Genomic DNA, 57671 nt, shown 5'->3' with positions numbered 1-57671 from the left:
ACTTTTCGCTATATACGGAAGCAGAAGCCGCACTAGCCGAATGGAAAGGAAGCGAAGCGGCGCTTATCGTCAATAGCGGCTATACGGCGAACGTTGGTATTCTTTCCGCAATCGCGGGACGGGATACGGTCATTTTCAGCGATAAATGGAACCATGCGAGCATCGTCGATGGAGCGATTTTAAGCCGCGCCGAAGTAAAACGGTATCGCCATAACGACATCGATCATTTAGAAGCGCTGTTGCAAAAAACGGATAAGCAAAAACGAAAAATCATTGTTACTGATACGGTTTTTAGCATGGATGGCGATATTGCGCCGCTAGCAGAGCTTGTCCGTCTAAAAGAAACGTACGGGGCGCTACTTGTCGTTGACGAAGCGCACGCAAGCGGTGTGTATGGCGAAAAAGGCGAAGGGCTTGTTCATCATCTAAACATCGCGGAGCAAGTCGATATTCATATGGGCACGTTTAGTAAAGCGCTCGGGGCGTTTGGGGCGTATGTGGCAGGAAAAAAAGTGCTCATCGACTATCTCATTAACCATATGCGTTCATTCATTTTTACGACTGCGCTTCCGCCAGCGGCGCTCGGGGCGATTTGTGCGGCGGTAGCTGTTGTTCAAGAAGCGCACGACCGGCGTCGGCAGCTTCACGAATTAAGCGTTTATTTCCGCACGCGCCTGCAAGCGCTCGGGTTTGATACCGGACCAAGTATCACGCAAATCGTGCCGGTTATCGTCGGCGAGAACGACCGGGCGGTGCAATTTAGCCGCCGCTTGCAAGAACGCGGGATTGCTGCGGTGGCGATTCGTCCGCCGACGGTTCCAGAAGGCACAGCGCGCATTCGCTTTTCGCTCATGGCGACGATGACGAAAGAGCAGCTTGATTGGGCGCTTGTGGAAATTGCAGAAGTCGGAAAAGAAATGAAGGTGATTTCATGAATACTGTTTTCCTTCCAGGCTGGGGGATGAAAGGGGATGTGTTTGCCCCGCTTATTAAGGAGCTTTCGCCTTCTTCTTATACGGTCGTCGAATGGGAACGGATACAGTCGGTCGATTGCTTTCGCAAGCGAGCGGAACAGGCGCTTACTTCTCCATCGCTTCTTATCGGTTGGTCGCTCGGGGCGCTAGTTGCCTTAGAAATGGCGCATGCATTTCCTGAGCGCGTCACTGGGCTTGTACTGATCGGCGGCACGAGCCGGTTTGTGACGGATGATGATTACCCGTCCGGCTGGCATCCGCGCATCGTCGAGCGGATGAAAAAGCAGCTACAAAAACATCCAGAAGAAACGCTTGCATCGTTTGGCGCGTCGTTATGGGCGGAAGGAGAAACGGGCGACATTTCTTTGTTTATGCATCGCGGCCGCGTAGAAGAATTAGCGATTGGCTTAGACTATTTATTAACTGCCGATGCGCGTCCGTTGCTTTCAGAGCTTCATATGCCAGTGCTTCTTTTGCATGGGGAAAGTGATACGATTTGCCCACCAGAAGCCGCGCGCTATCTCGCTGAACGTGTACCGAATGCTAAGCTAGAGATATTAGCAAATATCGGGCATGTGCCGTTTTGGACAAAAACGAGCGAATGCGCCTATTCCATTCGAACATGGGGAGGTGAAATCGATGATTGACAAACAACTCGTGCAAAAACGGTTTAGCGAGCGGGCGAGTACGTACGACCGGTTTGCGAGCGTACAAAAAACGATGGCGGATGAACTCATGCGCCGAATTGCTGTTTCACCAAAAACGATTCTGGAAATTGGGTGCGGTACCGGGCATTTAACGGAAAAACTGCGCCGCACATTTCCAAACGCTCATATCACGGCGGTCGATATTGCCGAGGGAATGATTGCGGTAGCGAAAGCGCGCCTTGGGGACGGTATCGTTTGGCAATGTGCCGATATGGAAACGATGGAACTGACAGAGCGATACGACTTGATTATTTCTAATGCGACGTTTCAATGGTTCAATGAAGCAGAGCGGACGATGGCACGGCTTTTTTCTTCTTTAAATGCAGGCGGACAGCTGCTTTTTTCGACGTTTGGCGCCCGCACGTTTTATGAATTGCACGCATCGTTTCAAGCGGCGCTAAACGAACACCACATCACGGACGCCGTTCGCATCGGTCCGTCGTTTCCGACGCTTGTCGAGTGGCTTGCTTGTTGTGAGCGGGCGACGAATGCGCTTGTTTTTGGCAGCGAAACGTTTATCGTCGAGCGCTTCCCGTCCGTCCGCGACTTTTTCTTATCGCTTCGCCATATCGGGGCGACAAATAGCACAACCGGTCGCTATTGCCAGCGCCCGTCCGTGTTTAAAACATTAGTGCGCGAATACGAGCAGCGCTTTTCCGAAGACGGAGCTATTTGCGCGACGTACCATTGCTTATTTTTCGACATCACCCGGTAAGGGTGGTGTTTTTTGTTTATAAGGAATACTTTTTCATCGATAGGAAAACAATAAAAACGAGAATAAGAGAACGGGACTGGTTGCGATGAACGACGAACAAATTACCGTCAAACAAGTGATTATTTTAGTAATGTTAAGCACAGGGCTTGTTAACCATGTCATGGTCATTCCAGTGCTACTAGAAGTAGCGGGGCGCGATGCGTGGCTGTCTGTTTTCGCTGCCGCCGTGCTGTATAGCATTTGGATTTGTTTTCTTTATTGGACTTTGAAAAAGATGAACGGGCAATCGCTGTATCTTTGGATGAGCGCTCGCTTTGGCAGAGGAGTGGCTCGCTGTTTGTCATTTGGCATCGCCATTTTTTTATTTTTTGCGATGTGGGTGACGTTAAAAGATACGCTAAACTGGACGATTACTTCGTATTTTCCGCAAACGCCGATTTTTATATTAGCACTTTTGTTTGTCGCGATTAGCTACTATGCGTCGGTGAATATTCAGTCGTTAGCTATTTCTGGGGCGGTCATTTTGTTTTTCGTCATCGTTCTCGGCTTTTTCGTCATGTCCGCGAATTTTATGTATAAAGATTATTCGCGCCTATTTCCGCTATTTGAACACGGGTATTCGCGTATGGTTCGCGGGATTGTTTATATCGGCGGCGGTCTTGTCGAAATGGGCTTGCTCGTTTTTCTTCAGCACCGCATCTCGCCGCCGATTCGTTTAAAACATATGTGGCTACTAGGCTTATTGCTTGTCGGTTTAACGCTTGGTCCGTTGATTGGAAGCATTACTATTTTTGGTGTTTCCGAGGCGAGCCATCAGCGCTATCCTGCGTATGAGCAGTGGCGGCTATTGCAAATCGGCAAATACATTTCCCACGTCGATTTTTTTTCAATTTATCAATGGCTTTCTGGGGCGCTTATTCGCCTTTCGCTTTTGTTATACGTCATCGCTGACCTTTTTCCACTTTCGCACAAAACGAAAACGTGGGGGAAGCGCATCGTTTGTTCATTATTAATTGGTGTTTCGCTGTTTCGGGTAGGCGATGCAACCTTTTATGCGCTCATTAAGCGCGTTTATTTCCCTGCTTCGCTCTGCTTTTTCCTTGGGTTGTCGCTCCTTTCGGGATGGCTGACGGTTAGAAGGGGGATGAATGATGAAAAGCAGCCGTGACGAACTGCTTCACTTTTTTGCAAAATATAGCGATATTCATACGAAAGAAATTGGCAAGTTTCTCGCGATTTATTGCGAGCCGGTCGTCGATAAGCGGTGGTTGTATCATTATTTGACCTTACCGCCGCGCGATTTAGCGTCTGTTCCGTGCACAACGCTTCCCGAAACGGCAACGATGAAAGAAGCGGCGGAAAAAGTGTTAGACGGGTTTCTTCTCCTTTGTTCGTTTGAGCATTCGTCGTTTCTGTTGATTGACATTGCGAAAAAGCCGAGCCGGTCTGTGGAAGAATCGCACTCGGAAATTGCGATTCGCGGGCCGCGTGAAGGGTTTGTCGAAGATTTGCAGGCGAATATCGCTTTATTGCGAAAGCGGTTAAAAACGGCAAATTTATGCGGAAAAACGTTTATTCTTGGGGCGGAGACGAAAACGGCAGTGGCCCTAGTATATTTAGAAGACGTGATAAATGATCAGCTATTGCAAGAAGCCGTTCGCCGCTTAGAGAAAGTACAGTTTGACGGCATTTATTCAGCGACGCAGCTGGAAAGTTTAATCGAAGACGCACCAAACGCGATCGTCCCGATGGTTGCCGATTCGACGCGCCCAGATTTTGTCGTGGCATCTTTATTAAAAGGAAGGTTTGCGATTTTAGTGGACGGCAATCCGACGGCGATTATCGGTCCGGCGAATTTATCGTTTTTGTTAAAGTCGCCGGAAGACCTTCATTTTCCGTACTACGTCGTTTCGTTCAGCCGCTTCTTTCGGTTAATGGGGCTATTGACGGCAGTGTTTTTGCCAGGGTTTTGGACAGCGCTTATTTCATACCATCAAGATCAAATTCCATTTCCGCTATTAGCGACGGTGACGATGGCGCGCCTTGGCTTGCCGTTTCCTGCACCGATGGAAATTATCGTTGTGTTTACGCTGCTCGAATTGTTTCGTGAAGCAGGGGCGCGCTTGCCGTCGTCGATTGGACAAACGTTAACGGTCGTTGGCGGGTTGATTATCGGGGATGCGGCGATTCGAGCAGGGTTTATTTCCCCGTCGGTCGTTGTCATTGTCGCGCTTTCGACGTTAGCGAGCTATACGATTGGCAACCAAGCGCTTGGTGGGTCGGTCACGTTATTAAGGATGGGCTGTTTATTATTATCGGCATCGTTAGGGCTGTTTGGATTTTTTTCTTCGTTTTTTCTCATTGTCGTTTATTTAGCAAGGCTTCGGTCGTTTGGCGTTCCGTATTTAGTGTTGCTTAGTTCGTACGGGTTGACGTGGAAAGAAGCGCTCCGTTCGTTGTTGAAACCGACCGCGCACGTGTCCGATTCCCGCCCGAAGTTTTTACGGACGAAGAAAAAAAGGAGGACGGAACGATGAAACGATGTATCATTTTGTTCGTTATTGTCAGTATGCTAAGCGGTTGTTGGAACATTAAAGAAATACAAGACATTCATTACGTCACCGCGATCGGCATTGATTTTAATGAAAAGAAAAATACGTTTTCTGTGTTTACGCAAATTCTTGATTTTTCGAATATCGCCAAACAAGAAGGGAGTGCACCAGAAATATCTCCGCCGATTTGGGTTGGAAAAAGCGAAGGGAAAACGGTGCAAGATGCGATTGACACATTAACGGAAGATGCGCAGCAGCGGCTATTTTGGGGACATATTTCGGCGATTGTGTTGTCAGAAAATGTGCTGAAATACCGCCTAAAACAATCGCTCGATTTTGTTAGCCGCTATCGGGAAATTCGCTATAATATTTGGCTATTTAGCACGAGGGAAAACGTCGAGGACATTTTTCTTGCAAAATCGTTTTTTAAACTGTCGGCGTTGACGAATATTTTGCACGAACCGAATGAATTGTACCGCCAGCGCTCATACATTCGCCCGCTCCGTTTTTTTGAATATGTCGCAGAAGCATCTACGCCAAACGAAACGGCCTATATTCCGTCGCTTGGGCTTTCAAAAGGGCATTGGCAATCGGATGAAGAAAAGAAAAGCATGTTAAAAATCGCAGGCGCCCACTTTTTAGTCAATCATCAATTAAAAGGGTGGCTTCCATTAGAAGACTTGCTCGGGATGCGGTGGCTGGAGAAAGATACGGAGAAGTCGCAAGTAACGGTGATGGAAAACAAGGAGCCGTTGGCATCGATTATGGTCGAAGGGCTGCGCATTTCAGTGAAGAAAAAAGGAAAGAAAGGCGTCGCGATTCGCGTCCGTGGCCGCGGCATTATGACGGAAAAGCTTGCCCGTGCGTCGCTTCCAACGATTGAAAAGAAGACAGAAAAAGTGATTGCTTCAGAGATCATGGATACGTACCGGCAAGGGCAGAAAATACATGCCGATGTGCTCGAAGTGAACCGCTTACTTGATCGCTGGAAACTCGTTGGGAAAAAAACAGTCCTTTTTCCATACCAGCTTGACGATGTGAATGTCGACATTCACATCATTAGCACAGGCAAACAAAAAAACGAAAAAATCAACTTGTCGCAATGAGCAGTTCACAAGCGTGAGCTACTTTTTTACTTAAAAGAAAAGGAATCGGTTGTCCTGCAGCGAATAACAACAATGGATGGGTTGCGATGTTTGCTCGGGTGGATAAGGTAAAAGCGAAGGTAGATGCGCATCGGCCGCTGCCTGCGAGGTTAGTAAAAAATTTGCGAGAAGTATCCCGAATTGCCGCGCGGTTATCCAAGGCGACCCTTGGAAACGTTAGAAAAGGCAGGGGGAATATCGAGCCATTTGTCACGCTAGTAGCAACCTGTGTAGAAGAAAGCCTACGGCAATATTTGCAGGCGCTAGGGATAGACAAGCAAGGGGATAGTGATGGATAATGAGCAAGAGAAAAACTAGCTATATGTTAGGAAAGGAATGGAGCAGATGACTTTTTTACAAAAAATTGAACCGTATTTGTTAAGCGACGATCTCATCATTCAACGTTTTGTCTTGCAAGCGCTAGAAGATTATCCGAACGTGCCCACGGAATGGACGGAACGCCTTTTAGAAGAAGAGATGCGTTATAAAGGGACGGATCGAGAAAGAGAGATTTTGCGCCATCTTTCCAACCATACGTTCAGTGATCGAGCAGCACAGCTATTATTGGAAATGAAAAAAGAGGACTTTTTATTCGCATTCGCTCCAGAAATCGCAGCAAAACATAAGTCGGAGTTATTGCAGTATTTGTCAGAAGACGACTGGTATATGTATGAACTGATGCTGCATGGAACAGCAGAGGACATTTGGGATGAATATTATTGGCTCATCGCGTACTTAGAGCACAAAAAAGGGTATGATAACATTTTGTTTACAGCTGCTAAACAAATGGTGCGTACGCTTGTGCAAAAAGGCTGGATGATGGAATCATACATCGAAGACGTGTTGAAAAAGAACGAACAACAAGATTATTTTTCCTATGAAGGCATTTTGGCTGTTTATGCGATTAGTTTGATGAAATTGGATGCGTATATTCCGTTCGTTGCCAGTCTGTTAAAGCGAACGGAGGAAGATATTTTAATTCGAGAAGTGGAGCGAACGTTGATTGCGTTTCAATCCGATGCGGTCGTTCGTGCCGTTGCGCCGTATGCGGAAGAGCAAGACCCGTCTATCTTTGCCGCACACGTGTTGGCGAATATTAAAACGCCGCTTGCTTTGCAGAAGTTGCGCGAAGCGTTCCCGAAAATTAAAGACGACCAAGACCGTGCCTTTTTCTTTGAATCGCTTTGCCATCATCTTTCCGAAGAAGCGTTGCCAGAGATTGAAAGTTATTTAGAGGAAGGGAAGTTTTCTTCAGCCATTGACGTAGAACAAGTAGCGTACAGTTTTTATACCGTGATGGGACTTACTCATCCACAATTAGAAGAATGGAAACGCGTTGCGTATGAGAAAGAAGAGCATTACCGCCAGCTATTGCAGCGGCTTTTAAATTATAAAAACGTCCCGCAGCGCCGTGAAGAAAAGAAAATAGGGCGAAACGACCCGTGCCCGTGCGGAAGCGGGAAAAAGTATAAAAAATGTTGCGGGAAATGAACGGTGTGACGACTAACGCCGTAGGATAACTGCACGCAGAGCTTATCGTTAAGGGGTGGGGCACTAGCTGCCTCGCCCGTCGCTGTGTCGCTCGGTAGAGGAACGCACCTATCGTTGTATCTAGGTGGTACGATATTTTTTCCGTGAAGGGGATGAAAACAGAAGGAAGATGAGAAAATGGGCAGTGATGTTATTCTATACGATTGGCGTCGCGGCAGTCACGTATGTTTCGTTTCGTTTGGCTCTTTTTGGTATTTTCGAAGCAACGCACTTTCCGAACGGGCTTTTTTTGTCCGGGCTCACATTGCTTTTATTCGGTACGTTAGCGATTGGAGCGGGGATGAGAAAGTATATATTTTCTGTTTCTAGCAATAAGCAAGAGAGAGTAAAATGGCAAACGGTTGCTATTGTATGCACGGTAGCGGCAATTTGGGTGACGATTTGGTTTTTATGGAGCGGTGGAAAGTGAAAGCAGTTCACAAACGGTGAACGGCTTTATTTTTTTGGGCATCTATCTTTTTCCACCCTTTCCAGCGATAGAACAGGTAGAACTATTTTCGTTGGAGGGTGAGAAGATGTATATTTCGAGTCAACTTGCTTGCCAAATTGGGTTGAATGAAAGCATTGTTCTTTGCGATCTTTATCAGCTTTTACAAGAAACGGGCGGGGAGTGGGTTGTCATGACGTATGAGGAATGGCAAAAGCGCCTTCCGTTTTGGTCGGTCAGTACGCTCCGCCGTGTCGTGTACCGCCTAGAACGCTTAGGCTACATCGAATCCGGCAATTTTAACCGAAATAAAATCGACCAAACAAAATCGTACCGGCTGAATCACGAGGAGCTGCAAAAGCAACATATTGAAGTAGAACGCCATCTACAAACAGAAAAGGAACTTTTGGTTAGCCATCCAAACATTGTTCTAAATAATCAATTAGAAAATCTCAACCAACTATCTAACGCAACAGAGCAACCAGGGCAGATGAGCGTTGCGAAACGTTCCGCGAACAACGACGGCCGGAAAAACGACCAACGAAACGACAAGCAAACTAACGGCTACCGTAGCCAAACAGCTGGTCAACATGACCACATCGGTAGCCAGCGTGAGTGGATAGGTGACCAAGAGGAAGAGGATGCATGCAACGAAGCGGCTGGTCAATATGACAAGCCCGATGGTCAGCGTGAGCCGGTACATAAGCAACATGGCAAAGGAGATAACGAGCGCGAAATCGCTGCGCCATATGACAAATGCCGCAACGAACAAGCAACTAGCGAAGCGAACGCGCGCGCAAAGTATTTGTTATGCAATGATTTTAATAAAGAAAAAGAAGAAAAAGAAAGAGAAAAGAAAAATATTCTTTCTTTCTTTCTATCATGAGCATCATTTCTATCCTTCAAACGAACAAACAAAACAACGAATCACTGACTGGATTGAGAAAATGGGCGCACCGCTTGTCATGGAAGCGTTAAACACCGCGCTAGCATACGGAAGTACGTCATGGAAATATGCCGAGACGGTGTTAGCCGATTGGGAGCGAAAGCAATATAAAACGGTGGACGACATTAAGAAAAACCGGAAGAAGTTTTTCGTGATGACAACCGCTGCGCCGATTCGGAAAGAGTGTGTGCCGGATTGGCTTGAAGACTATCAAAAGCAATGGGAAACCCCGCAAGCTCCCGAGCCGCCAATCGACGTCGAGGCGCTAAAAGAGCGGTTGAAGCGGTACAAATAACCACCTTAAGCGCAGCTTTTTTGTTCCAAAAGAGCGGGAAATATTGTAAAATGGGAAGAGGTGAAAAGGAGAGGAGAGGATACGATGCCTGTTTACAACAAACTTGTTCGCGACAAAATTCCACAAATCATCGAAGCGGCAGGGAAAACGTTTACGATGCGAACATTAAGCGACGAAGAATACCGCCATGAACTGCGAAAAAAAGCGTTTGAAGAGCTGGAGGAATATGTGAGTGCCAAAGACGATGTGACAGCAATAGAAGAGTTGGCGGATTTGTTGGAGATTATCCATGCGCTTGCCGAATGCCATGGGGCAACGATCGAGCAAGTTGAGGCGGTTCGCGCGGAAAAAGCGGAAAAGCGGGGAGGTTTTCAAGAAAAGATCTTTTTGATCGAGGTACATGATGAGTAAAGTCGAGTTTGTCAAAAGCCATTTGATCGGAAAACTAAAAGAACATATCGAAACCTCATCCACGATTTATATATTAACGTCGTTTGTGATGAAATCGGGCGTGGAAGTCATCAAAGAACCGTTAAAGCAAGCAGCGGAACGGGGAGCCGATATTAAAATTTGCGCTGGCGATTATTTGTATGTCACGCAGCCGGAGGCATTGCGAGCATTGCTAGCAATCCATCCGAATATTGAAATTCGTTTATGGAAAAGCAACGGCGTTTCTTTCCATCCGAAAGCGTATTTGTTTGAAAATACAAACGACGGCTATTTTATTATCGGCTCCTCCAACTTATCGCGCTCGGCTTTAACAAGCGGCATCGAATGGAACATCGGGCTGCATAAGTGTGTCGAAGAAAACGTCTTTGCCAAAGTAATGAGCGAGTTTTTAACGCTTTTTTACGCCGAGCAAACGGTGCAAGTAAACGAGGAAACGGTAAAAGACTACGAGAAGCATTATGCCGATTACCACCAGCGCCATCCGAATTTAGTGCGGCAGTGGACAACGTCCGAAGAAATGGAACTTATGCTTCCAGCCACGCCAAAAGCAGCGGTTGATATGATGTACGAATCAAAGCCCTCCTACGGGTCAATCCAGCCGCGTTTTGCGCAAGTGGAAGCGCTCGCCCAGCTGGAAGCAACATATACGGAAGGATACGATCGCGCGATGGTCGTCATGGCGACCGGTCTTGGCAAAACGTATTTAGCTGCCTTTTTTGCCCGCAATTTTCATAGAGTGCTGTTTATCGCCCATCGCGAAGAAATTTTGCATCAGGCGAAACGCTCGTTTGCGCAAGTGCTTTCGGATAAGACGTTTGGCATTTACGACGGCAAAGTGAAAGAAGGGCAAGCCGATGTCGTGTTTGCGTCGATTTTTACGTTAAGCATGAAAAAACATCTCGAAATATTTGCCCAAGATGCGTTTGATTTAATTGTTGTCGACGAATTTCATCATGCCGCTGCGAAGTCATATGAACGGGTGCTTGCTTATTTCCAGCCACAATTTTTACTCGGCATTACAGCGACACCTGATCGCAACGACTATAAAGACGTGTACGCGCTTTGCGACGGAAACGTGGCGTACCGCATCGATTTTATCGAAGCGGTGCAGCGCGGGTGGCTTGCGCCGTTCCGTTATTATGGGGTGTATGACGATACCGACTATACGAAAATCGCCTGGCGTGGCAATCGCTACGATGAAGAACAACTATTGCAAGCGCAGCTGCGGACGGAAATGGCGGAAAATATTTTGCGAGCTTGGGAGAAACATAAGCAAACGAAAACGCTCGTGTTTTGTTCATCGATTCGCCAAGCGGATTTTTTAGCAAATTATTTTAACGAACAAGGCTACCGTACGGTGAGCTTGCATTCGAAACAAGTACATATTACGCGCACGGAAGCGATTGCGCTGCTTGAAAAAGGCGAATTAGACGCCATTTTCACTGTCGATTTATTTAACGAAGGGGTCGATATTCCGTCGGTCGATACGTTATTATTCGTTCGCCCGACGGAGTCATTGACGGTTTTCACCCAACAAGTCGGGCGCGGCTTGCGTCTTCATCCAGCGAAACAATATTGCGTCATTATTGACTTAATCGGAAACTACCGCAATGCCGATGTGAAACTTTCGCTTTTTGACACGAAGCGAGGGGAAACGAACAAGAAAAGAGAAAAGCTACTTCCAACTGTGCCGGAACAATGCGATATTGTCCTTGATGTGCGTGTCATTGACTTGCTAGAAGAAATGAGGCGGAAACGTCAGCCGCGCCGAGAAAAACTATTGCACGATTACCAAGAACTGAAGCAAGAGCTCGGCCGCCGTCCGACGTATTTGGAGCTCCATTTGCACGGACGAAGCGAAGCAAAAGAATACAGGGACGAGTTTAAATCGTACGTCGGGTTTCTTTATTGGGCGGAGGAATTGTCCGAGCGGGAAAAAGAAGTATTTTTGAAATACGAAGCCTGGCTTATCGAGGTCGAGCGAACAACGATGACAAAAAGTTACAAAATGGTCGTCTTGCAGGCGATGCTCAACCGCGGACCGTCACGCTGGCATTTGCCAATTACGCCGAACGAAGCCGCACCATTTTTCCATCAATATTTGACGGAAAAAGAATACCGAAAACGCATCGACTTCTCCGACGGGGAAACGAAGCGCTTATGGAAATACGACGAACAAAAAGTCGCGAAACTCATCGCCAAAATGCCGATGACCAAATGGAGCGGCAGTTCCAACGGGCTTATTTCGTTTGAAAATAATGTCTTCTCGCTTAACTTCTCCATCGCACCAGCGGACGAAGCAACTTTGTACCAATGGACGCAGGAGATTTGTGAATATCGGTTGCATGTGTATTTTGAGAGAAGAAGCGGAGGAAAATGAGCATAGATAACGAGGGAACAAAAAATGGTAGCGACGTATGAGTTTTTTGGATAAGGAAAAGCCGAGCAGTGCTGATGGCATTGCTCGGGGGTTATTTAAAATTAGTAATTTTATTACTAAAAAACAATTGACTATTTATTTCTAAATAAGGTATACTTAGCACAGAATTTATTTAACGAGCAGTTATCTTTGGAAGGTAATTAAATTACTAACAGCGAGTAATTTTTGGGGGAGAGTTTTTTATGAATTATGAACATGAATTGTCTTATTTGTTCGATATGTTGCGGGGAGAAGCAGGCGCAAGTGTTGGTAACTCATTACAGATGATTATGTCTGTCGCAAGCGTCAAATTTTTAGAACTACATAAAGAACAGTACAACCTGCCTAATACTCTTGCTTTAGAGTCTCTTTTAAAAGAAGGTGCTTTTTTAGCGGAAAAATTAAAAGCAATGTTAACGGAATTGGAAGAGCGAATTCCTTTTTTGAAAGGCGTTTATGAACCGATTTATTCGTCTAGTCCGTTCAGCGATAGCACGTTGTATCGTCTGTTCTCTCGCATTCATTCACTCGCCTTGTCGAAAGAACAATGGACGGAATTTATCGAGGCATTGTTCGCTCGTGCAAGTCATGCGGACGTATATGCAACTGGTTTCGCTTCCACACCTAATAGTGTCAATGAGCTTGGCATTCGAATTTTACAGATGCAAAGCGGAAGTTTTTATGACGGGACGTTTGGATTGGCTGGAACATTATGCGCTGCCCACCACTACGCCTTGCAAAACGATCTGGAAATTTCGCTATATGGCCAGGAATTTCATCCGCAAGCGTGGGCGCTTGGAAAATTACGCTTACTATTTCATGGACGTACAGACGCTCAGTTAGCGCAAGGGGATACATTGACACGACCAGCGTTTGCCGAAGGGAACCAGTTGAAAAAGTTTGATTATGTGATGATGGATTTTCCATTCGGTATGAAAATGAACAACTATGAAGCGCTCATGAATGATCCGTACCATCGCTTTGTATACGGAAAATTGCCGCGGACAAGTGCTGATATGGCGTTTGTATTACACGCCTTATCTTCGTTAAATGAAAAGGGGAAAGCCGTCCTTGTTGTCCCAAACGGAACGCTGTTTAGAGGCGGCCCTGAAGCAGTCATAAGAGAGCATTTATTGGCTGCGGATGTCATTGAAGCGGTCATCGCTTTACCGGCACCGCTGGACAATACAGCCATTCAAACAAATTTACTTGTGCTAAATAAAAACAAAGCCGCCGAAAGAAAAGGAAAAGTGTTATTTATTAACGCAGAAAACGAGTACGAAGAAGGAGGGAGAAGAAGAAAGCATCTCGGGGAAGAGCACGTTCGTAAGATTGCGGAAATCTACCATAACGGGCTAGAAATCGAAGAAATAAGCAAATTTGTTGCGGTGCGAGATATTCAAGAAACGAATTTACTAAGCAGCCGGTATTTGCAAAGCAGTGAGCTGGAAATCGAGCCGTATGGGAAAGTCAAATTCCATCTCGATCGCATAAAGAAATCGACGCAAGTACAACCGTTAAAGCAGCTTGGCACGTTTTATCGCGGCATTAATATTTCTGCAAAAGACTCGGAAACGGAAACTGGGGAATATAGAGTCATTAAATTATCAGATGTTCAAAACGGCGAACTATTAATCGAGCAACTCGCCTCCTACGAAATTAAAAACAATGCAAAAATCGAATCGTATCTCGTTCAAGAAGGCGATATCATTATTTCCAGCCGCGGCATGGGAATAAAAGTAGCGGTCATCCCTCCGCATGAAGGGAAAGTGTTGATCTCTCATAACTTTATCGGCATTCGCTTAAACCAAACGATCGACCCATTTTATTTAAAAACTTTTTTAGAAAGTCCAGTTGGGCAATATTTGTTGCTGAGCAAGCAAGTAGGGACGAACGTATCGATTTTAAGCATAAAGGACTTGGAAGACATTCCGGTTCCAATGCTACCTTTAAGCGAACAACAGGAGATGATGAAATCCTATCTCCAAGAGCAAGAGCGGATTGAGCAACGAATCAAACAACTACAGCAACAACAACACGAAACCAAACTAAAACTGTACGAAAAAATGGGCATTCGTTCGGGGTTTGAGACTATTGGGGGGAGGGTATAAATGGATAGAGGCAATTTTGATGACATATCGACGGCGTTCGACAATGTTATGTCAAGGAGTTTGGTATAATCTTAATAGAACCACGGGTTATTTAAATAACTTTCCTTGCGGTTACCACCGAGTGGGCTTGTTCCAGTGATAGTCCATCGAGTAGCCATCGTAATTGATGTGGACTAATTTTTAAAGGTTCCGAGCGATGATTAGAAGGCCAGTAAAACGTTCCTCGTTCGAGTCGACAATAATATAGCCAAAAATCGTTATGATTCCAATGAAGAATTTTCAATTTATCCTGTCCACGATTGCAGAATACCAAAAGGCTAGAAGAAAAGGGATTGAGCTGAAATATGTGTATTTTGAGAGGAAGGATGGATTGTTTCACTAGGAATATTGTTTTTGTCAAATAAAGATGGACTGCCTAGAGAGGGAGTGATTATATTTGCAGTTGTCGACATATCGACTTTAGAACCAAAAACTTTTGCAGAATAGATAGTCACGGAAAACTATAGCTCTAGGTGGTTTGGAAAATTTTGGATTCATCACCACAACAGGTATTTGACAAACGGTAAACTTCTCTGAACAAGTATATGTAAAAAACGTTAGTTCGCTAGTTTTCCCTCGGAAACATAAGTATAAGAATGTTACGAAAAAATTAAGTACAACCTTTGGTGAAGAACCGAATTTTTAGTAGATACTTGAAGATTTGGAGGATACATATGAATACATTTTGGCATTTTCCTGCGGTAGCGGGTGGGTTGATTAATTCTATTAATCATGCCGGACTGGAAACTTTTAGAGGTAACGCTCTAGAGTCATTAACAAGAGAAATCTGTCAAAACTCTTTAGATGCCGTAAAAAATGAAAAAAAACCTGTTATTGTAGAGTTCAGTAGTTTTACGACAGATATGAATAAAGTACCTGGCATCAACCAATTAAAAGATGTGTTCTTGAAATGTCAAGAGACGTGGAAGGGGAAAAACCAACAATGTGAGTATTTTTTAGAAAACGCATTACAGATTGTTCAACGCCCCACTATACAAATTTTACGAATCAGCGATTTTAATACAAAAGGGCTTGAAGGAGCGAAAGAAGGGGAACTAGGATCTCCATGGAGCTCATTGGTAAAGGAAGCAGGATCATCTAATAAGCATGAAAGCTCCGGTGGTAGTTTTGGCATTGGGAAATCGGCTCCTTTCTTGAACTCTAAATTGCGGACGTTATTTTATTCTTCTCTTGATATCACGGACTATGAATCATTTATTGGCGTAGCCAATATCATGTCTTTCAAAAAGAATGCAAACGAAATCACATTAGGGAATGGTTATTACACACATAACGAAAATTCCGATGCAATTCCTCATCAATTATTTTTAGAGCCTAGTTTTGTCAGAAAAGATACCGGCACGGATATATATGTAACGGCATTTGAGCCTTGCGAAGATTGGCAACAGGAAATCATTAGATCGGTACTGCATAACTTCTTTATCACGATTTATAGGAAAAAATTGGTGGTTCGAATCAATGATTTTGAAATTAGTGATAGGAATATTGCACAATTAATTAGCGATTTAGAGGATACGGAAGAAAATCGACATTTACAGCATTACTTCCATCTACTTACTTCCGATCAAACAATCAAAGTCGCTTATCCGGCCCAAAGGTATAAGCAAGGAATCTCTTTTGCCGAAGGGGAAGCCACGTTATATTTGATGAACGGCGAAGATTTAAATAGACGCGTGCTGATGACGCGAACGACTGGTATGCGTCTTTTTGAACAAAAAAATATTAGCGGCAGTATCTCTTTTACTGGAATATTGATGATTACAGGAAAAAACATGAATACGATTTTTAAGCAAATGGAAAATCCCGCTCATAATGAATGGTCGTCTGAGCGCTATGAAAAAGACCCTAAATTAGCGAAAAAAGTTTATGCGGATTTAAGGTCTTTTATTAGAAACGCGGTAAAAGAACATTTTCAAGAAAAAATTACAGACAGCATGGATGCGATTGGCTTAAGTGATTTTCTCCCTAACAAAAAGCTTGTCAACATGCAGGGAGTTAATAAAACAGAATCTCTCCATTCAAGCATTAAACAGATTTTGAAAAAAGAAATCAAGGAAGAGAGTAGGAAAGCCACAAGGCAAAGAGGTCTCACCACTGAAGATGTTGAGGCCCAATTAGCCGGAGAATACGGGATTACCCTGACTGGAGAGGAAGGAGGAAACGGATTGGGAAAACATAGTGGCGGGGGAAACAGTGGAGGCGGAGTTCAAAATCCTAGTGGTCAAAATCAATTGGATAAAGGCATGACTGGCGGCTTGGATCGACAAAGGCAGCAGAAACCAAGCAGTGAACCGATTCAAATTGCGCAAAGATATGTTTGTATTGACAAAGAACGAGGAAAGTATCGTTTTGTCATTACGGCGAAAAAAGCGATTGAAAAGGGCCGGCTCATCTTTAGAGTAATCGGGGAACAGAACGACTTTGATTTGCCGATTCAAAACGCGACAACCGACGATCCAAATGTGACAGTGGAAAAATGGGGAGCCAATAAAATTGATCTTCACTCAATTCCGGCCAAAAAGCCTTTTATTATCAATGTGGAAATCGAATATCCGAATTATTGTGCCATGGAGGTGGAGCTGTATGAAAATTAATGTCTCATATCCATACCCAGTATTGTATATGAACAACGATGATTACAAACAAACGAGTTTCTCCACCAAAATGGATGTCAAAGAAGAATTCGGCGAAGTAAAAATCGAGGCGCACTTTTATTTGGATAATCCGGAGATTAAAAGATTGATAGAGAACCGTTCCTGCGTATACTTGATTCACGTCGAATGTTCGCAAACGAGCTATCGGAAAGCGTTCGAAACGCATCAGGAACGTCTGGAAATTTCAATTGCGACTCACCAATTAAGGGGAAAGATTGTGCTTCATTCGTTTGTCATCGCGAAAGAAGCGATTCACAATTATACGAATGAATATTTAAATGATTGGTATAAAGACATTTCATTGACGTTTGAAAAAGGAAATATACTCGCAATCGGAGAGGCAATCGAAACAACGCTCATTGATGATCATACCGAGTTTTTGAATTTGCCTTCTATTGTGACGGTCACAAAATCTCTTAAGAATGATTATATGGATGTCGATATCCATTCGAACAATATTACGATTTATTTACCGGAGTACGAGTATCACCAATATGCCATGAGCGCCCATTTGCCACTGAAAAATACGATATTGGCGGCAGTCATCGTTCCGGCTTTAGTCTATGTTTTTTCTAAAATTAGCGAAGCGAACGGGGATTTGGAGGAATATACGTGGTATCAAGTGTTAGGTAAAATTTTCCAAGAAAATAATTATCCACTAGAAGACGTGGGAACCGACGTGTTATCTCCGCTAAAAGCGGCGCAGCTCGTTTTAAGAAAACCTCTGAAAGCGAGTTTTGAAGAAATCGAAAAGCTTCATAGAACGGAGGATTAACTTGAAGTTAAAATTCATCTCGGATGAAACATTAATGGATTTAAGAGGCAATTACGATTCTTATAAGGAACATTATTACAATGAAGATTATGAATGGTTTGACAACTATTTGAAAGAAGAGGGAAAGGTGCTCGAATCCAACATCCCGTTTGAAATGCCTGCGTTGAATATGGAAGCGGACTATGCCGCGAGCGATAAAGAAAACGTCAAAGCAATCTATGAGGCGTTAAAACACTTGACGGTGAATCAAGCGACGCAAGAGAGGCTTTGGGCCGGACTCGCACACTTGCAGCTGAGGGAATTTGCTTTTTATCGATTAAAGAAAGATCTGGAAAACAAAAACGACAAACGCATAAATACAGCTTTATTTTTCAAAAACGGAAATAAGCGTTCGTTATTTGTGCACATTTTAGCCCGACTTTGGTGGGTCGGCTATATGACATATGATGAATCGAACAAACAAGATCCTTATTGGTTAACGAACTTCTTTTGCAGCAAAGATTTTTCAGCAAGAAGCGTTATATTCTTTTCCAGCAACTTTACTTCCAATCGTACGATTACAAAAGGAATCCTAAAATGCCTCGTCGGACTTGAGGAAAATGGCATTGAAATTAAGCGGGATTATTTTGTTCAAGCGAATAAATACTTAAATATCGTTGGTGGGGCGATGATTTTAGATATGCTCACAGAGGAAGAAGTGGAGGATATGGTTAATAGACATTTACTAAAACATTTTGGATATCGAAAAGATTACCGTGTGCAATTTATGAACTTAGGCTCAATTGTGTAAAAAACGGTTGGTCATTGAAACATGTACTTGCTTTTTGAATTTAAACGTGATAACAATGTAGAAACAAGAGATATGTGGTATAAAAAGTAAAATTGAGTTTTTGGCTTTCATTATTATGATTGTCTTTATTTATTAAGTACAACTTTTCGCGAAGAACCCGTATCAAAGATTGAAATTTACTTTGCGATAAATGTCTCGAAGAATTAAAAACACCAGTACGAAATGTTCGGGATAAATTCCAAACTCTGCTGTACTGGAGATTAAAAAGCAATTGCTGAAAAGTACTGCTATACGTATAATCAATACCAACAAACCTTCCGAAAAATGGAGGAAGACAAAAAACAATGGCTATTGGAACTTCATAAGCAAATTGGGATATTTCAAATAAATGGGGATTAACAGAAAAAGAGTTAATGAAGGAGTAAACTCCTGAATTCATTGAAGAACGAATGTGGTAGGGAAGCGGCTGATTTATAAACCGATCATGTAACTAGTGAAAATGGGGGAATGATTCAATGACGACAATTCCAACAGAAATGCATTTAAATCTTAATGGCACATTTTATAAAGGATTAGATAAAAAGAACGGTTATTCTAATGAAACTAAAGCTTGTATTGAAAATACCGTTAGAAATTTATTGCAGAATGATACAAGTTTAAGTAGACCGGGAATGTTGTTGGGGAAAATTCAGAGCGGTAAAACTCGAACATTTATCGGTGTAACAGCTTTAGCGTTTGATAACGGATATGATGTTGCGATTGTTCTTACAAAAGGAACAAAAGCGCTAGCACAACAAACGTATGAACGGTTAAAAATGGAATTTGAAGATTTTAAACAAGATGATATTCTACAAATCTTCGATATCATGTCTCTTCCTGATAACTTAACAAACTATGAACTAGAGCAAAAAATCATCTTAGTTGTAAAAAAAGAGAAAAACAATCTAAACCGTTTAAAAAAAGCATTGTTCGAAACATATCCGTCTCTTGCAAGTAAAAAAGTATTAATTATTGACGATGAGGCAGATTATGCGAGCATCGGTTTTTCTAAAACAAAAAGTGAAATATACGAGATTAAGGTGATCGCAGGACAAATTGATGACATTCGTCAAAACTTGGAACAGTGTGATGTCTTGCAGGTAACGGCTACACCATACTCACTATATTTACAACCTGATAGCATCGAGCTTCGCGGTTTTGTGTTTAAACCGATTAAACCAGCTTTTACAGAATTGGTTCCCGTTCCAAAAGAGTACATCGGTGGGGACTATTACTTCCGGGAAAGTCAAGAAGAAAACACCATTGCCTATTATATTTACGAGCCAATTTCTCCTGAAGGGCTCATTGTATTAAAGAAGCAGGACCCTAGACGGTTTAAAATTGAGGAAGTATTAACTAGCAATAAAGTTTATTCGTTGCGCACTGCTGTGATGAATTTCATTGTTGGTGGAGTGATTCGGCGTATCCAAAGCCAAAAAGCTGGAGAACGTCCGAAAAAATACAGTTTTATTATCCATACGGAACAAAAAAAGCAAGCTCATGAATGGCAAGAAGAAGTCGTGATTGAAATAAAGCGACAACTATCCGTTATTGTTGATGAAAATCCAGAATTACTTACAGACTTAATTAAAGAATCATACGATAACTTGAAAAAATCGCTTTTACTGTTAGAATGCGATGTTCCAGAGTTTCAAAAGGTGAAATACGAAGTCATCCAAGCTATCAGAAAAGACCATATCATGATTACAAAAGTCAATTCTGAAAAAGATGTCAATGAGTTATTGGATGATACAGGACAATTAAAGCTCCGTGTGCCTTTAAATATTTTTATCGGCGGACAAATTTTAGACCGCGGAGTCACGATTGGAAACTTGATTGGTTTTTATTACGGTCGCAGCCCAAAAACATTTCAACAGGATACGGTGTTGCAGCACTCGCGTATGTTTGGCTATCGTCCGATACAGGATTTAGCTGTTACTCGTTTTTATACTACGGAAGAAATTTACGATGTAATGCGTAAAATTCACGAGTTTGACTCAGCATTGCGTGCTGCTATTGAAAATGGAAATGATAATGGAGTTGTTTTTATTCAAAAAGATGAAAGCAATAAAATCATTCCTTGTTCACCGAATAAAATTTTGATGTCTAAGGTGACAACTTTAAAACCTTTAAAGCGTTTGTTACCGATAGGTTTTCAAATAGCGAGTAACACACATATTTCTAGAACTGTACAAGAGATTGATAGAATGGTAGACTCGATTGTCAAAGGATTGGACCCGGTGCTGATTGATCTAAAAGATGCGGTTACTATTATAGAAAAAATTTATGAAACGTTTGATCCTAATGAGGGAGAGAGATGGGATGTTAAAGCGTTTATCTCCAGTATGGAGTATTTGGCAAGCAATATTCCTACTCAAAATATTGATAAAGTTTGGTGTATTGTGCGCAAAAATAGAGATATTGGACGCATTCGTCCACAATCTGGAAGATATGAAGACTCACCGGACACTCCATCTGGGAAGAATAGTGAGTTAACTGTAGCTAGAGAAGTTGCTTTTGAAAATCCTGTTCTTATTCTTACACGTCAAAAAGGATCACAAGAAAAAGGATGGAAAGGAATTCCCTTTTGGTGGCCTGTACTTGTTACACCAAGAAAAACACCAACTGTTGTATTTACAAGCGAAGTTCAAGACTAGAACGGAAAATCGTGCGATATGCCCCAAAAATGTCAGTGACGAAATGAAGTGGAAAGCTTAAATGGGGAAAGATTGATATTCTAACCTCTGGTTGACGCAATATGCAAGACGCGACATAACATTTCATCTATGTGGTGTAGGACGTATGGTTCCAATTGAGTAATAGACTGGGCAATGTCGTATATGCAACATATTGGTAATAACTTTATCTTGTGGCCACTTCCATAACTGTTCAACTGGGTTTAACTGTGAGGAATACAGTATCAAAAAGACAAAGTTAGGTGTTTTTTGCACTATCAAGGAATGCTTGCACCATGTTGGTATGATTCTCTTTCAACAAGCCAAAAAGTCCAGGAACCTTTTCGTATTTGCGGATGATGCGAGATGAGCTCGGTACTTGTTCTTGATTTCCTACATCTTCCTATGTTGCACGAAGCACCTGATAGCACATAAAACCTAATGACATTTCCCGGCGATTAGTTTTTTATAAATTTGAGTTTCTTTTGAAAAGTAGCTTAATCTCCTGGATTACCGTTCATCAGCTTGTAGGAGCGGCACCGATACGATGTGGAAGGTGTTTTGCAAGGAAAAGTAAGATGTTAGCGAACGACGATGACAAAAAGCTACAAAATGGTCGTCTTGCAGGCGATGCTAAACCGCGGACCGTCAAGTTGGCATTTGCCAATGACACCAACCGAAGCCGCCCCATTTTTCCATCAATATTTAACGGAAAAAGAATACCGAAAACGCATCGACTTCTCCGACGGGGAAACGAAGCGCTTATGGCAATACGACGAGCAAAAAGTCGCCAAACTCATCGCCAAAATGCCGATGACCAAATGGAGCGGCAGTTCAAACGGGCTTGTTTCGTTTGAAAATAACGTCTTCTCGCTTAACTTCTCCATCGCGCCGGAAGACGAACACATGTTATACGAATGAACGCGGGGAATTTGTGAGTACCGGTAGCATGTGTATTTTGAGAGAAGTAAGCGTCAAATTCTTCCCACCTAGTTCTGCCACTATATCCATGCCATAATTTCTTTAGAAATCTTTATGAAAGGAGTTTTGATATGGATAAAAACGAATTGCGACAGGAGTGGGAACAGCGCATTGCCTCCTACCGAGCAAGTGGTCTTACACAAGCCAAATGGTGTGAAAGGAATGGGGTAAAGGTTCACCAACTGAAGTACTGGCTCAAACGAATCGAAGGATCCAACGCTACACCAAATCCCTCTACAAAATGGGCATCCGTTGTGATGGCAGATGTATCGTTTTCTGAAGAGGATTCCATCCAAGTGAAAATCGGCGAATGTTCGATCGAGGTGAAGCAAGGGTTTCACCCTTCGCTTTTGGCTGATGTGGTGAAGGTGTTGAAAACGTTATGTTGAATGCGGCCACGGTGACCCATGTGTACCTCGCTCGAGGGAGTACGGATCTGCGAAAATCCATCGATGGGTTGGCAGCCATCGTCCAAGAAACATTCCAGCTCGATCCCTTTTCTTCTAGCCTTTTTGTGTTCTGCAATCGTGGGCGGGATAAACTGAAAATTCTTCATTGGGATCATAACGGATTTTGGCTATATTATCGCCGACTCGAACGAGGAACGTTTGATTGGCCTTCAGAGCACAGCCCGGAACCTTTACAAATTAGTCCACGCCAATTACGCTGGCTACTCGATGGACTATCGATGGATCAGAAACAAGCTCACTCTTCTGTAACCGCAAAGAAAGTTATTTAAATAATAAAAATTCAGGGAATTCCGCTGTTTTGTTGTATAATGAAGATATGAAAACAACAGCGAAATTCCCTCATTCTCATCTTACAATGGAAGATCTCCTTAAACGCTTAGAAATGCTGGAAAAGCAAAATGCGGAATTAAAGGCGGAACTAAAAAAGCAACAGGAGTTGGAAGCCAAATTAAAATGGTACGAAGAACAACTTCGCCTTCTGCAGCACAAACGCTTTGGCGTTTCAAGTGAAAAAATCCATCCCGGTCAATTGGAACTATTCAACGAGGTAGAAAACGAATCGAACCTTGAGTTGCCGGAACCTGCGTTAGAGTCCATTCGTTATCAACGCCGTCGGAAAACACGTGGTCACCGCGAAGCGATGCTGGAAAACCTGCCGGTGGAAACGGTCGAATACCGTTTATCCGATGAAGAGCAGGTCTGTTCGTGTTGCGGTGGAACGCTGCATGAAATGAGTACGGAAGTGCGCCAAGAACTTGTCTATATTCCTGCGGAATTAAAAGTGGTGAAACACGTACAATATGTCTATTCTTGTCGCCATTGTGAGCACCATGAGATCGAAACGCCTATTCAAACAGCGCCTAGACCGAAATCGGTCATTCCGGGCAGTTTCGCCTCTCCTTCTATTTTGGCACATATTATGACGCAAAAATATGTAGAAGGGCTCCCGTTATACCGCCAAGAAAAACAGTTTCAGCGAATGGGCATCCCTCTTTCTCGCCAAACCTTTGCCAATTGGATGATAAAAGGAGCGGAACAATGGCTGAGTGTGCTGTATCATCGAATGCATGAACATCTTCTGGAGCTGGATATTATTCATGCCGATGAAACTACCCTTCAGGTTCTTCAAGAACCCGGAAGACCAGCTACTTCCACTTCCTATTTGTGGCAGTACCAGACAGGGGTAGAAGGACCTCCTATCATTCTTTATGAGTATCAGGAAACGAGAGCAGGGGAAAACCCAAAAAATTTCCTGAACGGTTTTCAAGGCTATTTGCAGGTGGATGGATACGCAGGGTACCATCAAGTGCCGAACGTAACCTTGGTTGGTTGTTGGGCTCATGCGCGTAGAGGATTTACAGACGCATTAAGATCCATGCCTGCCAATAGCGTGACCCCAGTGACCGCAACGGAAGGGCTGAATTTCTGTAACCAACTGTTTGCGGTGGAACGCAAATTAAAAAAACTAAAACCCGAAATTCGGTATGAAGAACGTCTAAAACAAAGCAAGCCTATCTTAGACGCTTTTTTGTCATGGCTTCAAAAGCAAAAACAGCACGTGTTGCCAAAGAGCGCATTAGGAAAAGCCATTTCGTATTGTCTGAACCAATGGGATAAATTAGTGGCCTTTTTAGAGGATGGGCGACTGGAGATCGATAATAATCGCAGCGAACGCTCGATCAAATCGGTAGTCATCGGAAGGAAAAATTGGCTTTTCGCGAATACACCACAAGGTGCACGGGCAAGTGCCATCATCTACAGCATAGTGGAAACAGCGAAAGCGAATCAACTAAATCCGTATTACTACCTTCGCTATCTTTTTGAGAAGCTTCCCAATATGGATTTGTCAGACAAGAACGCATTGGATCAAATGCTTCCTTGGTCAACCACACTCCCTGTTTCATGTATTGCTTTTCATCAGCTAACTAAATAATACCCCAAGCCCCGGCCTTCAAAAAGGTGGGGGCTATTTGACGTTTACTGAGAGAAAAAGTGGAGGAAAGCGATAACGTGGAAAAAGGGAGATGGAGCGCTTATGCTTTTCGTTTATAAAAGACTGCGCTGTCCGATTTGTTCGAGACAATTCCAACGCCTAGACAAAGTCGTACTCGACATTATTAACACCGTCATCCACCGAGAGTGCTATGAAACGACCGAAAGCCCACTTCTTCCAGTAAAGGACGAAGGAACGTTTCGGGAACTAGTGGCGACGTATGAGTTTTTTTGGGATGATTAACATTTGAAGTGGGCGGATATTAATCCCTCATGTTAAGGAGCTTTCTATCAAAAGGCGGAAACTCTAACGGTGTACAGAATCCATGACTGAAATAGGACAAACATTTGCGATCCTAGGGATAAATCCCCCTCCGAAGATTCTAGGTATCTGTCCTTGCAACTAGATACACACCCGAAGTATGTATAAATGCCTCTGAGCTCTTTTGTACCAAAGAATCAGAGGCATTTTGTTTGCATAGTAGCTATAAAACGCGGACTATTTGACATGGGGAGCAGAATATGATGTTTTCTTGTCAAAAAATTGTCTCAAAAGCGAACGATATACGAGCACTTTTGAGACGGAAATATAATATTATTTAGAACAAAGACAGTTGTATTATTCTTTCTTCCGCTTTTGTTGTCTCTTCAGACTCAATTTCTTTTATTCGCTCCCCCATTTTTTTTATTAGACCAACAACTAAGGCATTTCCCATACAGAAATAACGCATGCGTTCAGGCATACCTTCAGTCCAATTATCGGGGAAGCCGTTGAGTCTCTCGCACTCCACTGGGGTTAGAATTCTAAGTTTTTTTGTAACAGGATCTTCAATTACATGACTGCTTCGATTCACAGTTCCCTCACTAGTTAGCATTGTACGACCAGGCATGTCCAATGAATCAGGGAATGCCATACCACCTTCCGAAAATATATATTTATGACCAGTAGAAGAAGTTCTTTCAATCTTTTTTGGTCCCTTTAAATATTGAAATTTCTCTATTGTCTTTTTATCTAAATAGTATTTTTCTCCTACGTTTGTCTGAAGAATTTCACCTAAGGTAATAGGCGATTCCTTGATAGGAATCAGTTCTTCTGTGTATACATTACCGTTTTTCATAATACCGCTATTTAGAAATTTAGCCGAAAATTTATTTGAGATTTCTAAAATGTCACATGGCAAAGTAAAAGACAGGGGCTTATGCTTCTCGTTCGTACACTCTTCTACCGGAAATGGTTTTGCAAAAAATCCTTTATGATGTAATATGGTTACATTGTCGATTTTGTTCATTTTTGCAACGAAAGAAGTATCATTTTGTACTGCAAAAATGAAAATTCTGCGCCTTCTTTGTGCAAAACCATAATCGGCTGCATTAATGATTCTCCATTCTACTGAATAATTTAAGTCACGAAGACTTGCTAGCATAACTGAAAAATCTCTCCCACGTTGCTTGGCAGGAGATTTGATTAATCTGTCAACATTTTCTAATAATACATATCTAGGTCTTAATTCCTTTAGGATACGGACTATTTCCCAGAATAGAATGCCTTTTTTTCCTTCAATTCCTTTTTCTCCAGACAAACTCCGAGCTACAGAGTAATCTTGACAAGGAAACCCTCCAACCAGAAGATTTGCATTAAAACTTACTAGAGATTTTTCATCTACAGTAGCAATATCTTCGTTTGAATGCGTACCCTTATTTTTAAACTGTCTCACGTAGCATTCAAAGGCGTCTTGTGCTTTTTTTGACGGTTCCCATTGATTTGCCCATACTACTTCAAATCCACCGACGGATTCCAACCCTAGACGAAAACCACCGACACCTGCAAATAATTCTATAACTTTAATCATGAAGAACATCCTTTCGGTATAAAAAGTACCCAACAAATATTATAATAAAAAATGTCAAAAAGATCAACCGAATATTTTATATTAACCGCGGTGCTAGTTGGCTGCTAGCATTACAGGTTGCGTATTGTTTTTGAATCAATGTCTTTCTCTGGAGAGTACAAAGTACATGTTATGGTAAAGAGCCGAAAAAATATATAATGACAAAAGCTTCATTATTTTTATGGTTGTTTTTGGAAATAACAACTGTAGATGTTTTACGATTTCATAAAGAACATCCTTCGCTTTAGTACATTTACGGCGTAAAACGTACATCCGACTGCTTTTGCGGAAGTTTGAATGCTTTAATCTAACACGTTTTTTGTGGCAAGCTCGAGAATAAGGAATGCTGGTCTGTAGAGAGTTATGTTCTGCTATTAGGAAGGGAGCACTTTTGTGCAGCTTATCTGGATTTATTGGATAATTAGAGCATTTGATGTACAAAATAATTATAACATTTCAAGAACTAATGTTCTATGTTTGTCCTAGAAGTTGTTGCAAAATTTTTAATTGCTGATAGTGGTATCTTTTACTCGGATTTATCTTATAACGTGACGTAGGTTATCTGTTAAAGCTATAAAAATAGAGAGTATCTAAGTTAAGGAGCAGTAAGTATGAAGACTTATAAAATCTTGCCCACGAAAAAACTTTTGTATTTTTGCACGAGTGTTGATTATCCATTATTTTACTAAAAAACACAGAATCATTTGACTGAACACAAGCTTTTCCGCCTACGGCAGAAAAGCTAGGAATAGAGCAATGTCAACTGGTTTTTAATGGTTAATCAACACGTCTGGTATTTTTGGTTTTTATATCATGTGATGTGAAATAATCACATAACTTAAATGTGAATATTTATATTCAATACTGTAGTTGAGCAAATTTACATCCAAACAAACAAGGAGACATGAACCCGACTCCTTGGTTAAAATAGATGTGCTAACCAACCATTCACAAGGAGGCTCATGTTTCATGAATAGATTAGCACATCATTAAGGAATCCACAAGTTTTTCATGGCGTTGGGGTTGGCGCTTTATTTTTAGAAACCGGTCATCAAGCATCTCGTTCATATTGTGGATGCCTTGACTACCAAGGGATTTTTGGGAACGTTGACCGATGTCCATCACTGGAGTTTTCATTCCAACCATCGAACAACGCTCAGCCATTTTTTCACGAAAAGCCCTTGGGATGAAGAGACGTTGCTTCGCAAACCCCAGCAGTGGATTCTCGTCGTGTCGAACGCAGCTCGAAACGAGAGAATTCACCCCTTTTTGTTTCGATCGATGATACGATTTGCCAAAAAACGAAGCCTTCGTCACGAGCCACGCACGCCATTCAAGGGTGTGATTGGCATTGCTCCCACAAAGATCATCAATCGGTCTGGGGGCATTCGCTAGTTTGGCTGATGGTACACACCATGACTCAAGCATTCCCGTTCGCGTTTCGTCTTTATGATAAGGCGACGGGAACAAGCAAAGTCGACCTAGCGATGGAGATGCTTTCTTCGCTCAAGGTGAAGCCGAATCATCCGGTGTATGTGCTCATGGATTCATGGTATCCGTCCAAAGAGCTCATCGAAGCCTGCCTGAAAAAGGGATTCCATGTCATCGCGATGCTCAAGACGAACCGAATTCTCTACCCGAAAGGCATCGCCATCCAAGCCAAGCAGTTCGCCCGCTATCTCGAACCGCGAGACACCCGCCTCGTCACGGTGGGGAACGAGCGCTATCGTGTCTACCGCTACGAAGGCGCGCTCAACGGTCTTGATGATGCGGTGGTGCTGCTTACTCCGAAGGCTGCTCAGCCGATGACACCCGAACATCTTCATGGCATCTTGAGCACCGATCGGGAGCTGAGTGATGAAGATATCTTGCGTTACTATGCCCAACGCTGGTCGATCGAATGCTTTTTCCGACAGGCAAAAGACCAGCTGAAGTTCGATGGGTACCTTGTTCGTCACATTCGGGCGGTGAAACGGTATTGGGCAGTGGTGCTGTTGGCCTCCGTATACTGCATCGCCGAATCCCAACAAACCCTTTCCGCTGGACTGGAGCTTCTTCAATCACGGAAAGGTCACAGCGTCGTTGAGTTCATCTATAACGCTGCGAAGCAAGAGATTCCCATTGATGTGATCAAAAAACAGCTCCATGTCGCCTAAGGGGTACCCTGTTTGTCTCTTTTTAAACGATAATTATTGTAATGAAAATTGCTCATCTACAGTTCAATAAATTAATACACAATAAAGAATATATCGGATTCAAATAGGGATTTTATGTAGAAAAATTCCTTAAAACACTAGGTAGCGTTAAAAGTTCTATGAAAACCCCATATCCGTCATGCCATTGAGCATAATGGGGCATACTTGGATTTGGATTCAACATTGACTAACACTCGCCAAGGTGCGAAAGGGCTGTCAAGGGCGACGGGGTCAAAAAGAGGGCATAGGGAGTCATTCTTACTAAATTTCACCTTTTATTAGGTTCGGTTGGTCAAGGATTCGCTTCGCCGAATTTGGTCGGTTTTCTGATTCATGGAACCCGGCGGATAAAAAGGCTAGACCGCCTCTTTTCGAAGAAAGTCCTGAGCCATGGCGATGAGCTTCGGCCACCGAATACTCATTGGTCAGCTCGATTACTTGGCGGACGTCAAACGAAATCCCGTGCTGGGTAAAGAAGTGCTGCGGCAGCAGGTACAGGTAAATTGGATTGCCATCCACGATGAACGACAAGTTGTCCGAGAGGGATGGCAGAGTTCGCAGGACATCATCGATGGATTGGGTGGCCGAGAGTGTGTCTAGGTTGGCGCAACGTGATAAGACAGCATAATCTTTTTCCCGCGTCAAACATAAAGAATAGGTAATACCATCGTCTTTTGAAGCGAATATACTTCTCGTCCCCGCAGAACGAATCGGACAGCTGGACAACTCATAGGGGAATCGGCTCATAAAGGACTTATTTAAAAACGCGAAGTTGTTGGTGTAGTTGAGTACTGTATGATGGGGAATCGACAAGCGATGGATGTCTTTCATGACTACCGCCGTCATACGTCAACACGAGTCCCAAAACGTGCAGCGGTACGGCGAGCCGGGACAAATCGACTTTCGGCTTGATGGGCGATGAGGAAACCAACGGGAGAAAGTCAAACCGGAACTCCCGAAACAGATACTGCACTTTGAAGGCTTAAGGATTCTGCTTGAAACGTTGGCCCTTCTTCTTTGTCATTCGGCGAAGGTTCTTTTGGTAAAACGGACAGTCGTTGTTCTTGCACCTGTAGAGGTTAAATTCCTTTTGCTATTTGATTTTCTCAAGTGTCTTTTTGCAGTGCAGTGCGGACGACGAAGGAACGTTTGCTTAGTGAACTGGTTCCGATGGATGAGCCGATACTGGAATACTTTGCATTGGTATTAGTCTTTTCCGTCGTTGTTGACGTACAGGTAGGAGGAGAGTCGCCTAGCGTTGGGGACAAGTCAACGAATCCGGAACACTGTATTTGAACTTCGCCCGGCGTTGAATCGCCCGCAAAGGATGGTCGTGTTGTGCCTCGTAGCCTGCAAGAAGCTTTCGATAGCCCAGCGTTTCTGGCACACCGATGATTGGAAGGTCATCGACCTGAAGCTTCTGATATGGCTTTTGGATAGGTTCGTCCAAGTTCTGGATATTCAAGAATTTTCCGAGTAAGGAACCCATCAGATACACAATGATTTGATATTGTTTTTTGATTATTTGAAGCAAATAGGATAATAATTGGGGTAATAAGCTTGTCACTCCTTTGTTTTGGCTGTTGAGTGTCGTTACCTCAATGATGACAGAAAACACGGGGGTGGCAAGTTTTTTTCTTTCAATAATCGGAAAACAAAGGAAACTGTGAGCGTGGAGGATAAACTTTTGACAATATCAAACACTTGTAGGAGGGATTATAATGATTTACTATACAGTAGAAGAAATCATGGCAAAAGCAAGAGAAGCTGAGGGAAAGACGTTCGGAGAAATTGATAAATATGGTAGATTGGATAACAATAGAGCTAAAGGAGTACTTGGACAGGTAGTAGAGGAGAGTCTCTTTGGTTACAGCATAAATTCTAATTCTAAGCCAGATTTCGTAAATTTGGGTGTAGAACTTAAAGTTACACCTTTTAAGAAAAATAAAAATGGTACATTATCAGCAAAAGAGCGACTTGTCTTGAATATCATCAATTATATGGAAGAAATTAATTGCACCTTTGAAACGTCGTCTTTTTGGAAGAAAAATGAGAAATTGTTACTGATGTTCTATGAATGGATTCCAGGACTCGCTAGAAAGGATTATCAAATTTACAGAAGTATTTTATATACTTTTCCAGAAGCTGATTTAGAGATAATAAAAAATGACTGGGAATGCATTGTAAAAAAAATCAAAGAAGGGAAAGCTCATGAACTATCTGAAGGAGATACGGTTTATCTAGGAGCTGCTCCAAAAGGTGCCAACAGTGGTTCGCTTAGGGAACAACCTTTCAGCGGCAAAAAAGCTATGCAAAGAGCATTCTCATTAAAGCAATCATATATGACAACACTTGTTAGAAAATTTTTGAATAACGAACAATTTGTGAATTTTGTTTCGGCTGCTGATTTAAAGGAGAAAACTTTTAATGAAATTTTGCAAAATAAATTTAGTCCATATATTGGTTGGACAGACGAAGAAATTGCAAATAAACATAATATCCCATACAATAAAAATTCAAAAAGCTTAATAGCAACAATCATCAGTGCAGTCCTTGGGATTAAAGGCACAAAACTTCATCAAATAGAAGAATTTTCTAAAGCGAATATTGAATTTAAAACCGTTCGGCTTGAGCCTAATGGTAAGCCTAAAGAATCTATGTCTTTCGAAAACATTGACTTTGACAAATGGACATCTGAAACTTGGGAGGATAGCTATTTACGTCATCGTTTTTACGAAACAAAATTTTTATTTGTTGTCTTTGAATATAAAGAAACTATAGCTGAAAATGCTAATCGTAAATTATATTTTAAAGGAATTAAGCTTTGGAATATGCCGACAGAAACAATTGAGAAAGAGGTAAGAGAGTTTTGGGAGGAAGTTGTAAGACTAATTAACACCAATGAATTAAAAATTGAGTACGTAAAACGAGGCGAGAAGGTTGTAGAGACAAACAACTTCCCTAAATGTAATTTTAATGGTGTTATGCATATGAGACCGAAGGCAGCTAACGGGGATGATAAAATTTTACTTCCTAATGGTAAATATATCACTAAGCAGTGTTATTGGTTAAATAATACTTACATTGCGGAAGTTTTAAAAGATTTGGCTCTTCACAACAAGTATGAGTAAAATGTTTGTGAGAGGAAGCTAAATCCTCTTCCATATGTTTCAAGTGGAGGGTTTCCTTGAGCAGAATGTATATGGCAGAATAAAAGTACATAATTTGGCGGCGTAAAAGTGCAGAATCGCTGCCATAAAAAAAGAGCCTTGCCAGTCATCCCAAAATCCATTACCCTCCTACATGTAACAGGGATTTAAGCATGAGGAGGAATAGAAAGGATGCTAGCATTGGCTCAAATAGAATATATCAAATTTTTGCGAGAAGAAAAAGGGTTATCCATTGCAAAACAATTAAAGGTAAATTGGCGGACGGTGAAAAAAAGCGAACAGTGCACTGTCACTGTTCGCTCGAAGAATAAGCCTTTCTGACATCTAATCGTCAGAAAGGCTGAATTTTTTTATCATCATAATACGTGCTTGACAAGCGATACATTTTTCTGAATAAGAAGTTGCAAAAATGATTGATTTACTTGCTTTTTTTCGCGACATCCTTTTTTCACGCCGAATTGTTACGAAATACCAAGCTTACGTTTCTAAAAAATATTAACTTCTACGAAAAGAACAGGTACAATAATGGTGTTACGAATCTACTAAACAAACTGAAAGAACGAAGGTGAGAAGCGTTGTATACTGTTTTTGAGCATTTGTTTTCACTTATTAATAAAATAGGAAATAAAGGGTTTACGGATATTTTTCTTTATTTTCAGTTGTTCTTGTTTATTTCCATGATTATTTTTCAGTTTGTGAGAATTAAAAAAGAAATCAATGTAATGAATTATTTGAAGCCGAAGCTCATGGAATTTACTCGTTCCGTCGGTGTGGCTCCTAATGAAATCGATCAAGCGCTAAACGCTCTTTTTGCAAATGTGAAAAAATCAAAATATAAAGAGTTGTGGGAGCGTTATTATGAACGGGTGTCGCAAAAAAATGAGGATGAGCGTATCAACGTGGAGCCGTTTTTTGGATTCGATGTGATGCATTATCACATGGGATATCGCCATTTAATGGATATGGGAGCGGGCATTCATGTGAGTATCGGGGTGCTTGGTACGTTTGTTGGTCTATCTGTTGGGCTTTCTGAGTTGCATGTTGGGGATACAGAATCGTTGCGCTCTGGAATCGGAAGTTTGTTAGATGGGATGAAAGTAGCGTTTTATACATCAGTATGGGGAGTTTTTTTGTCGTTATTATGGACAGTATTTGATCGGTGGGTCAGTAGCCGTCTTGACAAATCCATTGACTGGCATTCAGAGAAGCTCGATTTTTTATTAAGTACAGATGATGAGGAACTATTTTTAAATCGCCTAGAGAAAATTTCGCGAAATCAAGCAGACCATTTAAAAACGTTGTTAACAGATGCATTGGAAAGAGCGATGCAGCCGGTGGTAGCGACGATTCAACATTCACAAGGAAATATACAGTCGGCATTTGGTCAATTAACCGACCAGTTCGCCAAATTGCAAATGGGAGTGGAAAATCAGTCTAAATTGCTTGAGTCACAAATCGAACTGACAAAAAATACGAGCCACGATGTGACGAATCGATTAGTTGATCAAATTACAGGTGGGACGCAGCAATCGATTACGCAATTTACTACACTTGTTCAAGACGCACAAAGCCTCCAACAACAAATGATGACAACGGTTGAGAGATTAATTGAAAACTTTGCAAGCACGGAAAAGAGCCAAGCAACCACGCTAGAACGCACAGAAAAAATGTTTGAACAATTTGCGAAAATGGCCGTTGAATTAGAAGGAATGCGAAATCATTATAAAGAAACAGCAAGTGTCATGGAGAATTTAGGATTGACGTTCCAACATATTCAACAAATGACAAAAGAACAACTTCCTGTGCAACATGAAGTCATAAAAAGCAACCAAGTATTAGCGGAGAAATATAGCGACTTAACCGAAGGATTTAAGCAATTTAATGCTCAGTTAGAGGCAAAGTATGAAACGCTCCTTCAACAAATCGTGACGACTTCGGACTCTTTATCACATTCATTCAAAGAAATGGCCGAACGCTTTGAACGCTCGCTTGTCACGCAGCAAAAGACACTACAAGAATCAGAGGTTCTTTTAACCAATATTCAGTCGGTTGTTTCTGTGTTGACGCCTTTAGCTCCAGAGTTGAAGGATGTAGCTGGAGATATTGGGCGTTTACAAGAGCAGCTGTTACATATGCAGAAGACACAAAATGAGTTGTTGCCTGAGCTTGTGCATCTAAGAAAACAAACGAACGAAACGGTAGAACATGCATTGCAAACAACGAAAATGTATATGCAAGACATAACAAAGCAGCTAAGTGTACTTAAAGAAAATTGGACAACGACGAAAGAACAATTCACAAAAATAACAGATGCGTTGCGTTTGTCGATGAAAGATTTTGCTGAAAACGTTGATAATGGTTTAAGCAAAACATACCATCATTTCGATGAGACGCTAACAAAAGCGGTGCAAGAAGTAAGCAATCTTGTTTATCAATTTAGTGAAGTGCAATCAGAGTTCATTGATACGTTTGAGGAAGTGGCAGAACATCTAGGTAAAATGAAAGCAGGGGCTTCATCATGAGGTACAGAAAAAGAGGAGAGGTAAACTATTGGATGTCTTATGCTGATTTAATGAGTGCAATGCTTATGGTCTTTGCACTGTTGCTAACGCTTGTTATTCTTGATTATCGTGAGCTACTTGAAAAGAAAGAGAAACAAATTAAAGAAGTAGTTAGCGTGAAAACAGAAATCATCCAAGCGTTAACGGAAGAATTTAAAAAATCAAATATGTCCATAGAAATCGATCAACAAACAGGAGCGATTCGTTTCCCAGGAAGCGTGTTGTTTAAAACGAATTCCTCGGAAATTTCCGAGGAAGGGAAAGCGTTTCTCAAAAAATTTATTCCAAAATATATGGGAATTTTATTGCAAGATCGATTCAAAAACGAAATTTCTAGTATTATCATTGAGGGACATACAGACAAACAAGGGTCTTATATGTATAATATGTCTTTATCTCAGGCAAGGGCGTATTCTGTTTTGGCATATATTTATAGCGATCAATTTCCGAACTTTAAAGAGCGTGAATTGTCCAAGAAATATATCACGGCAAATGGGAGAAGCTTTAGCAGTCCATTGACCAATGAGAAAGGACAATATGACCCTGAACGTTCACGACGAGTAGAATTTTTATTCCGTCTAAAAGAGGATGAAGCCATTAAAGCTATCGAAAAGTTGGTGAACGAATGAGATATGAGTATAAACCGTCTTTATTGCAAGGGTGGCTGCGCGAAAAACGGCAGCCACTTTTAGAAAAGAAAATAGAAAATAGTAATGAAAAATATCGTGGGTTATTAGAGCAATTGAAAGAAAAGTTCCAAAGTGAATCGTTTCAGTCAGAAGTAGAATTCATTCGCTGGGCAAATAAATTATCAAGACGAGAAAAACTGCTTTTGCCTAACTTATATGATGAAAAATTACCAGAAGGTATAAAAAAAGCGATGATTCACGTGTTTCAACAAACAGCGAAAAACGAACGTCGGCTGTTTCGTGTCATGGTGGATGTTGTGTATCAAACGTGCAATTTGGATGAGCTATGGAAAGTCTTAAAATATTCTTATGCCTATCACAAAGAGAAACTTGAAAAAAGAATGGAAGAGAAACAAGCGAAAAAATGGCGACAATTTTTAGTGAGTAAAGATCCAATTTTGTATTTAGCAACAGAAGCATATGGGAGCGAAAAAGGAATTTTAGAGGAGTTAGAAACATTTTATTTAAAGAAAAACTTCCCACTCTTTAAATTAGTGCTAATGGAAATTTTTAATTTAGCGGATGAACAGTTTTTTCTTCAAGAACAAGCACTTTATCAAGAACTGTTTATCTCAGCAACAAATGAAGAGCAACAAAAAATGGCTCATCAGCTCATTAACAAGTGTAAGTTGAATCACGTTAAACCGTTAGGGAAGCTTATATTTGAAAAGTTGAAAACATATAGAAGAAAGCCGATGTTGTGGCGGTATGTAGGGGAGGAAGAAAAACGGCGCTTTGCTCAATGGATATTGAAGTTAGAAATGAAGGACTTCTTTGGGGATGTAGACCAAAACCATGAGCGATACCGATATTGGAAAAAATTTATTAGTAAGTTAGAAGATGTTGTCGTCACGGACGGGCGTTCGACGCTTATTATGTATTTTTCGGACGTTGTTATTATGGAAGTGTTAGGAACAGGTGCGGTGTACATTTACCATTCTGCTGTTTTTCAAAAACATTTTCAGCCTAAAATTGACCGAATGTTAGCGGAAAGAGAAAAGTATAGCCATTCTTGGATGAAGCCGAGGGAGGTAAAACGGAGTGAACTAATGAACAAAGATTTGACACTCCCTGGGGGATGGCTAATTCATAACGGGGATTGGCAGCATAAGTTTGATGCATGGCTTCGTCGTGAACTTGGTTGGGAGGTAAGAAGAGATGTTCTTCTTCAAAAAGAAGCAGAAAGAAATGAGGGCGATTTTGACGCCGACTGAGGACGGGATTCATCTGTCGTTTCAAGTGCAAGATGGGAAAACGGTTTGTGATGTTCATCTTCCATTATCTAAAGAGGACATTGAAACGTATTATCGATATAACGGCTTCCAACAATATGTAGCGTGGGAAGAACTGTTCGATGCAGGGTTGCTCGTCGACTCGATCTTACCGTATGACCATTATTACGAGCTGTTGCGCGATGAACAAGGACGAGAAACGTTGCGCACGTTATCGTTGCCTATAGAAGAAACAGAAGTCGATGGACAGTTATTATTACAGTCTTTACCGCAAGAGGCTCAGTTAACGTTGCGATTGTTTGATAAAAGCGGACGGAATTTAGATCGAATTGGTAGGCCGATTGGTGCTTTTTATTGCGTGAAAGACGAATTATATTTACTTCCAGAGAAAGTATATCATTTAAAGAAAGCCCTTTCGCAAAGTTACGAATCAGGATATCAAAAAGTTGGGATTTGTCAACAACTCGCAAAAGAAGCAGGCATCCAATTAGAACATTTCCTTGAAAACGAAACGTATCATGTGGTTGATCAATATGATTTAGACATTAAAGTGCATAGTCATGATTATATTGAGCTAGTTCCTGTTGGAAGAAATGAGCTAGAAACGATGTATTTAAATCAACCGTTACTTGAAAAAGGGTTTAAAAACGGAGAGAAAAGAGAACGCTTTGTTCGTACTCCGCGTGTTCACGAAGATTTAGTTCACTTGAGTCAAAAACGGCATATTTTTGGGGAAGAGGTGCCGTTATTTTTTGAGAACCCTGCTGCGGTATTGCCTGAGCATGAGTACTTAATTGATTTAGAGAAATTTTCCGATCGTGTGAAAGGAATTATACCGATTGAGCGGGTTCGACCAACTTTTCACGAGAGTAACGGGTTAAAATGGTTTGATGAAACGAGCGGCATGCAAGTTCCTTATGACGTAGAATTTTTAAAAGAATTAATGCTTAAGCATCCTTATCAGCAATACGTGGAATATAACGGGAAGTGGATCTATTTAGATCCTACTCTTCGTAGGAAGTTGCTTGAATTGCCACAAGATGTTGATGAGCCTTTGAAACGTCATTTTATGCTTGACATAAAAGATAATGAAGAAGAATTGGAATATAAAGTCGATATTGCTAAACAAGAAATATTTTATGATTACTCCATTCCAAACGGGTTAAATGCAACTTTGTTTGCTCATCAAGTGGAAGGGTTTCGCTGGCTTTGTAGTTTGGCAGAGCAATGGCGAGGGGGATTGCTTGCGGATGATATGGGGCTTGGAAAAACGATTCAAGTCATCACATTTTTATTACACCAGAAAAGTAAAAGTAAGTTAAGCCCGACTTTATTAGTTCTTCCCATCGCCTTAATTGAGAATTGGATCGAAGAGATCAATAAATTTGCCCCAGAATTGATGAATAAGTTGTATGTTCATAAAGGTGGTCAGAGAATTAAATCGGCTGAACTCATTTCGCAATTCGACATTGTCATCACGAGCTACGATACATTAAAGATTGACCAATTGTTATTAGGGAAGATTAAATTTCAAGCGATCATTTGTGACGAGGCGCAAAATATTAAATCACACACGAGCCAACGTTCGCGGGCGATTCGAGCGATGCAAGCTCAGTTTAGATTAGCGATGACAGGGACGCCGGTAGAAAATAGTTTGGATGAGCTTTGGGCGATTATGGACTTTGTTCAGCCGGGGGCGTTGGGATCGTTAAAAGAATTTCGCGCAAAATTCGTGGAAACGATGGATTATGACGGATTATTAAAAGCGCTTCAGCCTTATTATTTACGTCGGACAAAACAACAAATTTTAGACGATCGTTTACCGAAAAAATATGTGACTGAACCATTTTATGTGGAAGCATCGCCGATTCAACAAGATATTGCATCATCCATGCTGGCGACAAAAGAAATGGGACACATCGCTATTTTAAATATGTTAATGAGATTGCGACAATTGTATGGACACCCAGGTGCAATCATCTCACAATATGAAAATCTCTCATATAAAGAAGTCCCTAAGTTAAAGCAAACGATTGAAATCATTGAAAAAATCAAGGAGAAAAACGAGAAAGTTATTATTTTTACTGAGTTTCGCAAATTGCACTTTATTTTAAAACGTTTATTTATGAGTATGTATGGTATTTCTGTTCCGGTGATTGATGGGGATACCCCGAATCGACAAGAAGTTGTCCGACGTTTCAATCAGCTGCCTGGCTTTGGGATTATGATTTTATCTCCTAAAGCCGCTGGTGTAGGACTAACGATAACAAGTGCAAATCATGTCATTCACTATACGAGATGGTGGAACCCAGCTATTGAAAACCAAGCGACAGACCGTGTGTATCGTATTGGTCAACAAAAAGATGTCTATGTATATCACATTATCACAACAGATAAGAAAAATTTTCCAAATGGTACAGTGGAAGAGTTAATGCATGAACTGTTAGAAAGCAAGCGAGATTTAGCGGAAAATGTCATCGTTCCATTTAATGTATCGGAAATTCAACAAAAAATTGTTGAGCAGATGGTATCGTGAGTAAAGGTTTCCAGGCCATTTTTTCTATATAAGTTGCAATAAAGAATTTCCGATTTTTCGTTTCCGTTTTCATCTCAATACGAGCTGATATGGTATAACGTGATAGGTAATCGGCTGGATGTAAAACAAAATTTCAACTTAATATATATCCCTTGTTTGTAACTATATGAAGCATGCTGACATGAATGCGGAGTAGTGAAAGACGCAATAGGTAGATGAGGGAGATGTCTTGCAAGATTATGGTGTGAAAAGCAAGGCGGAATAGTGTGTATGATGCAGTTTGTTTTCATGAAAAGGATGTCCTTGGGATGTCGATGAATCAAGCGAACTATCAACCTACAAAAATCGCATTTTCCACTCCATCGAGCGCCTTTTTCCACGGCGCTCGTTTTATTTTGCGCAAAATTTTCGCTAGAAAATCGATCTTGAATTCCACGTGCTTGATTTATCACAGTTTATGGTAAAATGGAAGAAATACCGCCGCGAAATTAAGCGAGCACCGGAATGGCCGTGGCTAACGATGCTGTCGGCAGTAGATAATCGAACAAAGGTGGTGGATGAAGAAATGTTGCGTGAATTAGAAGAATTGGCACGGAGTGAACGAGAAATTTTAGAAGCGTTGGAAGAATGGGAAAGTTTAAGCGTGGATCCGGAAAATCGCTACGCATACGAAATGCGGCTCAAATGGCTGCTTGATCAATTAACGAACATCCGAAGCGAGCGCGAGGCGATTGAAGAAGGCTGGAAAAAAGGACTAGAGCAAGGGAAAGAAGAAGGATTGAAAGAAGGATTGAAAGAGGGATTGAAAAAGGGTATGGAAAAGGGCATGAAAGAAGGCATGAAACACCTCGTTCGTGCGATGGCGAAAAAAGGAATGAATGCGAAAGACATTGCCCATTTGACGGATTTACCGGAAGAAGAAGTTCGTGAGTTATTGAAAGGAGAATGGATGCGATGAAGGAGAGCGAGGGAGCTCTCCTTGTTTTTTATTGCGCAAGCAGGATGAGAGGATTAGGTGGATTGTATAGTAAAAAGACCCAAATATCAATATGCTACAAAATCTTGACTCAATCTCATAAATTCCCTCCCTTCTCCTTTTCCAGCATTTGTGGCATACTATATGTAAGAGGGGGGAACATGATGACGAAGGTTGAGGTAAAACCGAGTGTTTTGCAATGGGCGATGAAACGTGCGGATCGTTTGGATAAGCTGAAAGATCAGTTTCCTCATATCGATAAATGGATTAGCCAGGAGAGCCAACCGACGTTGAAGCAACTCGAAAAGCTTGCGAAAGCGACGTCTATCCCTCTTGGTTATTTCTTTCTTCCGAGTCCGCCAGAGGAGAGGTTGAGCATTCCCCATTATCGTACGGTGAAGGATGAAGGGAGCGCGCAGCCGAGTCCAAATCTTTTGGAAACGGTTCAAACGATGGAGAGACGGCAACAATGGATGCGCGATTATTTAATTCGATTAGGCAACCAACCTCTGGATTATGTAGGCCGTGCGAACTTATCAACCAATCCAAAACTCGTTGCCCAAAATATGAGAAAAACGTTAGGGTTAGAAAATGATTGGGCATCGAGGCAGCCGAATTGGCAGGAAGCTTTACGAAATCTTATTAAAAAAATTGAAGATATTGGGATTATCGTGGTCATTAACGGAGTAGTCGGCAATAATACGCATCGGAAATTAGATGTTGCTGAGTTTCGCGGCTTCGTCCTTATTGATGACTATGCTCCCTTAATATTTGTGAATGGGAGAGATGGGAAGGCCGCACAAATGTTTACATTGGCGCACGAACTTGCCCATGTTTGGTATGGGACGAGCGCTGCGTTCGATTTAGCCAATCTTCAACCTGCTGATATTAAAATTGAAAGTATGTGTAACGAAGCTGCAGCGGAGTTTCTTGCCCCTGAAGACGAATTGCTTCGTTTATGGAGGCGTGTCGGCACGTCAGAGGATCGTTTTAAACAAATCGCCCGTCATTTTAAAATCAGTGAAATTGTGGCCGCCCGCAGAGCTCTAGACTTAAAACTGATTACAAAAGAAGAGTTCTTTTTGTTTTATGAAGCGTATATTAAACGGCTCCGACAAGAGGCGGAAGAAACGAAAACGGATGGTGGGGGCAACTTTTATGCTATTCAAAATATGCGCGTTGGCCGCCGTTTTGCTGAAGCGGTGATACGAGCTGCAAAGGAAGGGACGATCCTTTACCGTGAAGCCTATCGATTGACGGGGCTATCCGGAACCACTTTCGATAAGTTCGCTGAATATGTCGATGGCGGGAGATTTGTATGAGCTCTAACTATACGTTTGTGATTGATACGAGTGTTTTCATTGAAGCTTATAAGCGGTATTATTCTTTTGACATCGCTCCTTCCTTCTGGAACGCTTTAGTTCAGCATGCGGAAAACGGCCACATCATCAGCATTGACCGCGTGAAACAGGAAATGAATAGTTTCCATAAAGAAGATGAATTGAGCAAATGGGCGAATGAACATTTTGCTGGATGGTTTGAACCGACGGATAAGCCGGAGGTTATTAGCACATATGGGCACATTATAACCTGGGCCGTTCAGCAAGACCAATATCATGATGCAGCTAAAAGTGAGTTTGCAAGCGCTGCGGATAGCTGGTTAATCGCTTTCGCAAAAACATACAATTTTACAGTCGTGACACATGAGCAATTTGACCCCAATTCCAAAAGGCGAATCCTCATTCCGAATGTTTGTCGCGCATTCAACGTGCCCTACACGGATACTTTTAATATGCTACGCTGCTTAGGTGTTAAATTTTAGTATCATGTGTATTCCGTCCTTTTTGTACTGGAGAATTTGCAAAAATAATAGATTAGAAGTGTGGCCCAACTGTTCTTAGAGTAACAATGTGTAGATTGCTTTTTTCGTCAGCGGCCGAATCAGCTATAACAGAATTCGAGATGCCGCAAGGCGAGTGGCGCGATTGTTATGAAATGGTCGGTAAGTTAATGTAGTGTTTTTTTCACCATCTTCTTATTGCTGAGGAAATTTTCTTCATTTCCTCAGCTTTATTATTGTTTAGTGGGCATCGCCTATTTGCCTCTGTCGATTGAACGCTTCTTTAAGATTACGTTAGGTCACGCCGATTGGTTTGGTAATTATTTCCTTACTCATGGAGTATATATAGGTGATATATATAGGTGGTTTTAGGTGTGTGGCAGTTTTTTCGTTTACAAGTCGCGCAAATGGTGAAAGATGTTTATAATGGAGATGTTCTATTGGAAAGATGAGATGGGGTGAATGTATGGGTGTCAACAAGATCGAGCGTCTTTTTCAGTATCTCATTGAACTAAGTAATCAAGGAAGTAAGGTAATTCGCCGGTATCGTGAATATAACGATTTTTACATATGGGATGCAGAGTTTTTTAAGCTGGATAATTGTACCATATTTCCAAGCGAACCTCATGATGTGTGGCTAGAAGTAAGAAAGGTACATATTGACAAAAAGGAGGAAATTCCGCCGTCGCCTCCGGAGCTGCTACAAGGGTGGCTTGAAGATAATTATAACGATTGGAAGCTTGAAACAGTCCGTGTTAAACCAATCCGCGTTATCGTGGAAGAGGATGGTGAACGAGAAGAACGTTTTACGGACGATCTCAATCGGCAGCGGATGTATGAAACGTGGCTTGCGGAATGGAAAAACTGGAGAGCACATCTAGCACGTAAGAAACAAGAAAAGAAAACGTACGAAGACTTTTTTCAAGTGTACCAACGTTTTGAGCGCGAAGGGGAGCGGTTAGAGCTCGTCTTTGGTGCAGGGATGCTCACGTGGAGAAAAGAGGAAAATATTGAGCATCCGATTGTGACGGTGCGAATGGAGTTAGAGTTTTTAGCGGAAAAAGGCATATTCCACGTCAAGCCAGCAACTAACGGCATACAGGCGGAATTGGAAGCATTAAGCGGCTTTGCTATTCCAAATGCGCCACAAATTCAAGACATGGCAGATCAATGGCGAGAGATGGAACTGACGAAGGATATCTTTCATGTACTAGATGAGTCGTTTGCTAAGCTTGTCCATTTGCTTGATGCTAACGGGGAGTATGTTCGAGATACTCGCATCCCACTTTCTACTGGGGATGCCCCAAAGCTGTATCAACGCTTCTTATTTATGGTGCGCCCAAAAGATCAGCGCGTGCTAAAGCGGGATTTGCGCATGATTTTGCAAGGGATTCAAGCAGGAACGCTCGAGGTGCCCCTTGCGATTCAATCGCTTGTTGGGGAAGAGGTCGCCGCTATTCCGACTGATGCCGACGAATGGAAACAAGCACAAAAAGACTTGTTTTTTCCGCTTCCTGCAAACGAAGATCAAAAAGAAATTGCCAGACGTATCGCCGTTTCTTACGGCGTAAGCGTGCAGGGACCACCAGGGACAGGAAAATCACATACGATTGCCAATTTAGTGTCCCACCTACTTGCGCATGGAAAAAAAGTGTTGATTACGAGCCAAAAAGAAAGTCCGCTTCGCGTATTACGCGACAAAATTCCAAAGGACATTCAAAGCTTATGCGTTCCGGTACTTGGCGGTAGCCGTGATTCGTTGCAGGAAATGGAAAATTCTATCCATTCCATCTCAGAAAAGCTAGGAAATGTCGATATCAAGCAATTGGTTAAAGATATCGAACAGGCGAAACAGGAGCTAGAGAATAGCCGTCGACGGGAAGCGCAATATCGAACAGAGTTGCGTCGTCTGGCGCTGAAAGAACACGAAACGATCGATTGGGCTGGAAAAGTGATTTTTCGCGCGGACGCGGCGCGTATGCTGCAAAATCCGCCCGTTCCGTATGCTTGGATTGCCGATGATATCGCAATCGAGCGCGCGGCGCCGATGTCGGAGGAACAGTTTGCGGAGCTTTGGCGATTGAGGGGGGAACTAACTCCAACCGATTACCGCCTTTTGTTGTACGAATTGCCAGAGCGTCAATCAATTCTTTCAACGGAAGATTTTCACACGCTTTTAGCCGAAGGGGATGCGTTGGCCGAACGGGTGAAAGAAGGAGAAACCGACTTTTCCGTTCCATTGCCAAAAGAAGTGTTGCATGAGGCGATAGCTGTACTGAACTATATTTTAGCAGGGGGACATTTGTTTGAACGGCCGCTTTATCGCGCAATACTGCAAGATGTTGATAGCGGCGGTGTGCGCAAGGAAATTTGGGAGCAGTTTGCTTCTGATGTCAAGCAGACGATTGAGTCGTTGCTTCTTTCTTATAAACAATTAAGTGATTATGCCATCACTCCTCCTACGAAGCCGTTATTTGCGTTCAAACAAGACGTCATGAAAGCGAAAGAAGCGCTACAACAAAGGAAAACGGGAGCGATTTACTTTTTACTAAAAGGAAAAGATGTCAAGTATTTATTTAAGGAACCGGTGCTTAACAACAAGCCGGTCGAAACGGTGCAAGAGTTTGAAATCATCGAACAATACATCGCGGCGCAAGAAGAAAAAGAGCGGCTCATTCGAAAATGGAACAATATGATGGAACCGCTTGGGGGAACACACATTGAGGATAGCCCGACTGTGATTAGCCAAATGGATAATGAATTAGCAGTTATTCATCAAGTGTTTGAAATGGTGCGGAAGATAGACCAGCTTCGCTTAATGTTCAAAGAAGTCGCTGCCTCTATGTCTTTAAAATGGGAGGAACTGTCGACATATAATCTCCTCCGCCAAGCGGTCAACCAGGAGATTCGTAAATGTGAGCTGCGTGAGTGGCAGGAAAAATATGAAGGAATTCAAGTAGAACTGAAGCAACGAATGAAGCAGCATAACGCCCATCAAATATGGGAACAGTTGTTACAAGCGCTACAAACAAAAGACATACTTGCTTGGAAAGAAACACTTGAGAACCTTGATCGCCTGCAAGAAGCGAAACAAAAAGCGGCACGACTCGAATCGCTGCTTACTACGATGAAGAACGCTGCACCAAAAACGGCGCAATGGATCGAAAGTCTGTTAGGGCAAGATGAGCCGATGCCAGCATCGTTTCATGTAGCTTGGAGGTTCAAGGCTCTTCACACATGGCTCCATGAATTGGATCATTTTGATTCGGTGGAACTGGAAAACGCCATAAAACAGGAGCAACGTACTCAGCAAAAGCTTATTCAACAAATCGTTGCGGACTCGAGCTGGAAATATCAACTTGAAAGCATAACGGAAGAACAAAAACGGGCCTTGTTCGCTTGGAAAAAGTATATTAGGCGCTATGGAAAAGGAACAGGGAAAAACGCGGCGATGTATTTGCGGGAAGCGCAGCAAGAAATGGCGAAATGCCAAGGGGCGATTCCAGTTTGGATTATGCCGATTCAGCAAGTGTTAGAGAATTTTCCGGTCACGAATGAAAAGTTCGACGTCGTGATTGTCGATGAAAGTAGCCAATGCAATATTCTTGCTCTTCCTGTGTTGCTTCGCGCTAAACGCGTCATCGTCGTCGGGGATGACGAACAAATCAGCCCGTATGATTTAGGCGTGAAGTCCGAAGATGTCACGAACCTCGTTCAGCAATATTTGCAAGGCATTCCAAATGCGAGATTATTTGATTTGCAAACGTCGTTATACGATATAGCCGACCAAACTTTCCCGAAATCAGGACGGCTCATGCTAAAAGAGCACTTCCGTTGCGTGCCGGAAATTATTCAGTTTTCTAACGATTTAAGCTACAACGGCAACATGATTCCTCTTCGTTTGCCGACCAAGGAAGAAATGTTGACGCCACCCGTTATGGCGATTCGCGTTGTAGACGGCTATTGCTCGGATGGAACAGAGGCGATTAACAGACCGGAAGCGGAAAAAATTGTTCAGGATATCGCTGCGTTATTAGAAGACCCAGCATACGACGGTCAGACAATTGGTGTGATAGCGTTACAAGGAAATAAACAGCACGAGCTTATTGAAACGCTTTTACGCAATACAATCGGTGAGCAAGCAATTATCACACGAAAAATTCGCTGTGGCAACGCCTACGCGTTCCAAGGGGATGAGCGCGATATTATGTTCTTGTCGATGGTCGTCGCGCCGAATCGCCGCTTCCAATCGCTTACGAAGAAAAACTTCCAGCAAATTTTTAACGTCGCTGCAAGCCGCGCACGCAATCAAATGCGCCTCTATCATTCGGTGGGATTAGAAGACTTGAAACCCGAGGATTTGCGGCATCGTTTGCTTTCATATTGTTTAAATCCAGCGCGCATGCAAGAGGAGATGAAAGAGTTAGAGCAAATGTGTGATTCTCCATTTGAAGTGGAAGTGCTTCGCCGCATTCGCGCACGGGGATTCCGTGTCATTCCGCAAATGAAAGTAGCAGGACGGCGCATTGACCTCGTGGTGGAGGGGATGCGTAATCGTTTGGCAGTGGAATGCGATGGGGAAAAATTCCATGGGATTGAGAAGTGGGAAGCGGATATGGAGCGGCAGTATATGTTAGAGCGGATTGGCTGGACGTTTTGGCGTGTACGCGGTCGCGACTTTTACCGCGATCCCGATCGCGCTCTTGAAGGTCTGTGGGTTAAATTAGAGGAAATGGGGATTGAGCCTTATGAGGTGCAGTCGCTTGGTAATATTTCTTCGATAAATGAAGAGACTAGGCACGAAACACTAAGCCAGTCTACCCTTTATCAAGTTGCGTCCGACAACCAAGAGGTCCAACCTTTCAATGGGCAAGCAGGTGTTCGTGATTTTACCGTTCAAGAGAAGGCGATGGGCGATGTCAGTTCTTTCGAAATGACGCCTTCCATTCGAGGACGGAAAGATTTTAATGATAACTCAACAGTAGAGCTGCAAACTGTTCACACTGATTCTCGGAATGAAGCAGCTGCCGTTTTAGTGAACGTCAAACCAACGCCTGAACTAAAGTCCACTAAAGTACGGACGGTTGACAAGATGTCTATAAACACGGGAAAAGTTGAGGTAGTAGGTGCCCGTTTTAGTGATGAATGGGAGTTGATCGACGGCAGCAATATTGTCGATTATTTGCGGTTCAAAGGATTGGAAGTACTCGACAATCGAGAAAACAACGGAGCACTTTGGGTGCTAGGAAACGAGGAACTGGAAGATCTATTAAGCCCATTAAAATCGCATCGTATCACTTTTCGTTATTCACCGAACGGTGCTCAAGTAACTGTATACCGCCCCGCTTGGTATTGGGCAGGGGAAGATTGGGAAATGTAAGGGGAAGGAGGTTAGCCCTCTTATCACTCGAACGATGCACAAGGCACGTTGGTGCTTCACCGACGTGCCTATTTAATTTGCTAAAAAATGTTACGGATGAAATCTAGAATAGTTCACCTATTTTTTAGAAATCGCGTTATAATGTATGATGGATGAGAATAATTAGGAGTGTTGTGGAGCCATGGACAGCGCGAAGTATTCTTTGTTGATTTTTTCACCTGACCTTCATCTATCGTGTCTTCAACAGATCTGTCAGTATGTTCAAAGTGGACGAAAAGTATATGTGCTGACATTTGACGATCCGGAACTATTACTGGAAAATCCTGTTCTTCAAGAAGCGTATCAAAAAGAATTGTTGTACATATCGCTTGTACGCTATTCGCCAGAATGGGCAGAACGTCCGCAGTTTATTGAAGATGGTCGTGTGGATGATTCGAAGTTATTAGACTATTTGGCACAAAACAGTTCGTTCAATAAAGAACAATATTTGCTAGAACACGATGATACGAACAGCCATTGCATTGTGAAAGCAGGTGCAGGTACGGGAAAAACGACAACGATGATTAACCGTCTTATGTTTCTTAAGCATATCGATCCTTCTTTCGATTTGCGTACCGCGGTCATGATTACTTTCACGAACGAAGCGGCGGCACATATGCGGGCAAAGCTGTTGCAAAAGCTAAAAAACTATTATGATATGACGAAAGATCGGAAGTATTTAGAGTGGATGGAACAAATCGATAGCATGACGATTGGAACAATCCATTCGTTTGCCCGCAAGTTCCTTGTGTCAGAAGGACAGGCGCTCGGCTTTTCCCGCACGATGAAAATTCGCTCATATAAGCATGAGCGGCAGAGAGCGATTGAAAAATATATTGACCAATTTTCCCGTGAGCAACCAGAGATATACGATCGGTTTCGCCACATTCCTCATTATCAAATCATTCGTTCGCTGAACGAGATGATTGAACAAATTCAACATAAATCAATGTCCTCCGAACGAGTACAAACACTTGATTTTGGCAGCGATATTTACCAGTTTCACGCGCTTGCCGATTATGTAATCAAACGTGTTATTCGTGAACTCGACGAGCGAAAACAAGCAGAAGAAACATTAGAAATGGGCGATTTAATTAGCCGCCTAGCGTGGCTTTCTGATCTCCCTTCCGATGCATTGACACTTGATATTCGTTATTTGTTTATCGATGAGATGCAAGATACAGATGAGGTGCAAGTAGCGTTTATCAGTTGGCTTGTCGAAAAATATGGCTGTCAGCTGTTTGCGGTGGGGGACGTCAAACAAAGCATTTACCGATTCAGAGGTGCCGACTATACCGCCTTTTCTCAATTACAACAACGCCTTGAAGCAATAGGAGCTTCGTATCGCTTGTATGCTTTGCAGAAAAATTACCGCTCAACCCAAATTCTGCTTCGGCAATTGAACACGTTGTTTCGAAAATGGCCACATGTCGTGGAAAAATTTTTGTTTGACTACACAGATGAGTTGCTTCCTGGACGCGAAGGTCAAGAGGACGAAGAAGGGCTAGTGGCACTGGAATTAGATGATGTGTCGCTCAACTATTTGCTTTCTCGCCTCCAAGGGAAAAATATCGCAGTGCTTGTCCGCTCCAACCGTGAAGTGCTTGAGACGGTCAAACGGATTGAGCATATCGGATTCTTTTGCGATGCGGTCGTTTCAGGTGCTTTCTATCGCTCATTGCCTGTTCGTGAATTTTATTTGCTCATTCGCCGATTGACCCATCCGAAAGTAGCGAAAGACCGGTATTTGTTTCACCAAAGTTCTTATGGAGAAAACGACCTAACGATTGCTCGCGTGCTCTCCGCTTATTCTGCAGAGAAGCAGTTTATTCTAGAATTGCTCGAGCCGTTTGATCGGTCTGTCGATGAAAACTACAATTGGAATACGGAAGCAGCGCTTGATGTGCTGCAAAAAATCATTGCGGACGTCAAGCCGCATGAAGTGTTCCGGCTCCGCTACTATGCGCATTTGCGGAGGCGGTTTCCAGATGGAGATATGGAGTTACAGAAAAAAGAGGCGGTTGCCAAAATGAAAGAATACAAGATGAACCTAGAGCGGCTCTTGTATTTGTTGAAAAGAGAGCTCGGCGGCTTTCGCGCTACCTTATATGATATCGAAGCGTTTTTGGCAGTAAAAATGGCAACGGATGCAACAGAAAACGAAGAGAAATTAGAAGAAGAGGAAGTAACTCACCGCATTAAGGTGATGACCGTGCATAAGGCAAAAGGACTTGAGTTTGATTATGTCATCTTGCCGTTGACGAAAAGCAATTTTACGAAACAAGGGATGACTGATGTACTTTTCACTCCTCACAGTGCTAGATGGCGTGTCGGTTATTATATCAATTGGAATGGGGTTGAATTGCAAAATAGCCACTATAAAGAGCATATAGGGACAGAAAAGCAAGAAATAGCAGCAGAAGAAGCAAGGTTGTTATATGTCGCTTTAACACGAGCAAAAAGGGCGGTGTATGTTAATAGTTCTTCGCCAATGAGTCAATACACGGTGAAATGTTGGGATGACTTGCTCGAAAGTGGGGAGATGCTGCATGTTTAAAGTGAAATATTACAAGCATACAAAAAAGTTTTATGAACAGTTTCGAATGAAAAGTGGAGAAATTCATATTGCACAAAGTGCCGCTTTTGCCGACTATTTAAGCAGTATTGGTGGCCAAGCAAATTGCGTTTGGTCGTATCCGTCGTTTATTGAGGCGTTGTTTCCCAAGTGGCATCATCCTTACACGGAAGTGTATATACGATCGCTCATTCGCGATTACGTGCATCGCCATGCGCTGGAGGAAAAGGTCGCGTACTTGGAGAAGAGGCTTGATGATTTTTATGCAGCCGTCCGTTTTTTGGCAGAAATCGGGCCATTTTCTTTATCTCCTCTTCCTTCGTTAAAGTTAAACGAGGAGCAGAGGTTTTTCATTGGCATGATGGAAACATTACGCTCTGATAACGTCTTATTAGAATATTGGAAAGCGCGCGCCCACCTTTCGCGAAAAAGCGTAGCGGAAGCGTTAGGTCTTGAGAATGAAGCTCATGTGATTTGCATCCATCATATTGATTATATTGATGCTCCTAAAATGATGCTATTTTATTTACTTGCACAAGTTGGGTTTGACATCGTTTTTTACATTCCGTTTAACCCAGAGGCACCAAACTTATACAAAACGTGGCGTGACATTTATCGGCATGTGAGCAATGATGAAGGAAATTGGGAGTGCGTAGAGGCTTCTCAGCCACTAAGAGGGGCGAAGTTTGCCCAATACGTCGATGCTTCTTTTCCGCTTTCCGATGATCCGTTCCACGACATTCATTTTCTTTCATTCGCTCACCCGACCGATTTAAAAACATATTTGGAGCGTTATCCGATCGAAAAAGAGCGGCATGAGGTGTTGGCGACTTACGAAGAAGAGTTGAACGTGTATGTCGGTTGCCATCAAAACTCTCATTTTTATGCGAGTCGATACGGAAAATTTTTTCTATCGTTGCAAAGATGTAAAAAAACAGAGGCGGGCGTTCTTTTGACGTATGACGATTATGTGAACATGATGACCTCCGGATGGGTGCATTATGGAGAAATTGACGGAGCTCAAGCGCTCGCATTGTTGCTTGATTTGCGTGACTACATGGAAGGCATAGCGACATTTGCGGACATTATGGATCGGTTGCAATCACTCATTAATCTGCAAGAAGTAAGCGCTGCTTTCGATGAGGTCGCGAAAGAACAGGCGGGTCGCCATCGGGTCAAGCAATATTTGAGTAATCCGTTCCGCAGCTTTTCATACGTCCATCGTTCTCGATACGACATCACTATTAAGCAGCTAATGGAGTGTACGAAAGACTTAGCGCGCAAAGTGCAGCGTTTGTTACTAGGGGAGCGAGAGAAGAGAAATGTTCGCGCGTATTTTCGTGAATTAGAGCAAGTGTATGATTCTGTGAAAACACAATGGGACGCAAAGTCCCAAATGAAGATGGAGATGCTCTTTTCGCTTTCGATACCGGAGCATTGGGAGTTTGCGAAAGAAGAAATGCACTTGTTTCTTTCCCTCCATTTCGGAGCGAAGGAGCCTAAGCACGATAAAATTTTGAATTTCGATCAGTTAGTGGGCAAGGCATTGAGTGCGAAACATGTGCATCTGACGGGCATGTCATTTCAACTGTTTCCATGGAAAACGCCGGAACTGCCAAGCGTGCTGACGTATACGTGGATGAAAGAATGCATTCGTCGCTCGTTTATCGGCTTGAATCAAACGATGCGGATTAATGCTTTGCTAGTCGATTATTATTCGCGGCATGCAGCTAACAGCACGGCTGTATACGCTCTATACCACTTATTAGCGTTTGGAAATGAAACGGTCACGCTTAGTTATATCCAAAATTGGCGGGAACATGATGGACCGAGCATTTATTTTACTATATTGCAAGAATTATATGGTTTGAAGGAAACGACGTTTGCGGAAGAAGATGGGGAGTTTTCTTGGGAAGTTCCAGCAATCGAGGAGCCGTCGTTTTCTGTAGAACCGCTTCGACACCTTCCTGATTTGTTATGGCTTGACAGCGATTTTTGCAAGCGAAAGTTCTTTTTGAACGCGTTGATTGAACATCATCCCGTTTATGAAAACGACTTCCATCAACAACAAGCGTTTTCGATTATCGGTCGCCTTCTCAGCGAACAAGGGGAAGGAGAAGCGTTGTTCCGCGAAACGATATTTCCACTATTTCCGCAATGGACGAATGCGTTCAAACAAAATTTGCTCGATACGTCGGGAATTTCCGGATTACGAGTCTATAAGCAATACGAAAACGTCTATTATCCGAAGGCGATGAAATATCTTCAGCGTTTGAAAAGCAGGTATCTTGTCACGAAAAATTGGAAGGCGAGATATCAGTATGATCATGATACGTTTAAAGAGGATGAGCATATTCGCGAGTGGATCGACCATGTCGGCATCTATGAAGTGGAAGCAGAGAGCGGTGCGCATTGCCGTATGTGCCCATTTCTTCACGTGTGTAAGGATGGTGAGTATGTCATTGATGCAGCCAACAATTAATCTTCATAAAAAGCGGCTTGACTTTGCGAAAAAATCGGCAAGGGCATGGCAGAATTATTTTGACGCTCACGGCCTTTTGCCGAATATTACGTTGAGCGCGGAACAAATTTCCGTTGTGCAGCAAGAAGAAGAACAAATGTTAATTAACGGGTCGGCGGGCAGCGGCAAAAGTTTAACGCTATTGTATAAATTGCTGAAAGTGATGGAACAGGAAAATGACCCACGGCGCATTTTATATTGTTCGTTCAATACGACGCTCATTGAAGATGCACGAAAACGAGTTGCACAATCGCAGCGATTCCATGAAATGAAAGACAAGCATACGCTTCATATGACAACGTTTCATAACATGGCTGCTGAACTGTTAAGAGAAATAGGTTTTAAAAATGCTGAGTTTTTGCGAGTAAATTTACAAAATATACGCCGATACGAGGATGCAATTATTCGTCGTACAATCGCTCTCGTTGATTCATTTATGGATAGCGATGAATATCAACAACTGCCGCCTGAGCAAAAACTTTATAAAACACACGTGGGAACGTTTTTAATGGACGAAATTCTTTGGATGAAAGCGAATGGTTTTATTACGGAGCAGTCATACTACGATTGCGAGCGTTCCGGCCGAGGGAACAATCCGCGTTTAACAAAAGAGCAGCGACGTACAATTTTTCATTTATACAAACAATATCAAGAGTTGTTGAAAAAACAGTTTCATAATTATTTAGATTTAGAAGATTACGCGTTGTTACTTTTGAAACATTTAGAAGATATTCCAGAGTCGTTAAAGTATGATTATATTTTTGTTGATGAGGTACAAGATTTGCAGGCGATGCAGTTGAAGGCACTCATCGGGCTTGTAAAAAAATCGATTGTCGTTTCTGGCGATCCGAAACAGCGTATTTACAGACGCAGCCCGTTTTCGTACCGTGAATTAGGCTTGCACATTGAAGGGCGGAAAACAAGGAATTTGCGGACAAACTATCGCTCGACAAAAGAAATTATGAAGCTGGCGAGCAGTCTGCAGTTCCTAGATGAAGAAAATGATCGCTTCGATGACCAGCGATTCGTACGTGAAGGGAAGAAACCTAGTATTTATTACTTCCCGCATGCGAAGGAATTGAACCATCATCTCATCCGCCAAGTGAAAGACATTCATCGCCACGATCCGGAAGCGACAATCGCGGTCATCCATCGGCATGACGCGGATGGTCATCTCATTCGTCAATGTCCTGTTTTCCAGGAGCTCAATCGCAATTTTGACGTTGTGACGGTCTCGCAATATGGCAAGCGATTTGATTTGAATAAACAAAAAAAGCCGATCTTTTTCACTGATGCGTTCAGCGTCAAAGGGTTGGAATTTGATTACGTCTTTTTAATTCATTTTGACCGTGAACATTATCCGAATAAAAAGAGAATCGAGGATTTGAACAAAAGAGCGGGCGACAATAAAAACAGCGACAGCTACAACGCCGATTACGACGCGATATTAAACGATGAAAAGAAAGTGTTGTATGTTGCGGTGACGCGAGCGAAAAAAGAGGTACAACTGATGTACACAGGGAGAACGTTCCGCAGCATTTCACCGTTTGTGCGCGATTTTTACCGAGCGGATTATGACGCTTTTGGCTTCGATTCAGTGATTTATTCGAAATAGGGGTGAAGTGCCGTGTCTAAAATTCAATTTGAAATTAAACAAAAAATTGCCGTCTTGTCGGAGTCAACGAAGGGATGGAGCAAAGAGCTTAATTTAATTAGCTGGAACGGCTATCCGGCGAAATTTGATATACGGGATTGGGATGCAGCTCATGAGAAAATGGGAAAAGGGGTTACGTTGACGGAGGCAGAGCTTAAGGCGCTGTACCACGCTTTGCAGCGCTGGTTTGAAGGGGAAAATGAGGGGCAAGTTGTTTCTTGGCATGAGCCATTAGAGCGGTGGGCACAGCATTCTCCGCTGTTCATCCAGCAGTTGAAAAATATTTTGTTATATTTGCAAGAGCGCCAATACCCGCTGGAGAAACAAAGACAGCTGCTGTATGCTACCGTTTTTCCTGAGTTTGAAGAGGCACTCCGTTATGAAATAGAAACTATTCGTAGCATACACGAAGTCGAGTATGCCGAATTTGTCCAATTGCTTCGAACATTAAAACCGGAACAGGTGGAGCAGTTTTTTGTGACATTGAAACAGTAGGTGTATCAAGAAAACGGGTTCAAACACTGTTTTCTAAATTCTTAACAATGAGGTATATACGATGACATATGGAAAAATAGATGCCGATAAAAGAGTATTACAGAAAATTTTCTCCCCAGATTTTTGGTTTGTTATACCCGAATACCAACGTTCCTATGTTTGGCAATCGGAAAATATACAGGATCTAATTGACGATTTGTATTACGCATTTATGAATAAGCGCGATAGCGAGTATTTTCTTGGATCGCTTGTGTTAAAGCGAACCAAAAACAAAGACTTTGCGGAATATGAAGTGTTAGATGGGCAGCAGCGGTTAACCACATTCTTTTTAATGTTTGCTGTTTTAAGAGATTTGCTAGAAGAACGAGCGTTTAAAAATAACCTTCAGCAGAAAATTTATCAAGAAGCTGATGAACTCGATATGGTACCTGAAAGGCAACGTATTACCTACCAGATTAGGGATCAAGTAGAAGATTTTATAAAGAAATATGTTATTGCTTTAGATGGAACTACGTTAATTGATGAATTGAAAGTAGAAAAAGAAAAAGATAATGTATCAATTTCCAATATGGCTAATGCGATACTTGTATTAAGAGAGCAGCTAGAAGATAAAGAAGAACTAGGAGAATTTGTTAAGTTTATTTTTAATAAAGCGCTGGTTATTTACGTATCAACGGATAATACGGAAGATGCGTTTAGGATGTTTACAATATTAAATGATAGAGGTATCCCTTTAACGAGCGCAGATATTCTTAAATCAATGAACATCGGGCAATTGCATAATGAAAAAGAAATAAAAAAGTATGCGAAATATTGGGAAGAGATCGAGGGGCGTTTTGGAGAGGGATTTGATCGTTTTCTAAACTTCGTCAGAACAATTATCGTAAAAGAGAAAGCGAGAACAAATTTATTGGAAGAATTTGAGGAAAAGATTTATAAAGCTGGGAAGCTGACGCAAGGAAAAGAAACGCTGGATTTTATTAAACAGTATGATGAAGTGTACGAAAATGTCATCGAATTAGCTGACAATGAGTTGAGTAACGCATTTAAAAATCTCATTACTATTATGAAGATAGGATTCCGTTCAGAGGACTGGATACCTCCTGTCATGTATTATTACGCTAAGTTTAAAACAAATAAGATAGATGAATTTTTACGGAAGTTGGAATTTAAGTTTGCTGGTGATTGGATTTCTGGGGTAAATTCAACTCCGAGATTAGAAGCGATGAATAATATTTTAAAAGCCATTGAACAAACGGATGTGTCTAATGTGAATGATTTAATAAATAATGATGACATTTTTTCAGTGGATGTGGAGGAGTTTAAGCGACAGATTAGCGGTAACGTGTACAAAAAGCAATATGCAAAGTATTTGTTGTTAAAGATGGAGTATTTATTGGGGGATAATACTGTTCATTTATCTGGTTATAAAAACATAAGTGTGGAGCATATTTTGCCGCAAAATCCGGATAAGAATAGTCAATGGGCACAAGATTTCACAGAGGACGAGAGAGCGTATTGGACAGATAAAATTGCTAACCTTGTCCTCATTAGCAAGAGAAAAAATAGTTCGTTAAGCAACTTAGATTTTAAGCAGAAAAAGGAACGTTACTTAAAAGGACATATGGACGTTTTCAAAGGAAGCAAAGTATTTATTGACCAGAAAGACGAGTGGACACCAAAGGTTTTAGAAGAACGCCAGCGACAAATAATCGATTTGTTGGCAAGATGTCCATGAACAATGAACCACTGGAGGATAATAAATGGCTGTATATCAATTTTACGCAATCATTCAAAAAGATGAAGAGGACGATGGCTATATCGTCACGTTTCCGGATTTGGACAACTGCTTTACCTACGGAGAAACGTTGGTGGAGGCTGTAGAGATGGCAGAGGATGTATTGTTGACAGTGCTCGACTATATGGAAGAAATAGGGGAGGACATTCCTATTGCTTCTTCTGTCGAAAAGTTAAAGGAACTGTTGCCTAGCGGCGCCAGCCTTGTAAATATTGAGATTGATACACATATAAACGTGAAATAATTTACTCGTGTTTTCACGGAGTGGTTGTCGTATCCAAAAAACAGAAGTCGCGGGGCTTCTGTTTTTTGGTATCAAAGAGTCTTAAATAACCACTTCTTAGACAATCTGTTCTTGGCGTAATCGGTTGGCATACTGTTCGCAAAAAAACAGCTCGACGTGGCATAAGGGGTGACCTAGTTGTTTTTTATGGTAATTATTGTAACATAAATTGCTCAACTACTGAAAATAATTTATCGAGGGAAGAGGAGGAAAGTGATGAGACTTTATAAATTCACCGAATTATCTGACGATGCTAAAAGGGTGGCTGCTGAAGGCTATGTGGAAGATGCTCGCGCCTTTGGATTTGACCCAACAGTAACTTTAGAAGAAGCATATGAGATTTTGGCCAATCCATGGGAACGGCACCGATACGATGTGGAAGGTGTTTTGCAAGGAAAAGTAAGATGTTATGGAAAAGGGGAAGTGCACTTTGAAAAAACGGGGATGTATTAGTAACCTACGACGTGTATGACGAATATATGCGCAACGGACAAACCGTGTCGAAAGACTTCGTCGTGGAAAAAATGAAACAACACGACCTATACGGTATCGCCTCCGAATCGACATTCCAACGAAGAGCAAGCACCATCATCGGCTGGGTCAAATGGATTGGCGACTTGCCGGAGTGAGAACGGGGAGAGGTGCTGTTTGCCCATTCGGGAAAAGAATGACGCAACCTACAAAAAATCGCATTTTCCACTCCATCGAGCGCCTTTTTCCACGGCGCTCGTTTTGTTTTGCGCAAGATTTTCGCTGGAAAATCGATCTTGAATTCCACGTGCTTGATTTATCACAGTTTATGGTAAAATGGAAGAAATACCGCCGCGAAATTAAGCGAGCACCGGAATGGCCGTGGTTGACGATGCTGTCGGCAGTAGATAATCGAACAAAGGTGGTGGATGAAGAAATGTTGCATGAATTGGAAGAATTGGCACGGAGTGAACAAGAAATTTTAGAAGCGTTGGAAGAGTGGGAAAGTTTAAGCGTGGATCCGGAAAATCGCTACGCATACGAATGTAAATTATCATTTTATCCCCGAATAAAACGCCTTCTTTTTTGCAAATTCCTTCGGAATGTCCCCCTCCCCTTTTCTGAAACAGTATGCTAAAT

General features: G+C 42.2%; 43 protein-coding genes and 3 pseudogenes (1 of these 46 running past the window's edge). 43 read left to right on the top strand and 3 right to left on the bottom strand.

Annotated features, from left to right (window positions below; all coding sequences use genetic code 11):
* The 14 genes from bioF to GGR02_RS10830 form a co-directional block, all read left to right on the top strand.
* Positions 1-935: the 3' portion of an 8-amino-7-oxononanoate synthase gene (gene bioF / locus GGR02_RS10895; protein WP_183184814.1), read on the top strand. 235 nt of this gene lie to the left of the window's left edge; 935 of the gene's 1170 nt are visible here — the last part of the coding sequence; the start codon falls outside the window, past its left edge; its stop codon occupies positions 933-935.
* A complete protein-coding gene (locus tag GGR02_RS10890; RefSeq protein ID WP_183184812.1) occupies positions 932-1621 on the top strand; it encodes an alpha/beta fold hydrolase in 690 nt (229 codons plus the stop codon). The genes bioF and GGR02_RS10890 overlap by 4 nt, the downstream gene beginning before the upstream one ends.
* Complete coding sequence (gene bioC, locus GGR02_RS10885) at positions 1614-2396, top strand: malonyl-ACP O-methyltransferase BioC (RefSeq protein WP_183184810.1); 783 nt, start codon at positions 1614-1616, stop codon at positions 2394-2396. Before GGR02_RS10890 ends, bioC begins: the two co-directional genes overlap by 8 nt.
* An 85-nt stretch (positions 2397-2481) precedes the next feature.
* On the top strand, positions 2482-3564 hold the full coding sequence (locus GGR02_RS10880) for a GerAB/ArcD/ProY family transporter (RefSeq protein WP_183184808.1): 1083 nt from the start codon (positions 2482-2484) through the stop codon (positions 3562-3564).
* Positions 3548-4933: a spore germination protein gene (locus GGR02_RS10875; protein WP_183184806.1), complete on the top strand. Its 1386-nt coding sequence runs from the start codon at positions 3548-3550 to the stop codon at positions 4931-4933. Before GGR02_RS10880 ends, GGR02_RS10875 begins: the two co-directional genes overlap by 17 nt.
* On the top strand, positions 4930-6054 hold the full coding sequence (locus GGR02_RS10870) for a Ger(x)C family spore germination protein (protein ID WP_183184804.1): 1125 nt from the start codon (positions 4930-4932) through the stop codon (positions 6052-6054). Before GGR02_RS10875 ends, GGR02_RS10870 begins: the two co-directional genes overlap by 4 nt.
* Positions 6055-6140: 86 nt before the next feature.
* On the top strand, positions 6141-6392 hold the full coding sequence (locus GGR02_RS10865; RefSeq protein ID WP_183184802.1) for a hypothetical protein: 252 nt from the start codon (positions 6141-6143) through the stop codon (positions 6390-6392).
* 46 nt (positions 6393-6438) lie between these two features.
* Positions 6439-7584, top strand: coding sequence for a HEAT repeat domain-containing protein (locus GGR02_RS17580; RefSeq protein ID WP_229706247.1), 1146 nt, complete (start codon positions 6439-6441; stop codon positions 7582-7584).
* 169 nt (positions 7585-7753) lie between these two features.
* On the top strand, positions 7754-8053 hold the full coding sequence (locus tag GGR02_RS10855) for a hypothetical protein (RefSeq protein WP_183184800.1): 300 nt from the start codon (positions 7754-7756) through the stop codon (positions 8051-8053).
* 106 nt (positions 8054-8159) lie between these two features.
* Positions 8160-8957 (top strand): hypothetical protein, encoded by a 798-nt coding sequence (locus tag GGR02_RS10850; protein ID WP_183184798.1) that lies wholly within the window; start codon positions 8160-8162, stop codon positions 8955-8957.
* Positions 8887-9312 carry a DnaD domain protein gene (locus GGR02_RS10845; RefSeq protein WP_183184796.1) on the top strand — a complete coding sequence of 142 codons (426 nt, stop codon included), beginning with the start codon at positions 8887-8889 and terminating at the stop codon, positions 9310-9312. Before GGR02_RS10850 ends, GGR02_RS10845 begins: the two co-directional genes overlap by 71 nt.
* Before the next feature lie 84 nt (positions 9313-9396).
* The gene (locus tag GGR02_RS10840; protein ID WP_183184794.1) at positions 9397-9723 is read left to right on the top strand and encodes a nucleoside triphosphate pyrophosphohydrolase; all 327 of its coding nucleotides are present in this window, start codon (positions 9397-9399) and stop codon (positions 9721-9723) included.
* Positions 9716-12142, top strand: coding sequence for a DEAD/DEAH box helicase family protein (locus tag GGR02_RS10835; RefSeq protein WP_183184792.1), 2427 nt, complete (start codon positions 9716-9718; stop codon positions 12140-12142). Before GGR02_RS10840 ends, GGR02_RS10835 begins: the two co-directional genes overlap by 8 nt.
* 242 nt (positions 12143-12384) lie before the next feature.
* Entirely contained in the window at positions 12385-14292 is a 1908-nt protein-coding gene (locus GGR02_RS10830) for an N-6 DNA methylase (RefSeq protein ID WP_183184790.1), read from the top strand.
* Positions 14293-14383: 91 nt separating this feature from the next.
* Here the strand turns inward: GGR02_RS10830 and tnpB (GGR02_RS17855) are convergent, their stop codons facing one another.
* Positions 14384-14671 (bottom strand): IS66 family insertion sequence element accessory protein TnpB, encoded by a 288-nt coding sequence (gene tnpB, locus GGR02_RS17855; RefSeq protein WP_183184789.1) that lies wholly within the window; start codon positions 14669-14671, stop codon positions 14384-14386.
* A gap of 334 nt (positions 14672-15005) precedes the next feature.
* On the opposite strand from tnpB (GGR02_RS17855), the gene GGR02_RS10820 reads away from it, so the two are divergent.
* From GGR02_RS10820 to GGR02_RS10775, 9 genes and pseudogenes are all read left to right on the top strand, one after another.
* On the top strand, positions 15006-16946 hold the full coding sequence (locus GGR02_RS10820) for a hypothetical protein (RefSeq protein WP_183184787.1): 1941 nt from the start codon (positions 15006-15008) through the stop codon (positions 16944-16946).
* Positions 16936-17781 carry a hypothetical protein gene (locus GGR02_RS10815; RefSeq protein ID WP_183184785.1) on the top strand — a complete coding sequence of 282 codons (846 nt, stop codon included), beginning with the start codon at positions 16936-16938 and terminating at the stop codon, positions 17779-17781. The genes GGR02_RS10820 and GGR02_RS10815 overlap by 11 nt, the downstream gene beginning before the upstream one ends.
* A 1-nt stretch (position 17782) precedes the next feature.
* Positions 17783-18571, top strand: a complete 789-nt coding sequence (locus tag GGR02_RS17300; RefSeq protein ID WP_229706246.1) for a DUF6339 family protein — start codon at positions 17783-17785, stop codon at positions 18569-18571.
* A 515-nt stretch (positions 18572-19086) separates the two neighbouring features.
* Entirely contained in the window at positions 19087-21267 is a 2181-nt protein-coding gene (locus GGR02_RS10800; RefSeq protein ID WP_229706245.1) for a Z1 domain-containing protein, read from the top strand.
* Between the two features lie 603 nt (positions 21268-21870).
* A pseudogene (locus GGR02_RS10795) lies at positions 21871-22206 on the top strand (DEAD/DEAH box helicase family protein); the annotation flags it as partial.
* A gap of 131 nt (positions 22207-22337) precedes the next feature.
* Positions 22338-22655 carry an IS66 family insertion sequence element accessory protein TnpA gene (tnpA, locus tag GGR02_RS10790; RefSeq protein ID WP_183184783.1) on the top strand — a complete coding sequence of 106 codons (318 nt, stop codon included), beginning with the start codon at positions 22338-22340 and terminating at the stop codon, positions 22653-22655.
* A gap of 11 nt (positions 22656-22666) precedes the next feature.
* Entirely contained in the window at positions 22667-23005 is a 339-nt protein-coding gene (gene tnpB / locus GGR02_RS10785) for an IS66 family insertion sequence element accessory protein TnpB (RefSeq protein ID WP_221210812.1), read from the top strand.
* 86 nt (positions 23006-23091) lie between these two features.
* The gene (gene tnpC, locus GGR02_RS10780) at positions 23092-24669 is read left to right on the top strand and encodes an IS66 family transposase (RefSeq protein WP_183184840.1); all 1578 of its coding nucleotides are present in this window, start codon (positions 23092-23094) and stop codon (positions 24667-24669) included.
* A gap of 102 nt (positions 24670-24771) precedes the next feature.
* The gene (locus GGR02_RS10775) at positions 24772-24972 is read left to right on the top strand and encodes a hypothetical protein (RefSeq protein WP_183184779.1); all 201 of its coding nucleotides are present in this window, start codon (positions 24772-24774) and stop codon (positions 24970-24972) included.
* 355 nt (positions 24973-25327) lie between these two features.
* Here the strand turns inward: GGR02_RS10775 and dcm are convergent, their stop codons facing one another.
* Positions 25328-26578, bottom strand: coding sequence for a DNA (cytosine-5-)-methyltransferase (gene dcm / locus GGR02_RS10770; RefSeq protein WP_183184777.1), 1251 nt, complete (start codon positions 26576-26578; stop codon positions 25328-25330).
* 1050 nt (positions 26579-27628) lie between these two features.
* Here dcm and GGR02_RS10765 point away from each other — a divergent pair.
* Positions 27629-28773: pseudogene (locus GGR02_RS10765) on the top strand (IS701 family transposase).
* A 300-nt stretch (positions 28774-29073) separates the two neighbouring features.
* On the opposite strand, the gene GGR02_RS10760 reads toward GGR02_RS10765, so the two are convergent.
* Positions 29074-29658: a hypothetical protein gene (locus GGR02_RS10760; RefSeq protein WP_183184775.1), complete on the bottom strand. Its 585-nt coding sequence runs from the start codon at positions 29656-29658 to the stop codon at positions 29074-29076.
* An 875-nt stretch (positions 29659-30533) separates the two neighbouring features.
* Between GGR02_RS10760 and GGR02_RS10755 the strand changes: the two genes are divergently transcribed.
* From GGR02_RS10755 to GGR02_RS17570, 19 genes and pseudogenes are all read left to right on the top strand, one after another.
* Positions 30534-31943 (top strand): Sau3AI family type II restriction endonuclease, encoded by a 1410-nt coding sequence (locus tag GGR02_RS10755; protein ID WP_183184773.1) that lies wholly within the window; start codon positions 30534-30536, stop codon positions 31941-31943.
* A 210-nt stretch (positions 31944-32153) separates the two neighbouring features.
* Positions 32154-32303 (top strand): hypothetical protein, encoded by a 150-nt coding sequence (locus GGR02_RS10750; protein ID WP_183184771.1) that lies wholly within the window; start codon positions 32154-32156, stop codon positions 32301-32303.
* A 254-nt stretch (positions 32304-32557) separates the two neighbouring features.
* A complete protein-coding gene (locus GGR02_RS10745; RefSeq protein WP_221210811.1) occupies positions 32558-34504 on the top strand; it encodes a MotA/TolQ/ExbB proton channel family protein in 1947 nt (648 codons plus the stop codon).
* Positions 34501-35172 carry an OmpA/MotB family protein gene (locus GGR02_RS10740; RefSeq protein WP_183184769.1) on the top strand — a complete coding sequence of 224 codons (672 nt, stop codon included), beginning with the start codon at positions 34501-34503 and terminating at the stop codon, positions 35170-35172. The genes GGR02_RS10745 and GGR02_RS10740 overlap by 4 nt, the downstream gene beginning before the upstream one ends.
* Entirely contained in the window at positions 35169-36446 is a 1278-nt protein-coding gene (locus GGR02_RS10735; protein WP_183184767.1) for a hypothetical protein, read from the top strand. Before GGR02_RS10740 ends, GGR02_RS10735 begins: the two co-directional genes overlap by 4 nt.
* On the top strand, positions 36391-39000 hold the full coding sequence (locus GGR02_RS10730; RefSeq protein ID WP_183184765.1) for a DEAD/DEAH box helicase: 2610 nt from the start codon (positions 36391-36393) through the stop codon (positions 38998-39000). Before GGR02_RS10735 ends, GGR02_RS10730 begins: the two co-directional genes overlap by 56 nt.
* A 436-nt stretch (positions 39001-39436) precedes the next feature.
* Positions 39437-39958 (top strand): hypothetical protein, encoded by a 522-nt coding sequence (locus GGR02_RS10725; RefSeq protein WP_229706251.1) that lies wholly within the window; start codon positions 39437-39439, stop codon positions 39956-39958.
* A 182-nt stretch (positions 39959-40140) separates the two neighbouring features.
* Positions 40141-41298 (top strand): ImmA/IrrE family metallo-endopeptidase, encoded by a 1158-nt coding sequence (locus GGR02_RS10720; RefSeq protein WP_183184764.1) that lies wholly within the window; start codon positions 40141-40143, stop codon positions 41296-41298.
* Positions 41295-41798 (top strand): DUF4411 family protein, encoded by a 504-nt coding sequence (locus GGR02_RS10715; protein ID WP_183184762.1) that lies wholly within the window; start codon positions 41295-41297, stop codon positions 41796-41798. The genes GGR02_RS10720 and GGR02_RS10715 overlap by 4 nt, the downstream gene beginning before the upstream one ends.
* A gap of 484 nt (positions 41799-42282) precedes the next feature.
* Positions 42283-47196: an AAA domain-containing protein gene (locus GGR02_RS10710; protein ID WP_183184760.1), complete on the top strand. Its 4914-nt coding sequence runs from the start codon at positions 42283-42285 to the stop codon at positions 47194-47196.
* A 283-nt stretch (positions 47197-47479) separates the two neighbouring features.
* Complete coding sequence (locus GGR02_RS10705; RefSeq protein ID WP_229706253.1) at positions 47480-49792, top strand: UvrD-helicase domain-containing protein; 2313 nt, start codon at positions 47480-47482, stop codon at positions 49790-49792.
* A complete protein-coding gene (locus GGR02_RS10700) occupies positions 49785-52292 on the top strand; it encodes a hypothetical protein (RefSeq protein ID WP_229706255.1) in 2508 nt (835 codons plus the stop codon). The genes GGR02_RS10705 and GGR02_RS10700 overlap by 8 nt, the downstream gene beginning before the upstream one ends.
* Positions 52267-53946, top strand: coding sequence for a UvrD-helicase domain-containing protein (locus GGR02_RS10695; RefSeq protein WP_229706257.1), 1680 nt, complete (start codon positions 52267-52269; stop codon positions 53944-53946). The genes GGR02_RS10700 and GGR02_RS10695 overlap by 26 nt, the downstream gene beginning before the upstream one ends.
* A 12-nt stretch (positions 53947-53958) precedes the next feature.
* A pseudogene (locus GGR02_RS17575) lies at positions 53959-54150 on the top strand (YdbC family protein); the annotation flags it as partial.
* Between the two features lie 391 nt (positions 54151-54541).
* The gene (locus GGR02_RS10685) at positions 54542-56218 is read left to right on the top strand and encodes a DUF262 domain-containing protein (protein ID WP_183184754.1); all 1677 of its coding nucleotides are present in this window, start codon (positions 54542-54544) and stop codon (positions 56216-56218) included.
* Between the two features lie 25 nt (positions 56219-56243).
* Positions 56244-56522 carry a type II toxin-antitoxin system HicB family antitoxin gene (locus tag GGR02_RS10680; RefSeq protein ID WP_183184752.1) on the top strand — a complete coding sequence of 93 codons (279 nt, stop codon included), beginning with the start codon at positions 56244-56246 and terminating at the stop codon, positions 56520-56522.
* 255 nt (positions 56523-56777) lie between these two features.
* A complete protein-coding gene (locus GGR02_RS10675; protein WP_183184750.1) occupies positions 56778-57014 on the top strand; it encodes a hypothetical protein in 237 nt (78 codons plus the stop codon).
* Between the two features lie 11 nt (positions 57015-57025).
* Complete coding sequence (locus tag GGR02_RS10670) at positions 57026-57190, top strand: DUF7226 domain-containing protein (RefSeq protein WP_458294262.1); 165 nt, start codon at positions 57026-57028, stop codon at positions 57188-57190.
* 38 nt (positions 57191-57228) lie between these two features.
* On the top strand, positions 57229-57669 hold the full coding sequence (locus tag GGR02_RS17570) for a hypothetical protein (RefSeq protein WP_260175072.1): 441 nt from the start codon (positions 57229-57231) through the stop codon (positions 57667-57669).
* Positions 57670-57671: the final 2 nt, after the last annotated feature.

It is taken from the genome of Anoxybacteroides voinovskiense (assembly GCF_014196205.1).
GTDB classification, from domain to species: domain Bacteria; phylum Bacillota; class Bacilli; order Bacillales; family Anoxybacillaceae; genus Anoxybacteroides; species Anoxybacteroides voinovskiense.
Note: the sequence above shows the minus strand (reverse complement) of the source record. Positions and strands in the feature narration are given on the sequence as shown.

Bases quoted from the DNA above. Each gene is read 5' to 3' on its own strand.
- GGR02_RS10815 (WP_183184785.1), top strand. From the start codon at position 16,936: ATGAAAATTAATGTCTCATATCCATACCCAGTATTGTATATGAACAAC.
- GGR02_RS10855 (WP_183184800.1), top strand. From the start codon at position 7,754: ATGAGAAAATGGGCAGTGATGTTATTCTATACGATTGGCGTCGCGGCA.
- GGR02_RS10875 (WP_183184806.1), top strand. From the start codon at position 3,548: ATGAAAAGCAGCCGTGACGAACTGCTTCACTTTTTTGCAAAATATAGC.
- GGR02_RS10710 (WP_183184760.1), top strand. From the start codon at position 42,283: ATGGGTGTCAACAAGATCGAGCGTCTTTTTCAGTATCTCATTGAACTA.
- GGR02_RS10830 (WP_183184790.1), top strand. From the start codon at position 12,385: ATGAATTATGAACATGAATTGTCTTATTTGTTCGATATGTTGCGGGGA.
- GGR02_RS10700 (WP_229706255.1), top strand. From the start codon at position 49,785: ATGTTTAAAGTGAAATATTACAAGCATACAAAAAAGTTTTATGAACAG.
- GGR02_RS10680 (WP_183184752.1), top strand. From the start codon at position 56,244: ATGGCTGTATATCAATTTTACGCAATCATTCAAAAAGATGAAGAGGAC.
- GGR02_RS17580 (WP_229706247.1), top strand. From the start codon at position 6,439: ATGACTTTTTTACAAAAAATTGAACCGTATTTGTTAAGCGACGATCTC.
- GGR02_RS10775 (WP_183184779.1), top strand. From the start codon at position 24,772: ATGCTTTTCGTTTATAAAAGACTGCGCTGTCCGATTTGTTCGAGACAA.
- GGR02_RS10750 (WP_183184771.1), top strand. From the start codon at position 32,154: ATGCTAGCATTGGCTCAAATAGAATATATCAAATTTTTGCGAGAAGAA.
- GGR02_RS10715 (WP_183184762.1), top strand. From the start codon at position 41,295: ATGAGCTCTAACTATACGTTTGTGATTGATACGAGTGTTTTCATTGAA.
- GGR02_RS10835 (WP_183184792.1), top strand. From the start codon at position 9,716: ATGAGTAAAGTCGAGTTTGTCAAAAGCCATTTGATCGGAAAACTAAAA.
- GGR02_RS10840 (WP_183184794.1), top strand. From the start codon at position 9,397: ATGCCTGTTTACAACAAACTTGTTCGCGACAAAATTCCACAAATCATC.
- GGR02_RS10890 (WP_183184812.1), top strand. From the start codon at position 932: ATGAATACTGTTTTCCTTCCAGGCTGGGGGATGAAAGGGGATGTGTTT.
- GGR02_RS10845 (WP_183184796.1), top strand. From the start codon at position 8,887: ATGATTTTAATAAAGAAAAAGAAGAAAAAGAAAGAGAAAAGAAAAATA.
- dcm (WP_183184777.1), bottom strand. From the start codon at position 26,578: ATGATTAAAGTTATAGAATTATTTGCAGGTGTCGGTGGTTTTCGTCTA.
- GGR02_RS10735 (WP_183184767.1), top strand. From the start codon at position 35,169: ATGAGATATGAGTATAAACCGTCTTTATTGCAAGGGTGGCTGCGCGAA.
- tnpC (WP_183184840.1), top strand. From the start codon at position 23,092: ATGGAAGATCTCCTTAAACGCTTAGAAATGCTGGAAAAGCAAAATGCG.
- GGR02_RS10880 (WP_183184808.1), top strand. From the start codon at position 2,482: ATGAACGACGAACAAATTACCGTCAAACAAGTGATTATTTTAGTAATG.
- GGR02_RS10850 (WP_183184798.1), top strand. From the start codon at position 8,160: ATGTATATTTCGAGTCAACTTGCTTGCCAAATTGGGTTGAATGAAAGC.
- GGR02_RS10870 (WP_183184804.1), top strand. From the start codon at position 4,930: ATGAAACGATGTATCATTTTGTTCGTTATTGTCAGTATGCTAAGCGGT.
- GGR02_RS10865 (WP_183184802.1), top strand. From the start codon at position 6,141: ATGTTTGCTCGGGTGGATAAGGTAAAAGCGAAGGTAGATGCGCATCGG.
- tnpA (WP_183184783.1), top strand. From the start codon at position 22,338: ATGGATAAAAACGAATTGCGACAGGAGTGGGAACAGCGCATTGCCTCC.
- GGR02_RS10720 (WP_183184764.1), top strand. From the start codon at position 40,141: ATGACGAAGGTTGAGGTAAAACCGAGTGTTTTGCAATGGGCGATGAAA.
- GGR02_RS10675 (WP_183184750.1), top strand. From the start codon at position 56,778: ATGAGACTTTATAAATTCACCGAATTATCTGACGATGCTAAAAGGGTG.
- bioC (WP_183184810.1), top strand. From the start codon at position 1,614: ATGATTGACAAACAACTCGTGCAAAAACGGTTTAGCGAGCGGGCGAGT.
- GGR02_RS17570 (WP_260175072.1), top strand. From the start codon at position 57,229: ATGACGCAACCTACAAAAAATCGCATTTTCCACTCCATCGAGCGCCTT.
- GGR02_RS10800 (WP_229706245.1), top strand. From the start codon at position 19,087: ATGACGACAATTCCAACAGAAATGCATTTAAATCTTAATGGCACATTT.
- GGR02_RS10730 (WP_183184765.1), top strand. From the start codon at position 36,391: ATGTTCTTCTTCAAAAAGAAGCAGAAAGAAATGAGGGCGATTTTGACG.
- GGR02_RS10685 (WP_183184754.1), top strand. From the start codon at position 54,542: ATGACATATGGAAAAATAGATGCCGATAAAAGAGTATTACAGAAAATT.
- GGR02_RS10820 (WP_183184787.1), top strand. From the start codon at position 15,006: ATGAATACATTTTGGCATTTTCCTGCGGTAGCGGGTGGGTTGATTAAT.
- GGR02_RS10695 (WP_229706257.1), top strand. From the start codon at position 52,267: ATGTCATTGATGCAGCCAACAATTAATCTTCATAAAAAGCGGCTTGAC.
- GGR02_RS10760 (WP_183184775.1), bottom strand. From the start codon at position 29,658: ATGACGGCGGTAGTCATGAAAGACATCCATCGCTTGTCGATTCCCCAT.
- GGR02_RS10755 (WP_183184773.1), top strand. From the start codon at position 30,534: ATGATTTACTATACAGTAGAAGAAATCATGGCAAAAGCAAGAGAAGCT.
- GGR02_RS10740 (WP_183184769.1), top strand. From the start codon at position 34,501: ATGAGGTACAGAAAAAGAGGAGAGGTAAACTATTGGATGTCTTATGCT.